This window comes from Streptomyces violaceoruber (assembly GCF_033406955.1).
Taxonomy (GTDB): Bacteria; Actinomycetota; Actinomycetes; order Streptomycetales; family Streptomycetaceae; genus Streptomyces; species Streptomyces violaceoruber.
This window is the reverse complement of sequence record NZ_CP137734.1, coordinates 3,701,230-3,757,463: the sequence shown is the minus strand read 5'-3', so window position 1 is coordinate 3,757,463 and position 56,234 is coordinate 3,701,230. Positions and strand designations below refer to the sequence as shown.

Here is a 56,234-nt window from a genome sequence, read left to right as displayed (position 1 = left end):
TCCTCGCCTCGGCCCTTCTCGTGGGTGCGTTCGCCGTGCCCGCCTCCGCGGCGGACGCGGACGACGGGCCCGCCGGGAGCGACGGGTTCACCATCAAGGACCCGCGCATCACCGAGTCCAGCGGCCTCGCCGCGTCCCGTCTGCACCCCGGCATCTACTGGACGCACAACGACCAGGACACCGGCCCGTACCTCTACGCCGTGGACGGCGCCACCGGCGAGACCGTCGCCCGCGTCGCGCTGTCCGGCGTCGGCACGCCCCGCGACGTCGAGGCGATCGCCATCGGCCCCGGCAACAAGATCTTCGTCGGTGACATCGGCGACAACGACGGCGTGACCTGGCCGTACGTGTGGATCTACGAGCTGCCCGAGCCGACGGACCTGAAGGACCAGACCGTCAAGGCGACGCAGTACGTCGTGAAGTACACGGACGGTTCCCGCGACGCGGAGTCGATGGTGGTCCACCCGAAGACCGGGCGGGTCTACATCATCGACAAGAACGAGGACGGCGGGCACCTGTACGAGGGCCCGGCCAAGCTCTCCCCCTCCGGCACCAACGTCTTCAAGCCCACCGTCCCCGTCGACCTCTGGGCCACGGACGCGGCCTTCTCCCCGGACGGTGAGCAGCTCGCCGTGCGCGGCTACCTCGGGGGCATCTGGTACGACTGGAACGGCGGGAAGATCAAGCGCGGGGAGCGGATCAGCGTGCCCCTGGGGCAGGGCGAGTCCGCCACCTACACCACCGACGGCAAGAAGCTGCTGCTCGGCATGGAGGGCGTCAACAGCCCCGTCAAGGCCGAGGACGTGCCCGGCGGCGGTGGCGACTCGGGCGGCGGATCGGGTTCCGGTTCCCACGCCTCGGGGGCGGACTCCGACGGTCCGGGCGGCGACACGCTCAAGGTGGGGGTGGTCGGACTGCTCGTCGCGCTGGCCGCGCTGTTCGGGCTACGCCGGATCTTCCGGCGCCGCTGAGCCGTTGTCCGCGGCGGGGCCGTCCGCCGCCCGCCGCGAGGCCACCAGCACCTCCAGTCCGTCCAGGATGCGCTGGAGCCCGAACTCGAAGTGGTCGAAGCCGGTGCCGAAGGCGTCCTCGGAGAGGGAGGAGAGCACGGGGTAGCGCCCGCTGCTCATGGCCTCCACCAGCACCGGCCCCTGGGCCGCCCAGAACTGCGCGTCCGTCAGCCCGGACCTGCGCTCGGCCTCCCGCTCGTACACCTGCGTGCGGGCGGCCCCGACGACGTACCCGTCGATCATGACGATCACCGAGACCAGCTCGGGGTCGGTCAGGCCCATCGGCTTGATCCGGGCGAGCACCCTCTCCATGCCGTCCAGGGCGGAAGGGCCGAGGACCGGGCGGGACTGGTTGACCTCCAGCAGCCAGGTGTGGCGGCGGTAGAGGGCGAGCGTGGCGTGGCCGAGGCCCTCCAGCGCCGCACGCCAGCCGCCGTCGCCGAGGTCGGCCGGGTTCTCGGACGGGCGCTGCACGCGGTCCAGCATCAGGTCGAGCAGCTCGCCCTTGCCGGGGACGTAGCGGTAGAGGGACATCGTGCCGGTGCCCAGCTCGGTGGCGATCCGGCGCATCGAGACCGCGCCCAGACCGTCCCGGTCCGCGACCTCGACGGCGACCTCCACGATCCGCTCCAGCGTCAGGCCGGGCCGGGGTCCCCGGCTGGGGCGTCGGCCGGTGTCCCACAACAGTTCGAGGGTGCGGCCGATGTCGCCGCTGCCGCTGGTCTCCGTACCGCTTGCCATGGGGTCAGTTTAAGTCCGCGCCGAAAAACTGAGTACGGCGTACGCGCAATCGGGTACGGTGTACTCAGTAAGGGAACGGAAGGGGGACTGGGACCCATGAGCGAGCGACACGCGGTACGGGCCGAAGGCCTGGAGGAGCGCTACGGCGACAAACGCGCCCTGGACGGCTTCGACCTGACCGTCCGCGAGGGCACCGTGCACGGCCTGCTCGGGCCGAACGGCGCGGGCAAGACCACGGCCGTGCGCATCCTGTCCACGCTGATCAGGCTGGACGGGGGACGGGCCGAGGTGGCGGGCCTCGACATCGCCCGGCAGGCACGTGAGGTGCGGGCGCGGATCGGCCTCACCGGCCAGTACGCGGCCGTGGACGAGGTGCTCACCGGCCGGCAGAACCTGGAGATGTTCGGGCGCCTGTTCCACCTGGGCGGCAGGCGGGCCCGGGCCCGCGCGGTCGAGCTGCTGGAGCAGTTCGACCTGACCGACGCCGCCGACCGGGGCGTGGGCAAGTACAGCGGCGGCATGCGGCGGCGCCTCGACCTCGCGGCGTCGATGATCCTCGCCCCGTCCGTCCTGTTCCTGGACGAGCCGACGACGGGCCTGGACCCCCGCAGTCGCGGCGAGGTCTGGGAATCGGTCCGCGAGCTGGTGGCGAGCGGCACGACGGTCCTGCTGACCACGCAGTACCTGGAGGAGGCCGACAAGCTCGCCTCCCGCATCACCGTCATCGACCGGGGCCGGGCCATCGCCGACGACACCCCGGACGGGCTGAAGAACCTGGTCGGCGGCGACCGGATCGAGGTCGTGGTCGCCGACCGGGCCGAGATCCCACGGGTGGTGAAGACGGTCGCCCGGGTCTGCAAGGGCGAACCCGAGGTCGAAGAGGAGGCGCTGCGCGTGCACGCCCCGGTCACCGACCGGGTGCCGGCCCTGACCGAGGTGGCGCGCACCCTCCAGGACGAGGGCGTCGCCGTCGAGGACATCGGCCTGCGCAGGCCGAGCCTCGACGACGTGTTCCTGCGCCTGACCGGCCACCGCACGAGCGTGCAGCCCGCGCGGAACGCGGAGAACGAGAAGGAGAAGAAGACGAAGGAGGCGGTGGCGGCATGAGCGCCCTCGGTGTCGACAGCGCGCCGGGCCCGGCGACGGTCCCGTCCGAGCGCGGCCGCCTCTACTGGCTGCTCGCCGACTGCGGCAACATCGTCCGCCGCGGCCTGACCCACTACCAGCGCCAGCCCGTCAACATCGCCTGGCAGCTGGGCTTCCCGATCCTGTCGGTCCTCCTCTACGGCTACGTCTTCGGCAGCGCGATGACGGTGCCCGGCGGCGGGGACTACAAGGACTTCCTGATGCCGGGCATGTTCGTGATGACCATGGCGTTCGGCTTCATCAACACCGCGACGGTCGTCGTCTACGACTCCACGAAGGGCGTCATCGACCGTTTCCGCTCCATGCCGATGGCGTCCTCGGCGGTGGTGGCCGGGCGCGGGGTGACCGATCTGCTGGTGGCCTGCGCGGAGTTGGCCATCATGATGCTGACGGCGATGGCCATGGGCTGGCGCCCGGAGGGCGGTTGGGGCTTCGTGGCGGCCTTCGGGCTGCTGCTGTGGCTGCGCTTCGCGCTGATCTGGATCGGCGTGTGGCTGGGCCTCCTGGTCCCCAACCCGGAGGCGGCGGGCGGCCTGTTCGCGGTGGCCTTCCCGCTGACGATGATCTCCAGCATCTTCGTCGCCCCGCAGCTCATGCCCGACTGGCTGGGCTGGGTGGCCGCGTGGAACCCGATCTCGTCGACGGCGGCGGCCGCCCGCGACCTGTTCGGCACGCCGGTCGGCGGCGGCGACTCGTGGGTGGAACAGCACGCGCTGCTGATGGCGGGCGTGTGGCCGGTGGTGCTGACGGCGATCTTCCTGCCGCTGGCGGTACGGAGGTTCCAGCGGCTGAGCCGGTAGCGGCGGCCAGGGCGTGCGGGCCGGGGTGGAGACCGGGGGAGCGGTGGATCTCCACCCCCGGCTCCACCCGTGGGTCCAGGTGTCGCGGGCCTGGTCGGAGCAGCCTTGAGGGCATGACAACGACTGAGTGGATCACCGACATCGCCCTCGTTCTGGTCGTCTTCCGACAGCTGCGGGAAGGCCGGCTCGACCGCAAGACGTTCCTGATCCCGCTGGGGATCGTGGCCTTCGTCGCGTACTCCTACCTGGACTCCGTCCCGACCGGGGGCAACGACCTCGTACTGATCGCGGCCCTGGCGGGTGCGGGCGCCGTGCTCGGCATCGCGGGCGGCGTCTACACCCGGATCCGGCCCCTCGACGGGCACCTCATGATCAAGGCGGGCGCCGTGTCGGCGATCCTGTGGGTGCTGGGCATGGGCGCCCGCATGGGCTTCCAGGTCTGGGTCGAGCACGGCGGCGGCGCCGACGACGTCGCCCGGTTCAGCGTCGCCCACCACATCACGGGCGGCCAGGCGTGGGTGACGGCGTTCGTGCTGATGGCGGTGACCGAGGTGGTCACGCGGGTGGCGACGATCTACGTCCGCAGCCGCGTCCGGGCCGGTGCCCCGGCTTCCGCCGCTTCCGCCGCTTCCTCTGGTTCCGCCGCGCCCGTCCTCGACCGTACGGCCTGACCGTGCGCTATCTTCTGCCGGTGTCCGCCACCGAGAGCATCCCGCCCCCGACCCCGGGGGCGGACCCGCGTCCGGCTCCGGGCCGGGTCCCCGGCCAGGACCCGCGCGTGCAGTGGGGCCTGAGCCTCGCGGTCGTCGTCGTGGGCGCCCTGACGATCCGGCCCATGGGCCTCGGCGGCCAGGGCCTGGCGGTCGCCGTGCTCTTCGTACTCAACTCCGCTGCACTGCTGGCCAGGGGAGTGCCCGAGCACCGGGTCCCCCCGCGGGTGGCGCTGGCCTGGCTCACGTCCGGCATCGTCGCGGCGGCTGCCCTCCTCGGCGTCAGCGACAGCGGCACGGGCTACCTGTTCGCCTACTTCGTCGCCGGGCACATCGGCTACCGCCTCGAAACCGGCCGGGCACTCACCCTCGCGGTGACGTGCTCCCTGCTCTGCGCCGGTGTCCTGTACTTCCACCTCGGGCCGGGAGACCCGGAGTTGCCGTGGGTGCTCGGCCTCACCACGGGCGTCCCGGTCGTGGTGGGCATCCTCAACCGCACCCAGCGCCAGGCCGTGCGGTCGGCGCTCTCGGCCGCCGAGTCGGCGGAACGCGCCGCCCGCGCGGAGGCGAGGACCGCCGTCCTCACCGAGCGCGGCCGGATCGCGCGGGACGTGCACGACGTCCTCGCGCACTCCCTGGCCGGCATCAACATGCAGCTGGAACTGGCCGACGCGCTGCTCGACACCGGTGACCTGGAGAAGGTCAGGGAGGCCACCACCAAGGCCCACGGCCTGGTCAAGGAGAGCCTCAAGCAGGCCCAGTGGACCGTGCACGCGCTGCGCGAGGACGCGTTGCCGCTACTGGAGAGCCTGACCGCGATGGTCGAGTCGTCGGGCCACCGCGACGCCCTCACGGTCACGGGAACCGTCCGCGAGGTGCCGGCCCAGGTGACCCAGAACCTGCTGAGGATCGCCCAGGAGGCGCTGACCAACGCGGCCAGGCACGCTCCCGGCGGAAAGGCCGAGGTGGAGCTGACGTTCACCGCCGCGTCGATCACACTGAGGATCCGCAACCGGCCCGCCACCCGTGCGGTGACCCCCGGCGCCGGCAGCGGAATGGGTCTGATCGGAATGCGCGAGCGCGTCGCCCTGCTGGGCGGGAGCGTCAGCGCGGGGCCGGTCACCGAGGGACCGGACCAGGGCGGCTGGCAGGTGGAAACGGTGATTCCAGGATGAACGAACAGAGCGAGGGACCGACGCGGTTGAAGGTGATCGTCGCCGACGACCAGGCCGCCGTGCGGGAACCGCTTGCCGCGGTGCTCGGCCTGGCGGAGGACATCGACGTCGTGGCGGCGGCCGCGGACGGCACCGAGGTACTGGCGGCGGTGGCCGCCGGCCCCGTCGACGTGGTGCTGATGGACCTGCGGATGCCCGTGCTGGACGGCATCGAGACGACCCGCCGGCTGACCGAGGAGCACCCGGAGGTGGCGGTGGTCGTCCTGACCACCTTCGCCGACGACGAGTCGATCCTGGGCGCGCTCGGCGCGGGCGCCCGCGGTTACCTGACCAAGAACGCGGGGCGCCAGGACATCACCCGCGCGATCCGGGCCGCGGGCGCGGGCCAGTCCGTACTCGACCGGGAGGTCCAGAACCGCCTGCTCGCCACGGCCAGGACGAAGGCGGCGCCCGCCCCGGGCGACGCGGCCCGTCAGCCGCTGCCGGACGACCTCACACCCCGCGAGCGCGAGGTCCTCGCCCTGATCGGCCAGGGCCTGTCCAACCGGGGCATCGCGGAGAAACTCTTCATCAGCGAGGCCACGGTCAAGACCCACATCAACAACCTGTTCGCCAAGGCCCACATCCGCGACCGCGCGGACGCGGTCCGCCGCGCCATCGGGGCGGGACTGGCCTGAGGAACAACCGACTTGCCGTTGACGAGGCCCTTGTCAGACCGGTGTGAAAGGCTCCGCCGATGGAATCGTCGAAGGTCATCGAGACACTGTGGGACCGGATCCAGGCCCGTGACTGGGCAGCCGTCGCCGGGTTGATCGCCGAGGACGCCGTTGTCGAGTGGCCGATCAGCCTCGAACGCATCGTCGGCCGGGAGAACTTCGTCGCGGTGAACCGCGAATACCCGGAAGGCTGGTCGATTCGGGTGCTCAAGGTGGTGGCCGAGGGCGACGAGGTCGTCTCCGAGGTGGAAGTGCCGCACGACAGTCTCGGCGTCTTCCGCGCGGCGTCGTTCTGGACCGTCCGCGACGGGCAGGTCGTCCGTGGGACGGAGTACTGGACGAGCATGGGGGCCGACCCGCGCCCCGAGTGGCGAGCAGCCCTCGTCGAACCGATGTAGCCCGGCGGACCCCCGCCGGGTGTCCTCCGTCTGGCGTGCCGACCGGTGTCATAGTCCTGCACATCGTCAAGGCGCACTCCGTCCGGGAGCGGGTCACCGCCTGCACCGGTCTCGACGTGCCGGGCACCTGGCTGGACCGCTCCCCGACCGTGGAGCGGGCCGAGGAGCTGTTCGTCGGGGAGCAGAGGTCCCACGGATGCGCGCAGGGCGCCCGGCGGATGATTCGCCGGGCGCCCTCCGTCGCTGGACTCGTGGTCGCTGCTACAGCTTCTCGATGACGTGGTCCACGCACTTCGTCAGCGCCTCGACGTCCGCCGGGTCGATCGCCGGGAACATCGCCACGCGCAGCTGGTTGCGGCCGAGCTTGCGGTACGGCTCGGTGTCGACGATGCCGTTGGCGCGCAGCACCTTGGCGACGGCGGCGGCGTCGATGTCGTCGGAGAAGTCGATCGTGCCGATGACCTGCGAGCGCTTGGCCGGGTCCGAGACGAACGGGGTGGCGTACTTGGACTCGTCGGCCCACGTGTACAGGCGGGACGAGGAGTCCTTGGTGCGGGCCGTGGTGAAGTCCAGGCCGCCCTGGCCGTTCATCCAGTCCAGCTGCTCGCCGAGGAGGAACAGGGTGGCCAGCGCCGGGGTGTTGTACGTCTGGTTCTTGCGGGAGTTGTCGATCGCCGTCGGCAGCGAGAAGAACTCCGGGACATGGCGGCCGGACGCGTGCACGCGCTCGGCGCGCTCGATCGCGGCCGGGGAGAACACGCCGATCCACAGGCCGCCGTCGGAGGCGAAGGACTTCTGCGGGGCGAAGTAGTAGACGTCGGTCTCCGAGATGTCGACCGGAAGGCCGCCCGCCCCCGACGTCGCGTCGACCAGGACGAGGGCGCCCTCGTCGGCACCGGCCACGCGCCTGATGGGCATGGCGACACCGGTGGAGGTCTCGTTGTGCGTGAGGCCGTACACGTCCACGCCGGCCTCGGCGCGCGCCTCGGGGTGGGTGCCGGGGTCGGCGGCGACGACGGTCGGCTCGGCCAGCCACGGGGCGAGCTTGGCGGCCTTGGCGAACTTGGAGGAGAACTCGCCGAAGCTCAGGTGCTGCGACTTGTTCTCGATCAGGCCGTGGGTCGCGACGTCCCAGAACGCCGTGGAGCCGCCGTTGCCGAGGATCACCTCGTAGCCGTCGGGGAGCCGGAACAGCTCGCGGATGCCCTCACGGACCTTGCCGACCAGGTTCTTGACGGGCGCCTGGCGGTGGGAGGTGCCGAGCAGGGACGTACCGGTGGCGGCCAGGGCGTCCAGCGCCTCCACCCGCACCTTGGAGGGACCCGCGCCGAAACGACCGTCCGCGGGCTTCATGTCAGCAGGAATCTGGATCTCAGCCACGAGCCGGAGGGTATCGCCTCGGCCAAACCGGACGAAGACATGTCCGTCCGATGAGACGAGATCTCCGCCGAGCGGACCTGTGCGGAGCTACGAGCGCCCATGCTGGAGGCATGACGGATCTGGAGGCAGCACTGCGCAGGGCCGTCCGCGGCGAGGTCGGGTTCGACACCACGTCCCGGGCGCTGACCACGATGGACGCCTCGAACTACCGCCGGGTCCCGCTCGGTGTCGTGGCCCCGAGGGACGCCGACGACGTGGCGGCCGTGCTGGAGGTGTGCCGGGAGCGCGGCGTGCCGGTCGTGGCGCGGGGCGGCGGCACGTCCATCGCCGGGCAGGCGACCGGTACGGGGGTGGTGCTGGACTTCACGCGGCACATGAACCGGCTGGTCGGGATCGATCCGGAGGCGCGTACGGCCGTCGTCCAGCCGGGGCTGGTCCTGGACCGTCTCCAGGACGCCGCCGCGCCGCACGGGCTGCGTTTCGGCCCCGACCCCTCCACCCACGGCCGCTGCACGCTCGGCGGCATGATCGGCAACAACTCCTGCGGCTCCCACTCGGTGGCCTGGGGCACGACGGCGGACAGCGTGCGCGAGCTTTCCGTGCTCACCGCGCGGGGGCGGCGGCTGCGGCTCGGGCGGGAGTGGTCCGGGGCACCGGAGGGCCTGCGCGAGCTGGTGGACGGCGAGCTGGCCCGCCTGCGCACCGGCTTCCCCGACCTCCCGCGCCGCATCTCCGGCTACGCGCTGGACGCCCTCCTCCCGGAGAAGGGCGCGGACGTGGCCCGGTCCTTCTGCGGCTCGGAGGGCACGCTGGGCGTGCTGACGGAGGCGGTCGTACGGCTGGTCGAGTCGCCCCGCGCGCGTGCGCTGGCGGTGCTGGGCTACACCGACGAGGCGGGCGCGGCGGAGGCGGCGGCCGGGCTGCTGCCGCTCGGGCCGCTCACGGTGGAGGGCATGGCGGTCGACCTGGTGCCGTCCACGGAGGGGCTGCCGAGGGGCGGGGCCTGGCTGTTCGTGGAGACCGGCGGCGACACGGAGGCGGAGGCGCGGGCGCGGGCGGAGGCGGTCGTCCGGGCGGCGGACGTCGTGGACGCGCTGGTGGTGACCGACCCGGCGGGGCAGCGCACGCTGTGGCGGATCCGGGAGGACGCGAGCGGTACGGCGACCAGGATGCCGGACGGTTCGGAGGCGTGGCCGGGGTGGGAGGACTGCGCGGTGCCGCCGGCCCGGCTGGGAGGCTATCTGCGCGACTTCCGGCGCCTGCTCACCGCCCACGAGCTGCGCGGCACGCCGTACGGGCACTTCGGCGACGGCTGCATCCACGTACGCATCGACTTCGACCTGCTGTCGGAGGCCGGGGTCGCCCGCTTCCGCCGCTTCTCGGAGGAGCTGGCGGACGTGGTGGTGGCGCACGGCGGATCGCTGTCCGGGGAGCACGGGGACGGGCAGGCGCGGGCGGAGCTGCTGCCGAGGATGTACGGGCCCGAGACGGTGGCGCTCTTCGAGCGGGCCAAGGCGGTCTGGGACCCGGACGACCTCCTCAACCCCGGCATGCTGGTCCGCCCGGCGCCGCTCGACGCGAACCTCCGCTTCTCCGTCCTGCCGCGCGAGCCGGTGGACGTGGAGTTCGGCTACCCGTCCGACGGCGGCGACTTCTCGGCGGCCGTGCGCCGCTGCGTCGGGGTCGCCAAGTGCCGTACGACGTCGGTGTCCGGGGCGGGCGTGATGTGCCCGTCGTTCCGTGCGACGGGGGACGAGGCGCATTCCACGCGCGGGCGGGCCCGGCTGCTGCACGAGATGCTCGCCGGGGAGCTGGTGACGGACGGCTGGCGGTCGACGGAGGTCAGGGACGCCCTGGACCTGTGCCTGTCCTGCAAGGGCTGCCGCTCCGACTGCCCGGTCGAGGTCGACATGGCCACGTACAAGGCGGAGTTCCTGCACCACCACTACGAGGGGCGCCGCCGGCCCGCCGCCCACTACGCGATGGGGTGGCTGCCGGTGTGGCTGCGCTGGGCGGCCCGGGCGCGGGTGGTGCCGGTCGTCAACGCGCTGGCGTCGGTGCGGCCGTTGGCCGCAGTGGCCAAGCGGCTGGGCGGGATCGCGGGGGAACGGGAGGTGCCGCGGCTGGCGGGGGAGACGTTCAGCAGGTGGTGGCGCGGGAGGCGCCGGGGGCCGGCCGGTACCGGTGACCTGGTGGTCCTGTGGCCCGACACCTTCACCGAGCACCTCTCGCCCTCCGTCGGCCGGGCGGCCGTACGGGTGCTGGAGGCGGCGGGGCTGCGAGTGGCGCTGCCGCCGACGCTGCGAGGACGTGCGGTGGTCGGGGACGGCACGTCGAGGTCGGCCCTGGCGCTGCTGACGGCCCGTCGGGGCGGCCGGGTCTGCTGCGGACTGACGTACGTCTCCACGGGCCAACTCGACCGGGCCCGCGCGGTGATGCGCCGCACCCTGGACCTGATGGCCCCGGTGCTGGAGACGTCCGCGCCGGTCGTCGTCCTGGAGCCGAGCTGCGCCGCCGCCCTGCGCACGGACCTGCCCGAGCTGCTGCACGACGACCCGCGCGCGGCCCGGCTCGCAGCGCGTGTGCTGACCTTCGCCGAAGCGCTGGAGCGGCACGCCCCCGACTGGACACCGCCGCAGGTGAACCTCCCGGCGGTCGGCCAGACCCACTGCCACCAGCACGCGGTCCTGGGCGACGCGGCCGACCGGCGCCTGCGCGAGTCGGCGGGCCTGACCGGTGAGCTGAGCGGCGGCTGCTGCGGCCTCGCGGGCAACTTCGGCTTCGAGGACGGCCACTACGAGGTGTCGGCCGCGTGCGCCGAGGACCAGCTCCTCCCCGCGGTGCGCGAGGCCCCGGACGGCGCGGTGGTCCTGGCGGACGGCTTCTCGTGCCGGACGCAGCTGGAGCAGCTGGCGGGGGTGCGGGGGCGGCATCTGGCGGAGGTGCTGGCGGAGCGGTTGGAGTGACGGTTGCGTCGGGGACCGCTACGGCCGGTGGAACCCGACTTCGGGGTGGGAGGACGTGGGGCCGTGGAGGAGGGGCTGGGGGAGGCCCCGCAGGTGGAGGTCGAAGAAGGCGCCGACGTAGTCGCGGGTGATGTACCAGCCCCGTTCGCCCGGGAGCGGCACCTGCGGATCGGGCAGCCCCAGCTGCTCCGCCAGCCAGGGGATGTCGGTGAAGGAGAAGTGCCCGGCCCCGGACACGGTCAGCCAGCGCTTCCAGCCGTGCAGGCGGTCGTAGGTGGCGGCCCAGTCGCCGGCGGTGTTGCCGGGACCGTGGACGGCCTCGGCTCCGACCATCATGAACGGGCGTCCGCCGATGCGGTGTCCCGCGTCCGGCACGAAGAAGCCCCCGTCCAGGTTGACCCCCGCCCGTACCCGGCGGTCGGCCGCCATCGTGGCCAGGGCGGCCGCTCCGCCGATCGAATGGCCGGCGACGCCGATACGGCCCGGGTCGATCAGGCGCGCCAGTGCCCCCGTACTCCGGCGGCCGGTCAGCTCGTCGATCACGAAGGAGAGGTCCGCGGCCCGGCCCCGCACGACCGTCGCCTCGTCGACGTCGACGCCGACCCGGTCGCAGGCCACGCACGGCGGGACCCGGCCTCCGGGGAACTCCGTCCCGACGGACTCGTAGGCGTGGTCCACGGCGGCGACGACGTAACCGCGGGCGGCCACGTCCACGGCGAGCGCGGTGAGCGTGGTGCGCGGCACGGAGAAGCCGGGGGACAGCAGGACGAGAGGGAAGCGGCCCGGGGCGGGGGGTGCGTCGGCCTGCGCGTGCGTGCGCGTCCCCGCGACCGTCGCGGCCGGCACGACCCCGGCCAGCCCCTTGAGCTCCAGGAGCCGCTGCGCCTCACTCCGGGTCATGTACGCCGCCGGGCGTGCGCCGGACGAGCGTGCCGGGTAGGACACGGACACCATCAGCTCCCGGCCCCGCGCCGCCGGCACCCAGGGGTCGGGGCGGTGCCGGTCGACGAGGTGCAGGGTGCGGCGGCCGACGGGGTGGGGGCCGGTGGGCGAGGGCAACTCCAGTACGGCGGCGGGTGCCGACGACGCGGGAGCGGCGCCCAGGAGGGGGACGGACACGGCTCCCGCGAGCAGTGCGGTCAGGACGGTTCTGCGTGAGGTGCGTGATCTGCCGGTCATGCGGAGGACGTTAGGGGTCCGGGTGCGCTCAACGCGTCGGAGCGCGGGGGTACTTGGGCGTACGACCAGGGTCTGACGACCGGCGGTGGGATGCCACCGTGGGACGGGTTCGGAACCGCTCACGGCGGCCGACGCGTGATCGTCGGTATGGACGGTCCGGGTGATCAGGGGCAGGTGTCGCGGTGGCGGGGCGGTAGGCGGCCGTGGGTGGTCGGGGGCGGTGCGGCGCTCGTCGCCCTGGCGGTCGCCGCGGGTCTGGTGATCGCCGACGACGGGTCCGCCGGCATCGCCGCGCCGTACGGCTGCGGGACCGGCGGCGGCGCTCACGGGACCGCGGCCACCTCCTCCGCGCCGGACCGACCCGCGCCGGACCGACCCGCGCCGGACCGACCCGCGCCGGACCGACCCGCGCCGGACGGCGCCGCCGACTTCGACGGGGACGGGCGCCCCGACCTGGCGCTCGGCTCGATGGGGGACGTGCCGGGCGGGTACGGCGGGGGGAGTGTCGAGGTCGCGTACGGGGCGGGGGACGGGACCTCGATCGCCCGGTGTCAGTACCTGACGCAGGACGACGCCGGGATACCGGGGAAGAACCGGGACGAGTCGTTCTTCGGGAGCGATGTCGTGGCCCGCGACCTCGACGGGGACGGGTACACCGATCTCGCCGTCTCCGTCTTCGACTGGAAGCCGAGCGTGATCATCATGTGGGGGTCCGAGGACGGGCTCTCGCGTGGTGTCCGGGTGCCGGGGACGGACGGCAGTCACGTCGCCTGGGGCGACGACCCGATCCTGGACGAGCAGCTCGCCGGCGGTGACTTCGACGGGGACGGGCACCCCGACCTGGTCTTCGGGCTCGGCTCCGACAAGGGGCTGCTGAAGGGGCCCTTCGGGCGGGACGGCACCCCCGCCGGGACGGGCCGCGTCGCTGCTCCGCGCCGCCCCGCCCCGGACGTCGAGAGCGCGAACTACGACGATCTCGTCGCCGGGGACCTAGACGGCGACGGCGTCGACGACCTGGTGAGCATCCACGACGCCGACACCGGAGGCGAGGTGCCCTGGCGGGACCGGTCCCAGCCGGTGAGCTACCTGCGCGGCGGCCGGGACGGCTTCACGCAGCCCGGGGACGTCCGGCTCCCCGACGCCGGCGAGGGGGCGATCGGCGACGTGGACGGGGACGGTGTCGACGACCTGGTCCTCAGTCCCCGCGGCGGCGACGCCAGCCGGAGCTCGGTGACGGTGGTGTACGGGTCGCAGGACGGACCGGGGACGCGTACGACCACCGTCGACCGCGACACCCCCGGCGTGCCCGGCGCGGAGCCCCAGGACGAGGACGCCGTCCTCACCAGCCTGGACACCGGGGACGTCAACGGAGACGGGTACGCGGACGTGGTGGCCGGGGCTCCCCGGTGGGACGTGTACGGGGAGCCCGGGCCGGAACAGGTGCTGTTCCTCGCGGGGGGCCCGGACGGGCTCAGCGGTGCGGGCGCCCGGCTGTTCGACGGGGGCGACCTCGGCGCCGCGCAGGGCGGGGACGCGGACTTCGGCGCCGTCGTGGGCCTCACCGACCTGGGCGGCGACGGCCGGGCCGACCTCGTGGTGACCGCGCCGGGCAGCGACACGGTCGAGGGCGTCGCCTACCTGCTGCGGGGCACCGCCGAGGGGCCGTCCACGACCGGCGTCACCCGGCTGACCGAGGGCACCTTCGACGACACCAAGGGGCTGGACCTGCTGATGGGCGGCGGGGAGATCGCCCACTAGGGGGTGTCGTCTGGATCTTGCCGGGGTCGCGGGGTCTGGCACGCCCATCTGCGGCGTTGTCGTCGGTTGCCAGGGCTCCGCCCTGTCGCCCTCCTCCGCCTTGCAGCTGCACGCACCAGACCCCGCTCGGGTCGGCCACAAGGCACCGTCGGCCGCGGCCGGCCTGATCCAAACGACACCCCCTAGGCGCTCCGGGCCCGATCTAGGACATGGATTGACCTAGATCGGCCATAGCGTGGTCCTCGACCGACGGAGCAGGAACAGCGGAAGGCGGAGACCCCATGACCACGACCGAGCCCACCACCGAGCCCACCACCGAGGCCACCACCAAGCCCCTCACCGGCGAGCGTGCCGACCTGCTGGAGACGCTGGCCAAGCACCGGCACTTCCTGCGCTTCACCACCCGTGATCTCACCGACGAGCAGGCCGGCCTGCGGACCACCGTCAGTGAGCTGTGCCTGGGCGGCCTGATCAAGCACACGGCCGCGGCCGAGCGGAACTGGACCGACTTCATCGTGAACGGCCCCTCCGCGATGGGCGACTTCACGGCCATGACCGAGGCCGACTGGGCCCGGCGGGCCGACGAGTTCAAGATGCTGCCCGGCGAGACGCTGGCCGGTGTGCTGGACGACTACGCCGAGGTGGCCCGCCGGACCGAGGAGCTGATCGCCGCTCTGCCCGACCTGGGCGCCGCCCATCCGCTGCCGAAGGCGCCGTGGTTCGAGGCCGACACCGAGTGGTCGGCGCGCCGGGTGCTGCTGCACGTCATCGCCGAGACCGCCCAGCACGCCGGCCACGCGGACATCATCCGCGAGGCGCTGGACGGCGCCAAGAGCATGGGGTGACCGCCGGCACCCGGCCGGGCGGTCGCGCGGCGGTCGCCCGGCCTCACCCGTAGAGCGAACGGGCTCCGGGGCTGTCGCCCGCGAAGCGCTGCCCCATGGCGATCTCCTCGCCGACCACCGACCAGACCGTCTCGTCGTCCTGGAAGGGGAGCGGGTCGACGTCGTGCGTCTCCCGGCGGACGCGTTCGACGGCGCGCTCCAGGCGCTCGAAGCCGGCCTCCTCGTCCTCGTCGTCGGCGAAGGTGAACTCCTCCAGCAGGCGCTGGAACCGGGCGGTGACCCGGACCAGGGAGGAGACGTCCGTGTGGAGCTTCCGCACCGTCTCCTCGTCGGGGTCGAAGGCGTACACCGTGCCGCTGCCGGGGTCCAGGGCGAGGTGGGCGTTGAGGAGCCAGCCGATGACGGGCCATCCGCCCGCGTCCCGGGAGGCGGCCTCGAAGTCCTCGGCGTGGACGACGTCCCGGACGAGGGGCAGCCGACCGGACTCCTCGTCGGGCGCGCGCAGCAGGAGCGTTCCGGTGGGGGCGCCGACGGTTCGCAGGAGGCGGGCGCCCTCGGTGTCCGCCGCGAGCGGCGGGAAGGCGGAGGCGGGCAGGGTCGCGAGCCGGTGCTCGCCGAAGGTGTCGGCGAGTTCGCCGCGGGAGACGTCGAAAAGCACGGGCGGTACTCCGCATTCGGCTGTGGCCGGGTGCCGTGGGGGCGGCCGGGCCGGGGGAGTCCGCTCAGGGGACGGTCTCGCCCCGCACCAGCGGACGGCACACCGGCTGGACGTCCTCGGGCAGTTCGTCCGGGCGGCACCAGCGGGCCTCCAGGATCTCGAAGGGGTCGAGGCGCAGCTCGCCGCCCAGGAGCCGGGCCTCGTACGCCACCTCCAGGCGGGTGCGCAGGCCGCTGTTGAGCATGACCAGCCGGCCCGCCTCCACGTCCAGCCCGGTCTCCTCCCTGACCTCCCGGACGACGGTCTGCCGGAAGTCCTCGCCCTTGTGCGCGAAGCCGCTCGGCAGACCCCACTGACGGCCCGGCGGCCACAACCGGTGCTTCAGCATCAGGACCCGCCCCTCGTCGTCCCGCACGACGCCGGTCACGCCGACCACGAACTTGGCGTTCACCAGCCACATCAGGCGGCTCTGGACGGGCCGCAGCAGGCGCCAGAGGCGGGTCAGGAGTCGTCTCACCCGGTGGACGGTACCCGCTCGGTGGGGGGCCGGGCGGGGGTGGGCGGGAGTGCTCCGGGCGGTCCCGGCTCGCCTGACGGACGCGCGTTGACAGCCGGACACCCCGGCCCCGACAGTTGCGTAAAACGGCTACGTGCCTGACATGGTCCATTACTCTGGACCGTGTAGTGCAGTATGCTGAACGACGCCCTTCCGTACACCGTCCCGGAGCCCCCCGTGAGTACCCCCAGCACCACCCCCGGCACCTCGTCCGCGGCCGCCGCGCCCGCCGTCGGTCACGCGCTGATGCCGGACGGCGCGCCGGGCGGACGGTTCGGCGCCCTCGGACCCGTCGGCCTGGTCCTCGCCGGTGGCATCTCCGTGCAGTTCGGCGCCGCGCTGGCGGTGAGTCTGATGCCGCGGGCCGGGGCGCTCGGCGTGGTGACCCTGCGGCTCGCCGTGGCCGCCGTCGTCATGCTCCTGGTCTGCCGGCCCCGGCTGCGCGGCCACTCCCGGGCCGACTGGGGCACGGTCGTCGTCTTCGGCATCGCCATGGCCGGCATGAACGGCCTCTTCTACCAGGCCGTCGACCGCATCCCGCTCGGCCCCGCGGTCACCCTGGAGGTGCTCGGCCCGCTCGCCCTGTCCGTCTTCGCCTCCCGCCGTGCGATGAACCTGGTCTGGGCCGCGCTCGCCCTGGCCGGTGTCTTCCTGCTGGGCGGCGGCGGCTTCGACGGCCTCGACCCGGCCGGTGCCGCCTTCGCCCTGGCGGCGGGCGCCATGTGGGCGGCGTACATCGTCTTCAGTGCCCGCACCGGACGCCGCTTCCCGCAGGCCGACGGGCTGGCGCTGGCGATGGCGGTCGGCGCGCTGCTGTTCCTGCCGCTCGGCATCGTCGAGTCGGGGTCGAAGCTGATCGACCCGGTGACGCTCACGCTGGGCGCCGGCGTCGCCCTGCTCTCCTCCGTCCTGCCCTACACCCTCGAACTCCTCGCGCTGCGCCGTCTGCCAGCGCCGACCTTCGCCATCCTCATGAGCCTGGAGCCCGCCATCGCCGCGGCGGCCGGTTTCCTCATCCTCGACCAGGCACTGACCGCCACCCAGTCCGCCGCCATCGCCCTGGTCATCGCGGCGAGCATGGGAGCGGTGCGGACCCAGGTGGGGCGGCGCCGGGCGAAGGCGCTTCCCGAGTAGTCCCAGGCCTCGTCCGGCCGATCGCGGTGATCCGTCTCGGCGGTCCGTCTCGGTGGCAATTCAGTAGCCATGTACATAGTAGCCATGTACGGTATTTCGTATGAGCAAGGGTTCACGGCATGCGACGCCCGGCTTCCTCGTGTGGCGGCTCGCCAACAAGTGGCGGGTCGCCGTCGATCGCGCGGTGGCTCCCCTGGGCCTCACGCACGCCCAGTACTCGGTGGTCGCCTCGCTGTACGGCATGCAGCGCGCCGGTGAGCGGCCCAGTCAGCGCCGACTCGCCGACCACACGGGGCTGGAGGCGCTGTACGTCTCGAAGCTGGCGCGAGCCTTGGAGGCGGCGGGGCTGATCGAGCGTACCCGCGACCCCCGGGACCCGCGGGCCGTGCAGCTCGCCCTCACCGAACGGGGCGAGTCCGTCACGCGGGAGGCGATCACGATGGTCCAGGAACTGCTCCAGCGGATGCTGGAGCCGCTCGGGGGCCTCGACGCCGCACGGACGCGCGCCTTCACCGACGAACTGACGACCCTGCTCGACGCACCTCTCGCTCCACCCGTACCGAACGACGAGAGCACCCGGAGGACGACGTCATGACCACCACCACGCCCACCACACCCACCGCGCCGACCACCGACGCGGCGACCACGGACGCGGCGACCGCGGACGCGCCACCGGCAGACGCCCGTGCCCTCGGCCTGGCGCACTACGCCGCCCGCGGGGTACTGGAGCAGATCCTGGCCCGGCACGGCGTCACCTTCCAGCAGCAAGTGGTCCTGCGTGCCGCGGTCACCGCCCAGACCCCGCCGACGCGGGACGGCCTCGTCGCCGAGGTGCGCGGCGCCCTCAAGGCCGACCCGGCCGGCATCCGGACCGTCGTCGACGGGCTGCTGGACAAGGGGCTGCTGGTCGCGGACGGCGCGCACCTGCCCGCCACCGACGCCGGGCGCGAACTGCTCGCCGCCGTCGGCGCGGCGGTCGCGCCCGTCGGCGCCCGCATCTGGGGCGGGATACCCGCCGAGGACCTGGCCGCCGCCGGCCGCGTCCTCGCGCTCGTCACCGAGCGGGCCGACGCCGAGTTCGCCGTACTGACGGCCGGGTGACCGCGGGGCCGCGGGGGAGGGTGCCCCCTCCGGCGCCCGGTGACGGCCGCACCGCATAGGCTGCGTACCTGGTCAGCTCATCGGGATCATGGGGAGGGAACCGATGAATCACACGGCCGAGGTCTTCCAGCCCTTGCAGGGCGACGATCCGCGCACGGTGGCCGGTTACCGTCTGGCGGCCCGGCTCGGAGCGGGCGGCATGGGCCGGGTGTACCTGTCGCACACCCGGGGCGGCCGGCCCGTGGCCATCAAGGTCGTACGGTCGGAACTGGCCGACGACGCGACCTTCCGGCGGCGTTTCGGCCGGGAGATCACGGCAGCCCGCAGAGTGAAGGGCGCCTACACCGCCGAACTGATCGACGCCGACCCGGACGGCACCCCGCCCTGGCTGGCCACCCTGTACGTGCCGGGGCCCTCCCTGGCGGGCGCCGTCGCCCGGAGCGGGCCGCTGCCGGTGCCCGCCGTGCTCTGGCTGATGGCGGGGGTCGCCGAGGCCCTTCAGGCCATCCACGCGGCGGGGATCGTGCACCGGGACCTCAAACCGGCCAACGTCCTGCTGGCCGCCGACGGACCGCGCGTCATCGACTTCGGCATCTCGCTCGCCGCCGACAGCACCGCGCACACCGCCACCGGCACCACCATCGGCACGCCCCAGTACATGGCCCCCGAGCAGGCCTCCGCGGGCGCCATCACGGCGGCCACCGACGTCTTCTCGCTCGGGCAGACGGCCGCGTTCGCGGCGCTGGGCAAGCCCCTGTACGGCGACGGACCGGCCGCCACCGTGCTGTACCGGATCGTCCACTCCGAGCCCGACCTCTCCGAGCTGCCCGAACGCCTGCGTGACCTGCTCGGCCGCTGCCTGGCGACGGCCCCCGAGGAGCGGGCCACCCCCGCGGAGATCGTCGAGTGGTGCCGCCGGGAACTGGGCCGGGACGGCGGGGAGGGCGCCGGTCCGGCCGGATGGCGGGAGATCGCGGGGCCGCCGGTGACGGTCCCGCCGCCGGCCGCGGCCACGGGGCCCGCGACCGCCGCGGCTCCGGTCGCCGCCCCGGGCCCGACCGCGGTGCACACCACGCCGTGGACCGTCCCGGAGGGGAATGTTGCACCGGGCACCGTCCCCCCGCCCTGGCCGGGCGCCGCCGGACCGGGCGGCCCGTTCGTGCCGCGGCGGCCGGACGGGCCGAAGGAGCGCAGGCGCCGCCGGAGGAACGCCGTCCTGATCACGGCCGCCGCCGTCGTCGCGTGCGGCCTCGTGATCGCCGCCGGAACGGCCCTCCTGGACGCGGCGGGGCGCGGCCTGGACCGGGCCCGGGACGCGGTCGCGTCGGCGTCCGGTACACCCCGTCCGGTGGCGGAGGGGGCGGCGTCGGCGGGGGAGGCCGAGTCGTCGACCGGGCCGGGTGCCGCCTCGTCCGCCGACACGTCGGACACGGGGTCCGACGGGCCCACGGCCACGACCACGGCACCGGCGGCCCACGCCTACTACGCCCCGATGCTGGGGAACGACAACTCGCTGATCCTCCACAACGGCAAGGAGAGCAAGGACCGCAAGGGAGACATCCGCTTCGGCTGCGAGAACGCGGGCTGCGAGCTGAAGAGCGACACCAGCGTGATGGTCGAAAATGTCCTCGGCCCCGGCGCCACGTACGAGACGTGCCGTCGGCTGACCTCCGACCCGGAGGCCTCCCGCGAGCTTCTGCTGGCCGACAAGGCCGCGGGTAGCGAAATCTGCGTCAAGCACCGCAACGGAGACATCGCGCTGCTGGTCATCCAGGTCAAGTCGACCGCCATGCGGGAGGACGGTTTCCTCACGTTCGACATGACGGTCTGGCCGGCGGCCGGGTGACCGCGCCGATCCAAAGCCGTGCCCTGTCCGGAGATCCCCGGGCGCCCGGCCGTCGCGCAAAATCATGCAAGCATGCTTGATTGTTAATGCCGCCCCTGCCATGCTCCTCACCACACCGCGCCGCACGCCGCCGTGCCGAGGGGAGCGACCGTGTCCGACCCGACACCCGTGATCGACGACCTGCGCGAGGAGAGTGAGGAACTCGACGCCCTGGTCGCCGAGTTGAGCCCCGAGGGCTGGCGCCGGGCCACCCCGGCGCCCGGCTGGACGATCGCCCACCAGATCGCGCACCTGAACTGGACCGACCGGGCCGCCCTGGCCGCGGTCACCGACGAGGACGGGTTCAGGGCACTGGTCGAGCAGGCGCTCGCCGCACCCGACCGGTACGTCGACGACGGCGCCGAGGAGGGGGCGAAGCAGGACCCCGCCGCGCTGCTCACGGCCTGGCGGGAGGGCCGCGCCGCCCTCGACGAGGCGCTGCGCACCGCCGCCCCCGGCGCCCGTTTCCCCTGGTACGGCCCGCCCATGGCCACCGCCTCCATGGCCACCGCACGCCTGATGGAGACCTGGGCCCACGGCCTGGACATCGCGGCCGCCCTCGGCGTGACCCGCCCGCCGACCGGCCGACTGCGGCACGTCGCCCGCATCGGCGTCCGCGCCCGGGACTTCGCCCACGCCACCCACGGACTCACCCCGCCCGCCGAGCCGTTCCGCGTCGAACTCACCGGCCCCGGCGGCGACCTGTGGACGTACGGCCCCGAGGACGCCACCCAGCGCGTCACCGGCCCCGCGCTCGACTTCTGCCTGCTGGCCACCCAGCGCGCCCACCGCGCCGACCTCGCCCTCACCGCCGAGGGCCCGGACGCCGACCGCTGGCTGGACATCGCCCAGGCCTTCGCCGGACCGCCCGGAGCCGGACGCCCGCCGGGAGCCGGACGCCCGGCGCAGGGGGAGCCCCGGTGAGCGTGCTCCGCGTCGGCAACGCCTCCGGCTTCTACGGCGACCGCTTCGACGCCATGCGCGAGATGCTCGCCGACGGCCCGCTGGACGTCCTCACCGGCGACTACCTCGCCGAGCTGACCATGCTCATCCTCGGCCGGGACCGGCTGAAGAACCCGGACGCCGGGTACGCCCGTACCTTTCTGCGGCAGTTGGAGGAGTGCCTCGGACTCGCCCACGAGCGGGGCGTCAGGATCGTCACCAATGCCGGGGGACTCAATCCCGCCGGTCTCGCCGACGCCGTACGGGCGCTCGCCGACCGCCTCGGCATCCCCGTCCGCGTCGCGCACGTCGAGGGCGACGACCGCACCGCCGCCCACCCGGGCACGCTGGCCGCGCACGCCTACCTGGGCGGCTTCGGCATCGCCGCGTGCCTGCGGGCCGGCGCGGACGTGGTGGTCACCGGCCGGGTCACCGACGCCGCCCTGGTCACCGGGCCCGCCGCCGCGCACTTCGGCTGGGGCCCCACGGAGTACGACCGGCTCGCGGGCGCGGTCGTCGCCGGGCACCTGCTGGAATGCGGGGCACAGGCGACCGGCGGCAACTACGCCTTCTTCCAGGACGGCGACGTACGGCGCCCCGGCTTCCCGCTCGCCGAACTGCACGCCGACGGCACCTCGGTCCTCACCAAGCACGACGGCACCGGCGGCTTCGTCGACGTCGGCACGGTCACCGCCCAGCTGCTGTACGAGACGGGCGGCGCCCGGTACGCCGGACCCGACGTCACCGCCCGGCTGGACACCGTACGCCTGAGCCAGGACGGGCCCGACCGCGTCCGGGTGGAGGGCGTGCGCGGCGAGGCTCCGCCCCCCACCCTCAAGGTCGGGCTGAACCGCCTCGGCGGCTTCCGCAACGAGGTCGCCTTCGTCCTCACCGGCCTGGACGTCGAGGCCAAGGCCGATCTGGTCCGGACGCAGATGGAACCCGCCCTCGGCAGGATCACCGACGTCCGCTGGGACCTGGTCCGCACCGACCGGCCCGACGCGCCCACCGAGGAGACGGCCAGCGCCCTGCTGAGGCTCGTCGTCCGGGACGCCGACCAGCAGGCCGTGGGACGGGCGCTGAGCGGCGCCGCGATCGAGCTGGCCCTCGCCGGCTACCCCGGATTCCATGTGCTCGCGCCACCTGGAAAGGGCGCGCCCTATGGGGTCTTCGAGGATGTGTACGTCCCCCATGGGGCCGTCGACCATGTGGCCGTCCTCCACGACGGGCGGCGCGTGAGCGTGTCACCACCACCGGACCAGCACACCGCCGTACCGGCACCGGTGCCGGAACCACCCCTCCCGCAGCCGCTCCCACCGGGGCCCGTCCGCCGCGCCCCCCTCGGCCTCGTCGCCGGCGCCCGCAGCGGCGACAAGGGCGGCAACGCCAACGTCGGCGTATGGGCCAGAACCGACGACGCCTGGCGCTGGCTCGCCCACGCGCTGACCGCCGACCGGTTCCGCGAACTGATCCCCGAGGCCCGCGACCTGCCCGTCACCCGGCACCGGCTCCCGAACCTGCGCGCCCTCAACTTCGTCGTCGAGGGCATCCTCGGCGAGGGCGTCGCCGCGCAGGCCCGTTTCGACCCGCAGGCCAAGGCGCTCGGCGAATGGCTGCGCGCCCGGCACCTGGACATCCCGGAGAGCCTGCTGTGACCGCCCCGCCGTACACCCCCGCCCCGGAGGTCCTGCCGTGACCGTCCTCGCCTCCGCCCTGGACCCCGCCGACCCCGACCACCGCGCGCACCGCGAGGCCATGCTCGCCAAGCTCGCCGACCTGGACGCCGAACACGCCAAGGCCCTCGCGGGCGGCGGCGAGAAGTACGTCGCCCGGCACCGGAAGCGCGGCAAGCTCCTCGCCCGCGAGCGCATCGAGCTGCTCCTCGACCCCGACACGCCCTTCCTGGAGCTGTCGCCGCTCGCGGCCTGGGGCAGCGAGTACACCGTCGGCGCCTCCCTCGTCACCGGCATCGGTGTCGTCGAGGGCGTCGAGTGCCTGATCACCGCCAACGACCCGACCGTGCGCGGCGGCGCCAGCAACCCCTGGTCGCTGAAGAAGGCCCTGCGCGCCAACGACATCGCGCTCGCCAACCGGCTGCCCTGCATCAGCCTGGTGGAGTCGGGCGGCGCCGACCTGCCCTCCCAGAAGGAGATCTTCATCCCGGGCGGCGCGATCTTCCGCGACCTCACCCGGCTGTCGGCGGCCGGCATCCCCACGATCGCCGTCGTCTTCGGCAACTCCACGGCCGGCGGCGCCTACATCCCCGGCATGTCCGACCACACCATCATGGTCAAGGAGCGCGCCAAGGTGTTCCTCGGCGGCCCGCCGCTGGTCAAGATGGCCACCGGCGAGGAGAGCGACGACGAGTCGCTGGGCGGCGCCGAGATGCACGCCCGCACCTCCGGCCTCGCCGACCACTTCGCCGTCGACGAGCCCGACGCCCTGCGCCAGGCCCGCCGCGTCGTCGCCCGGCTCAACCACCGCAAGGCGTACGCCGACCCGTCGCCGGCCGAGCCGCCCACGTACGACCCCGAGGAACTCCTCGGCATCGTCCCCGGCGACCTGCGCACCCCCTTCGACCCGCGCGAGGTGATCGCCCGGATCGTCGACGCCTCCGACTTCGACGAGTTCAAGCCGCTGTACGGGACCAGCCTGACCACCGGCTGGGCGGCCCTGCACGGCTACCCGGTCGGCATCCTCGCCAACGCCCGGGGAGTCCTGTTCAGCGAGGAGTCCCAGAAGGCCGCCCAGTTCATCCAGCTCGCCAACCAGCGCGACATCCCGCTCCTGTTCCTCCACAACACCACCGGCTACATGGTCGGCAAGGAGTACGAGCAGGGCGGCATCATCAAGCACGGCGCCATGATGATCAACGCGGTCTCCAACTCCCGCGTCCCCCACCTGTCCGTCCTCCTGGGCGCCTCCTACGGCGCCGGCCACTACGGCATGTGCGGCCGCGCCTACGACCCGCGCTTCCTCTTCGCCTGGCCCAGCGCCAAGTCCGCCGTCATGGGCCCGCAGCAGCTCGCCGGCGTCCTGTCCATCGTCGCCCGCCAGTCCGCCGCCGCGAAGGGACAGCCGTACGACGACGAGGGCGACGCCGCCCTGCGCGCCATGGTGGAGCAGCAGATCGAGTCCGAGTCGCTGCCCATGTTCCTGTCCGGGCGGCTCTACGACGACGGCGTCATCGACCCCCGCGACACCCGCACCGTCCTCGGCCTGTGCCTGTCCGCCGTCCACACCGCCCCCTACGAGGGCGCGCGCGGCGGCTTCGGCGTCTTCCGCATGTGAGGGTGAGTAACCAGTGATCACTTCCGTCCTCGTCGCCAACCGCGGCGAGATCGCCTGCCGCGTCTTCGGCACCTGCCGCGAGTCGGGCATCCGCACCGTCGCCGTGCACTCGGACGCCGACGCGAACGCCCTCCACGCGCGCGTGGCCAACGCCGCCGTACGCCTGCCGGGCGCGGCCCCCGCCGACACCTACCTGCGCGGCGACCTGATCGTGAAGGCCGCCGTCGCCGCCGGAGCCGACGCCGTCCACCCCGGCTACGGCTTCCTCTCCGAGAACGCCGACTTCGCGCGCGCCGTACGCGACGCGGGGCTGGTGTGGATCGGACCGCCGCCCGAGGCCATCGAGGCGATGGCGTCCAAGACCCGTGCCAAGGAACTGATGGGCATCGCGCCCCTCACCGACGTCACCGACGCCGACCTGCCGGTGCTGGTGAAGGCGGCGGCGGGCGGCGGCGGACGCGGCATGCGCGTCGTACGCCGCCTCGCCGACCTCGACGCCGAACTGACCGCCGCCCGCGCGGAGGCCGCGAGCGCCTTCGGCGACGGCGAGGTCTTCGTCGAGCCGTATGTGGTCGACGGCCGCCACGTCGAGGTGCAGATCCTCGCCGACACCCACGGCACGGTCTGGGCGCTCGGCACCCGCGACTGCTCCCTCCAGCGCCGCCACCAGAAGGTGATCGAGGAGGCACCGGCGCCCGGCCTGACCCCCGGGCTCACCGCCGAACTCCACGACCTCGCCGTGCGCGCCGCCCGCGCCGTCGACTACGTCGGCGCGGGCACCGTCGAGTTCCTCGTCGCCGAGGGCACGGCGCACTTCCTGGAGATGAACACCCGCCTCCAGGTCGAACACCCGGTCACAGAGGCGGTCTTCGGCATCGACCTCGTCGCCCTCCAGCTCCGGATCGCCGAAGGCCACGCCCTCGACGACGACCCCCCGCGCGCGCGTGGCCACGCCGTCGAGGCCCGCCTCTACGCCGAGGACCCGGCGAACGGCTGGGCCCCGCAGACCGGCCGCCTGCACCGCCTCGCCGTCCCGGACGGCATCCGCCTGGACACCGGCTACACCGGCGGCGACGACATCGGCGTCCACTACGACCCGATGCTCGCCAAGGCGGTCGCCCACGCACCCACGCGCGCGGAGGCCGTCCGCCGACTCGCCGGCGCCCTGGAACGCGCCGCGATCCACGGCCCGGTCACCAACCGCGACCTCCTCGTCCGCTCCCTGCGCCACGAGGAGTTCACCTCCGGCCGCATGGACACGGGTTTCTACGACCGCCACCTCGCCGCCCTCACCGAGCCGGCCCCCGACCCCCTCGCCCCGCTGGCCGCCGCCCTCGCCGACGCGAGCACCCGTGCGGGACGCTTCGGCGGCTGGCGCAACCTGCCCTCGCAACCGCAGGTCAAGCGGTACGCCATGGCGGGCGAGGAACACGAGGTCCGTTACGGGCACACCCGCACGGGCCTCACCGCCGAGGGCGTCCGCGTCGTCCACGCGGGCCCCGACCGGGTCGTCCTCGAAGCGGACGGCGTACAACGCCCCTTCGACATCGCCCGCTACGGCGACCACGTGCACGTCAACACCACGCGCCTCACCGCCCTGCCCCGCTTCCCCGACCCCACCACCCAGCACGTCCCCGGCTCCCTCCTGGCCCCCATGCCGGGCACGGTCGTCCGCGTCGCGGAGGGCCTGACCGAGGGCACCACCGTCCAGGCGGGCCAGCCGTTGCTGTGGCTGGAGGCCATGAAGATGGAACACAGGATCACCGCCCCGGTGACAGGGAGGCTGACCGCACTCCCGGCGGGCCTCGGACGACAAGTAGAGATGGGCGCCCTCTTGGCGGTCGTCGAGTCCGACTGACCCAGGGGCGCGGGGAACTGCGCGACCAGCCACAACGGACCCGCACTCGTACAGCGACCGAAGGAGCCCCGTGACCACCCTCATCGAATCCGAAGACCACAAGTCCCTCCGCGCGGCGGTATCCGCCTTCGCCCAGGCCCACCCCCACACCCTCGACGCCGAGGACAGCAAACGCCTCTGGCAGGACGCGGCCAAGCTCGGCTACATCGGCGTCAACCTGCCGGAGGCGTACGGCGGAGGCGGCGCCGGCATCACCGAACTCTCCCTCGTCCTCGAAGAGCTGGGCGCCGCGGGAAACCCCCTCCTCATGATGATCGTCTCCCCGGCGATCTGCGGCACCGTCATCGCCCGCTTCGGCACCGAGGAGCAGAAGCGCGAGTGGCTCCCGCCGCTCGCCGACGGCACCCGCCTCATGGCCTTCGGCATCACCGAACCCGACGCCGGCTCCAACAGCCACCGCATCACCACCACCGCCCGCCGCGACGCGGCCACCGGGGACTGGATCCTCACCGGACGCAAGGTCTTCGTCTCCGGCGTCGACATCGCCGACGCCACCCTGATCGTCGGCCGCACCGAGGACGCCCGCACCGGCAAGCTCAAGCCCTGCCTCTTCATCGTCCCGCGCGACGCCGAGGGCTTCGAGCGCCGCCCCATCGACATGGAACTCAACGCCGTGGAGCGGCAGTTCGAGCTGACCCTCGACGACGTACGGCTGCCCGCCGACGCCCTGGTCGGCGACGAGGACGCGGGCCTCCTCCAGCTCTTCGCGGGCCTCAACCCCGAGCGCGTGATGACGGCCGCGTTCGGCATCGGCATGGGCCGCTACGCCCTCTCCCGCGCCCTCGACTACGCCCGCGAGCGCACCGTCTGGAAGACCCCCATCGGCGCCCACCAGGCCATCGCCCACCCCCTCGCCCAGGCGCACATCGACCTCGAACTCGCCCGCCTGATGATGCAGAAGGCCGCCCACCTGTACGACGCGGGGGACGACGTCGGCGCCGGTGAGGCCGCCAACATGGCCAAGTACGCGGCCGGGGAGGCCTGCGTGAAGGCCGTCGACCAGGCCGTGCACACCCTCGGCGGCAACGGCCTCACCCGCGAGTACGGTCTCGCCCGGCTGATAACGGCCTCGCGCGTGGCCCGGATCGCCCCCGTGAGCCGGGAGATGATCCTCAACTACGTCTCCCACCAGACCCTGGGCCTGCCCAAGTCGTACTAGGGGGTGTCGTCTGGATCAGGCCGGCCGCGGCCGACGGTGCCTTGTGGCCGACCCCGGACCCCGCGACCCCGGCAAGATCCGAACGACACCCCCCAGGCCGGTACGAGGCCGCAAACAGCCCGCGTTGGAGGAACCGTGTTCCGCAGCGAGTACGCAGACGTCCCGCCCGTCGACCTGCCCATCCACGACGCCGTGCTCGGCGGGGCCGCCGCCTTCGGGAGCACCCCGGCGCTGATCGACGGCACCGACGGCACCACCCTCACCTACGAGCAGGTGGACCGGTTCCACCGGCGCGTCGCCGCAGCCCTCGCCGAGACCGGCGTGCGCAAGGGCGACGTCCTCGCCCTGCACAGCCCCAACACCGTCGCCTTCCCCCTGGCCTTCTACGCCGCCACCCGCGCGGGCGCCTCCGTCACCACGGTGCATCCGCTCGCGACGGCGGAGGAGTTCGCCAAGCAGCTGAAGGACAGCGCGGCCCGCTGGATCGTCACCGTCTCACCGCTCCTGCCCACCGCCCGCCGGGCCGCCGAACTCGCGGGCGGCGTCCAGGAGATCCTGGTCTGCGACAGCGCGCCCGGTCACCGCTCCCTCGTCGACATGCTGGCCTCGACCGCGCCCGAACCGTCCGTCGCCATCGACCCGGCCGAGGACGTCGCCGCCCTGCCGTACTCCTCGGGCACCACCGGCACCCCCAAGGGCGTCATGCTCACCCACCGGCAGATCGCCACCAACCTCGCCCAGCTCGAACCGTCGATGCCGTCCGCGCCCGGCGACCGCGTCCTCGCCGTGCTGCCGTTCTTCCACATCTACGGCCTGACCGCCCTGATGAACGCCCCGCTCCGGCTCGGCGCCACCGTCGTGGTCCTGCCCCGCTTCGACCTGGAGCAGTTCCTCGCCGCCATCCAGAACCACCGCATCACCAGCCTGTACGTCGCCCCGCCGATCGTCCTGGCCCTCGCCAAACACCCCCTGGTCGCCGACTACGACCTCTCCTCGCTGAGGTACATCGTCAGCGCCGCCGCCCCGCTCGACGCGCGTCTCGCCGCCGCCTGCTCGCAGCGGCTCGGCCTGCCGCCCGTCGGCCAGGCCTACGGCATGACCGAACTGTCCCCGGGCACCCACGTCGTCCCCCTGGACGCGATGGCCGACGCGCCGCCCGGCACCGTCGGCAGGCTCATCGCGGGCACCGAGATGCGCATCGTCTCCCTCACCGACCCGGGCACGGACCTCCCCGCCGGAGAGTCCGGGGAGATCCTCATCCGCGGCCCCCAGATCATGAAGGGCTACCTGGGCCGCCCCGACGCCACCGCCGCCATGATCGACGAGGAGGGCTGGCTGCACACCGGGGACGTCGGACACGTCGACGCCGACGGCTGGCTGTTCGTCGTCGACCGCGTCAAGGAACTGATCAAGTACAAGGGCTTCCAGGTGGCCCCCGCCGAACTGGAGGCCCACCTGCTCACCCACCCCGGCGTCGCCGACGCGGCCGTCGTCGGCGCCTACGACGACGACGGCAACGAGGTACCGCACGCCTTCGTCGTCCGCCAGCCGGCCGCACCCGGCCTCGCGGAGAGCGAGATCATGATGTACGTCGCCGAACGCGTCGCCCCCTACAAACGCGTCCGCCGGGTCACCTTCGTCGACGCCGTCCCCCGCGCCGCCTCCGGCAAGATCCTCCGCCGACAGCTCAGGGAGCCGCGATGACCCCGCCCGCCCACGTCGACCGCACACGCGCGCGGGGCGTCGAGACCCTCACCCTCGACTCCCCGCACAACCGCAACGCCCTGTCCGCCGCCCTGGTCGACGGCCTGGCCGCCGCCCTCACCGCGGCGGGCGACGACCCCGGCGTCCGTGCCGTCGTGCTCACCCACACCGGCAACACCTTCAGCGCCGGCGCCGACCTGCGCGACCCGCCCGACCCGGACGCCCTGGTCGGTCTCTTCCGGCGGATCATCGAGCTGCCGAAACCGGTGATCGCCCGCGTCGCCGGGCACGTCCGCGCGGGCGGGCTCGGCCTGGTCGCCGCCTGCGACATCGCGGCGGCGTCCACCGAGTCGACCTTCGCCTTCACCGAGGTCCGCATCGGCGTGGCGCCCGCCGTCATCTCCCTCACCCTGCTGCCCCGCGCCGATCCCCGCGCCCTCGCCCGCCACTACCTCACCGGCGAGCGCTTCGACGCCGCCGAGGCCGCCCGCGCCGGCCTGGTCACCGCGGCGGGCGACGACGTGGACGCCGTACTCGAACCCGTCCTCGACGGTGTGCGCCGTGCCGCACCACAGGGCCTGGCCGAGACGAAACGGCTGCTCACGGCTAGGGTGCTGGAGGCCTTCGACCGGGACGCGGCCGACCTGACCGCGCTCTCGGCCCGGCTGTTCGCCTCCCCGCAGGCCCGCGAGGGGATGACGGCCTTCCTCGAACGACGGGATCCGGAATGGGTGGTGTGAGCGGCGCCGTGAACGCGGCCGACCGCACGGAGCGCGTGCCCAAGCAGGACCGCAGCCGGGCCACCCGGCAGCGGCTCCTGGAAGCCGCCGTGGCCTGCCTCGCCGAACGCGGCTGGGCCGGCTCCACGGTCTCCGTCGTCGCCGAACACGCCGGAGTCTCCCGCGGCGCCGCCCAGCACCACTTCCCGACCCGCGAGGACCTCTTCACCGCGGCCGTGGAGTACGTCGCCGAGGAACGCTCCGTCGCGTTGCGCGCCCTGTTCCCGGAGGGCGCCGCCGCCGACGACCGGCGCGCGGTGGTCGCCGCCCTCGTCGACCTCTACACCGGCCCGCTCTTCCGCGCCGCCCTGCACCTGTGGGTGGCCGCCTCCAACGAGGAGCAGCTGCGCGGCCGGGTCACCGAGCTGGAGGCCCGCGTCGGCCGCGAGAGCCACCGCATCGCCGTCGAACTCCTGGGCGCCGACGAGACCCGGCCCGGCGCCCGGGAAACCGTCCAGGGCCTGCTCGACATGGCCCGCGGCCTGGGCCTGGCCAACCTCCTCACCGACGACGGGGCACGGCGGGAACGGGTGGTGGAGCAGTGGGCGCGGCTGCTGGACGCCGCGCTGGCACAGTGACCGGCGTCCGGCACCGGGGCACTGTCGGTGCCCGCCGCTACTGTCCCGGCCATGGGTGACTACTTCCAGACGATCGTCGACCTCGACGCCGACGAGGCGGGGGCGGCGGAACTCGCCGAGCGCGCGGTCGCGTGGCTGGTGAGCGAGGGCATCGTCCTCGCCGACCGCGAGGTCTGCGTCCTCGGGCAGCCCCTCGGACACCCGCCCGGACCCCACTGGAGCCGGGCGGTGGCCGACGACGACCCCGACGGGGAACCGTTCGACGGGCTCGCCGTGCACACCGGCCCCACCGTCTTCGACAGCGGCCAGGACGAGCCCGAGGCCGTCACCTGCCCCCGCTGCCGGACCACCACGGACCTGTCGGACGAGGGCGAGGAGGAAGACGAGGGGGAGGGTGTCTGGCCCCGCTTCTCGGAGGCGATCACCGACTGGCAGGACACCGGGCACGCCGACGTGACCTGTCCCGCCTGCGCCCGCGACGTCCCGCTGAGCGAGTGGCTCTGGACCGACGACCGGCTGGCGGTCGGCCGTCTCGGCCTGGAGTTCTGGAACTGGCCCGAACTCAGCGACGACTTCCGCGCCCGTCTGGCCGCCGTCCTCGACGGCCACCGCACGGCGTACCTCTGGGGCAAGCTGTAGGCGCGGCGCCCGGACGCGTCACGGGCTCAGCCGCTCCACCCGCCAGCCCCCGCCGCCCTCCGCCACGTACCGCAGCCGGTCGTGCAGCCGGTTCTCCCGGCCCTGCCAGAACTCCACCGCATCCGGCACCACCCGGAACCCGCCCCAGTGCGGCGGCACCGGCACCTGCTCGCCCTCCGGATAGCGCGCCGCCAGCTCCGCGTACGCACCGTCCAGGGCACGTCGGTCCGCCACCACCGACGACTGGACGCTCGCCCAGGCACCCAGCTGGGAGCCGTGCGGCCGGGTCCGGAAGTACGCGGCGGTCTCGTCCCGCCCGGTGCGACGGGCGACGCCCGTGACCACGACCTGCCGGGCCATCGGATGCCAGGGGAACAGCAGCGACACGTGCGGGTTCGCGTCCAGCTCGCGCGCCTTGCGGGAGTCGTAGTTGGTGTAGAAGACGAACCCCTGCTCGTCGAAGTGCTTCAGCAGCACCGTGCGGGAGCTGGGCCGCCCCTCCGGGTCCGCCGTGGAGACCACCATGGCGTTCGGCTCGAACAGCCCGCCGTCCGTCGCCGCCTGCTTGAACCAGCGCGCGAACTGCTCGACGGGCGTCGCCGCCAGCTCGGTCTCGGACAGCCCCTCGGCCCGGTACTGCTTGCGCATCGAGGCGAGATCGAAGGGGACGGGGTCGGCGGTGGGGACGGCGGAATCGGCATCGCGATCGGTCACGCCGCCCATCCTGCCGTACTCGTCCCGGCGCCCGGCCGTCCGGGCACCGGGACGAGTACGGCACGGAGCGGGCCGACCCGGTGGCACTCAGTGCCGTAGGCACTCCCCAAACGGGGCACCCGGGGATATGGTGCTTGGTCCCGCTCCGGCCGGATGACCGACGGCCGTACGGGGCATCACAGGGGTGACCGCCGGGACCGCGAGTCGGGCACACGACCGTGGATCCATGGAGGCGCCGCACCGTCTCCGCACAGGTCGCCGTACACCACTGATCACGAGGAGCCGCCTGATGTCCGACTTCGTACCCGGGCTAGAGGGAGTCGTCGCGTTCGAGACGGAGATCGCCGAACCCGACAAGGAGGGCGGCGCCCTTCGCTACCGCGGCGTCGACATCGAGGACCTGGTCGGGCACGTCTCCTTCGGCAACGTCTGGGGCCTGCTCGTCGACGGGGCCTTCAACCCCGGCCTGCCGCCCGCCGAGCCCTTCCCCATCCCCGTGCACTCCGGCGACATCAGGGTCGACGTCCAGTCCGCCCTCGCCATGCTCGCCCCCGCCTGGGGCCTCAAACCCCTGCTGGACATCGACGCCGCCCAGGCCCGCGACGACCTCGCCCGGGCCGCCGTCATGGCCCTGTCCTACGTCGCCCAGTCCGCGCGCGGCCAGAGCCTGCCCATGGTCCCGCAGCGCGAGATCGACAAGGCCCAGTCCGTGGTCGAACGGTTCATGATCCGCTGGCGCGGCGAGCCCGACCCCAAGCACGTCGCCGCCGTCGACGCCTACTGGACCTCCGCGGCCGAGCACGGCATGAACGCCTCCACCTTCACCGCCCGCGTCATCGCCTCCACCGGCGCGGACGTGGCCGCCGCCCTCTCCGGGGCCGTGGGCGCCATGTCCGGCCCGCTGCACGGCGGCGCCCCCTCGCGCGTCCTGCACATGATCGAGGAGATCGAGCGCACCGGCGACGCCGAGGCCTACGTCAAGAAGACCCTCGACGCGGGCGAGCGCCTCATGGGCTTCGGCCACCGCGTCTACCGCGCCGAGGACCCGCGCGCCCGGGTCCTGCGCCGCACCGCCCGCGAACTGGGCGCCCCGCGCTACGAGGTCGCCGAGGCCCTGGAGAAGGCCGCCCTGGCCGAGCTGCACGCCCGCCGCCCCGACCGGGTGCTGGCCACCAACGTCGAGTTCTGGGCCGCCATCATGCTGGACTTCGCCGAGGTGCCGGCCCCCATGTTCACCTCGATGTTCACCTGCGCCCGCACCGCGGGCTGGTCCGCGCACATCCTGGAACAGAAGCGCACCGGCCGCCTGGTCCGCCCCTCCGCCCGCTACACGGGGCCGGGCACCCGCGACCCGCGCGAGATCGAGGGCTACGCCGACATCGCGGGCTGACCGCCCCGCAAACGCAGGCGACCCGCGAGTCTGGTTCCTCCGTGGAGGAGCCGGCCGGACGTACCGGCGACTCGCGGGTCGGGTGACTGCTTGGGATTGGGCCGGCTGCACGCGTCTGTCACGCGCTGGTCCGGCGCCGCACTCCGTGTGGTGCCGGGCCGCTAGCCCGCAGCCACCTCACGCGTCCGGATGTCATACATCTGCCGAACCACCTCCCTTCTGTGTACGCACCACCCTAGAAACCGGTCGGCCACCGATCAATCGAATTTCCGGGTGGATTCCTCGGCGCTCTCCCATGGACGCGTCTTCGCTGGTCACCTACGGTTTCGCTCATGACGAAACGACTGGGGGAGGCGCCCGTCAGGCGGGCGGTGGTCAGCGGGTCGACGTTCGAGGAGCGGATCGGGTACGCCCGCGCCGTCGTCGACGGGGACTGGGTGCACGTGTCCGGGACGACCGGCTTCGACTACGCGACGATGACGATCTCCGGGGACGTGGTCGAGCAGGCCGAACAGTGCCTGCACAACATCGCAACCGCGCTGGCGGAAGCGGGCTGCACGTTCGCGGACGTGGTGCGGGTGCGGTACCTGCTGCCCGCGCGGGAGGACTTCGAACCGTGCTGGCCCGTGCTGCGGCGGGCGTTCGGGCAGGTGCGGCCGGCCGCGACGATGATGGTGTGCGGCCTCGCCGACGAGCGGATGCGGATCGAGATCGAGGTGTACGCGCGCCGGGGAGCGGTCGCGACCGGAGCGGGCCCGGCGCTGCGGATCGAGCCGGTGGCCGGGGACGCCATGGTCGAGGAGTGGCGGCACGTGCACAACGTGATCGTGCCGCCGGCCGCCATGACCCCGGACGAGGCGCGGGAACGCGCCGGACGCAACCGCCTGGCCAACGCCTACCTCGCAGACGTGCTCGTCGGCTGCTCCACCGTGCGGCCGCCCGGCGGCGAGGAGCGGGTCGCGACCGTGATCGCACGCACGCTGCCGGCGTACCGGGGGCGCGGCATCGGCACGGCGCTCTACGAGGAGGGGCTGGCACACGCGCGCGTGCTGGGCGCCGAAGCGGTGGAGACCGTGGTGCTGGCGGCCAACGCCGACGGGTTGCGGTTCGCCGGGGCGCGCGGGTTCGCGGAGAAGGAGCGGTACGTGCTCGACGGCGAGCACGACGAGTGGGTCGATCTGAGGCTCGCCGCGGCCCGCCCGGCATGACCGGCCGCGCCCCTTCATGACGGGGGCGTATGCCGAGTTTCCGCAGTACAACGATTTCCGCGAACTTGCGGGAACTCGGTGTGTGCTGCATCACGTTCGAGTTGAATGAAGGCCAGTGAGCGAACCGACGTACCGTACGGCGGACGCAGCCTGCAGGGGGTCCAGGTGAGTGCTTCGCGGCGTAGTGGGACCACCGACGAGCTGGGGCCGGACGAGCCGGAGCAGCCCGAGCGGGACGGCGCGGACCTGTTGGCCGCGCTCCTCGACGGCATGGACGCGGCCCTGTGCGCCTTCGACGCGGACGGGGTCGTGACCCATTGGAACCGCGAGGCGGAGCGGATCCTCGGCTGGAGCGCGGCCGAGGCCGTGGGACGGCAGGGCTTCGCGGGGTGGGCCGTGCGCAGCGCGGACGCCGGTGAGGTGGAGGACCGGCTGCTGTCCGCCATGCGGGCGCCGGGCCGTCAGGTGAACGAGTTCGCGCTGCTGACCAAGGACGGCGGCCGGGTGCTGGTGCGCACCCAGTCCGCGGCGGTGCGCGGCCCCGACGGGCGTCCCGCGGGGGTGTACTGCGCGTTCAGCGAGGTGCACGCGCAGATCGACCTGGAGCGGTCCATCGCGCTGAGCGAGGCCCTGCTGGAGGACGCGAGCTGGGGTGTCGTCCTGGTCGACGCGGACCTGCGGCCCGCCGTGGTCAACGCGCACGCGGCACGGGCGCTCGGGGCCGGGCGCACGTCCGTACTGGGGAGGCCGCTCGGCGACCTGCTCGCCCAGGGCGTCGAGGAGCTGGAGAACGCGCTGACGCACGTCCTGGCCGAGGGCGCGCCGCCCGCGCCCGCCGAGGTGTGGGTGAGCCTGCGCACCCCCGAGGGGGAGCGGCGCCGGTGCTGGCGCAGCGGGTTCGTGCGGCTGGCCTCGCCGCTCGCGGAGGAGCCGGTGCCGCTGGGCGTCGGCTGGCTGTTCCAGGACGTGACGGAGTCGAAGCAGGGCGAGCAGGAGGCGGCGCTGCTGCGCTTCCGGGCCAACCAGCTGCACCGGGCGGCGCGGGCCGCGGCCGAGTGCGAGGACCCGGCCGAGGCCGCGATCGTCCACCTGGACTTCGCGCTGGCCGGGTTCGCCGACCACGCCCTGATCGACCGCGTGGTGGGCGGCGCGACGTCGGACACCGACGCAGCGGAGCAGGTGCGGCTGGTCCGGGTCGCCGCCACCCCGTCCGGCGCGCCCGGGCCCAGCGTGCCGTCCGGGACGTCCGGGATGCCGGTGCGCTACGGCGAGGGGCACCCCGCCGTGCAGTGCGTGGAGCGGGCGGGCTCGGTGCGGGCCAGCGCCGGAGTGCGGGCGGTCCCGGCCGAGCAGGTGCGCCGGTGGGCCACGGCCCGCCAGTGGCCGGAGGACACGGTGCACGGCCTGTGCGCGGTGCTGCGCAGCCGCGGCCGGACACTGGGCGTCGTCACGTTCCTGCGCGGTGCGGGCCGCAGCGCCTTCGAGCGGCCGGACGCGATGTACGCGGAGGACGTGGCGGTGCGGATCGCGACCGCGCTGGACTTGGCCGGCGCGGTGGACAGGCCCTAGCTGGGCCGTGTCTTCACCGTGGGTGGCACTCGGCTTGCCGTCCCGCTATGAGGTCATCGGTGGATCGGTGCGGGCGTCGTAGGCGGCGCGGGCATCGTCGATCCGGGCGAGGTGCGCGACGCTCCATTCGAGCAGAGGCGCGGTGGCCTCGCGCAGGGTGCTGCCCATCTCGGTGAGCTCATAGCTCACGTGTGGCGGCATCACGTTGTGGACGGTGCGGGTCAGGATTCCGTCGCGCTCCAGGCCGCGCAGCGTCACGGTGAGCATGCGCTGACTGATTCCGTCGATGGCCCTCTTGAGCTCGGTGAAGCGGCGCGGGCCATCCCTGAGATTGCGCACGACCAGCAGCGACCACTTGTCTCCGACGATGCCGAGCACCACCCGGGTCCGGCACGCGTCGCCGGGCCGCGCCTCCGACTGGGGATCGCTCGGTGCCGCGTCCATGGTTACCTCCGGAGAACCGAGGCACCGAAAAGTGCCTTATTGCCTGCGGCGCGTCGTCTGCACCAGCATGTTCACGGTACTCAAACAGTACTGAGGCACGACAAGTAACCGCCAGAGCCGCGGACCAGCGGCATGAGCGTGACCGTGCTCTTCTGCTCCTGCGAAGGAAGATCGATGTCCACATTTCTGCTGATACACGGCGCTTGGCACAGCGGACGGTGCTGGGAGCGGGTGGTACCGCTGCTGGAAGCCGCCGGGCACCGGGTGTTCGCGCCGTCCCTGACCGGCTACGGCGACAAGGCACACCTGCTCGGTCCGGAGGTGGGTCTCGACACGCACGTCGACGACGTGGTCGGGCTGATCGCCGGGGAGAACCTCAGCGACGTCGTACTCGTCGGCCACAGCTACGCGGGGCTGGTGATCTCCTCCGCGGCCCACCGGATTCCGGAACGCATCGCGCACCTGGTCTACCTCGACGCGATGGTCCCGGAGGACGGCGAGTCCGCTGTCGACGTCCACCCCGTGACGCAGCGGCTGATCGAGCTCGCCGAGAAGTCCGAGAGCGGCTGGCGCGTGCCGCCGATGCCCGAGCAGCCCGCGCCCTTGGGCCTGTTCGGCGTCACGGACCCGGCCGACGTCGCCTGGCTGCACGGGATGCTCTCGGACCAGCCGGTGCGCTGTCTGCAGCAACCGGTGCGACTGGGCAACCCGGCTGCCGACGCAATCCCGCGCACGCACATTCACAATGTCGGCGCCATGCCGACGGGCATCACCCGTCGCCCCGTCCCCCCGATCCAGCCCAACGGCACTGCCGCCCAGGTCTGGGAGCTGCCCACCGGCCACGACTGCATGATCACCATGCCGACCGAACTCAGCGAACTGCTCCTCAAACTCCCCTAGCCAGGGGCTGTCGTCCATGTGTCACGCCCACATCGCCACTGCTTCAGGCAGGTGAAGCAGCGTTCCGCCATGTTGCGCCGCTTGTAGAACCGCTTGTCGAAGGCCGGCGGGCGTCCGCCCCGGCTGCCGCGCCGACGGCCTGAGGCCCGTCCGGCCGGGGTACCGGGTGCGTTCAGCGGCGGTAGAAGATGCGCTCGCCGTACTGCTCCAGTACGCGGGCGTTCCATTCGTGGCCGCCGTCCACGTTGCCCGAGCGCAGCAGCGGGGGTTCGATGCCGCGGTCGGCGAGGGTGGCGGCGGCCGTGGCCGTCACGGCCTGCATCAGGGCGGCGGTGACGACCGTGGACGCGGGCGCGAAGGGGGCGGGGACGGTGTCGAGGGTGAGTTCCGCGTCGCCGACGGCGATCTTGGAGTCCAGCACGATGTCGCAGTGGTCCTTGAGGAAGGTGCCGGAGGCGTGCCGCGACGTCGTCTGCGAGGCGTACGCCACCGAGGTCACGCCGATCACCCGCAGGCCCAGGGCGCGGGCGTGCATCGCCATCTCCACGGGCAGGGCGTTGCGCCCGGAGAGCGAGATGATCACCAGGGCGTCGCCCGCGCGGAGCGGCGAGGAGTCCAGTACGGCGCTCGCGAGGCCGTCGACCCGCTCCAGGGCGGAGCCGAGGGTGGCCGGCATGACGTCGATGCCGACGACGCCGGGCACGGTGAGCAGGTTCATCAGGGCGAGCCCGCCCGCGCGGTACACGACGTCCTGGGCGGCGAGGGAGGAGTGGCCGGCGCCGAAGGCGAAGAGCCGGCCGCCGTTCTGCACGGTGTCGGCGAGCAGCGTGCCGGCCGCCTCGATGCTGTCCGCCTCCTCGTCGCGGACGCGCCGCAGGAGGTCGATCGCCGCGTCGAGGAACTGGCCGGCCGGCTTGTGGTCGCTCATGCGGGGCCCCTTCGGAGTGGCTGCGTCGCGGATCACGGTGCGGTCTGGACCAGTGCGGTGTCAATACGGCGTCAACGCGCCGAGGACGGCCCGGACGGGCTCCGTGGGGCCCGGCTTTCCGCGGCGAGGCACGGTTGTCGGTGGTATGCGTCAGAATTGGTCGCAGGGCCAGCGCACGCGCCGGTGGGCCGTAGCCTCCGGCAATCTCATCGAGGGGCACGTATGTCCGGACTGATCGACACCACGGAGATGTACCTCCGCACCATCCTCGAGCTGGAGGAGGAAGGTGTGGTCCCGATGCGCGCCCGGATCGCCGAGCGGCTCGACCAGAGCGGCCCGACGGTCAGCCAGACGGTGGCGCGGATGGAGCGCGACGGTCTGGTGTCCGTGGCGGCGGACCGGCATCTGGAGCTGACCGACGAGGGCAGGCGGCTGGCGACGCGCGTGATGCGCAAGCACCGGCTCGCGGAGTGCCTGCTCGTCGACGTGATCGGCCTGGAGTGGGAGCAGGTCCACGCCGAGGCCTGCCGCTGGGAGCACGTGATGAGCGAGGCGGTGGAGCGCCGCGTGCTCGAGCTGCTGCGGCACCCGACCGAGTCGCCGTACGGCAACCCGATCCCGGGCCTGGAGGAGCTGGGCGAGACCGACGGGGCCGATCCGTTCCTGGACGAGGGGATGGTCTCCCTGGCCGACCTCGACCCGGGGCAGGAGGGCAAGACGGTCGTCGTGCGCCGGATCGGCGAGCCGATCCAGACGGACGCGCAGCTGATGTACACGCTGCGCCGGGCCGGGGTGCAGCCCGGCTCGGTGGTGAGCGTGACCGAGTCGGCGGGCGGCGTGCTGGTGGGCAGTGGCGGCGAGGCCGCCGAGCTGGAGGCGGACACCGCCTCCCACGTGTTCGTCGCCAAGCGCTGACCGCACCCGGAGAAACCGCCGTCCGGGGCGCGCTGATTCGGGGTCCCTGTGCGCCGAATCGCAGCGGCCGGGCGATTCGCGTGCGAGGCTGTCGCGTGAGGCACCGGACGTGAGGGGCTCTTGGCCGCGGCTGACAGCGATGTCGCCCGGGCCGGAGAGGGGGAGGGGCATGCCGGAGAGACGGAGAGGGCCCCGGCGCCGTGTGGCGCCGGGGCCTGTCCTCCCCTGTGCTGACCTGGAGCCCCGAGCTCTCAAGGTCAATCCCCTCGGACCGTTTTCCCCGAGCGGTCCGCCTCCCGTTGAAGATCTCCCCTGGGCGGCGGCGATCAATCCCTGAGCGGTGTCACTCGAATGAGGGGTGTTGCTCGTCGGGACGGCTCTTTCGAATGGGTATTCGATAACCTTGGATACTCTTCTGCACGGCAGGCAGGACACGGTTCACAGGACCGGCCGGTCCGCGAGGGCGGGCGGGTCCGAGCGGAGCTTGGGGGTGCCAGGACCTATGGCGCGGCGCATCGACGTGACCGGCGCGGGCGGGGTACGCCTCGCGGCCTGGGAGTTCGGCGACCCTCCCAAGACCGGCCGGGGCCATGACCCGGCCCCCTCCGCACCCGGCGGCCCGGCCCCCTCCGCATCGGGCGCCGGAGACCTGCCCGGTGTCCTGTTATTGCACGGTCTGATGGGCCGCGCCTCGCACTGGGCCCCCACGGCCCGCTGGCTCTCCGCCCGCCACCGCGCCGTCGCCCTCGACCAGCGCGGCCACGGCCGCAGCGACAAGCCCCCGCGGGCCGCCTACACCCGGGAGGCCTACGTCGAGGACGTCGAGGCCGCCCTGGAGCAGCTCGGCCTCGGCCCGGCCGTCCTCATCGGCCACGCCATGGGCGCGCTGACCGCCTGGCAGCTCGCCGCCAAACGCCCCGACCTGGTCCGCGGCCTGATCATCTGCGACATGCGGGCCTCCGCGCTCGGCGCCGCCTCGCAGCACACCTGGACCGAGTGGTTCCGCGCCTGGCCGGTCCCCTTCGCCACCCTCGCCGACGTCCGCAAGTGGTTCGGCGAGGACGACCCGTGGGTGGAGCGGCCGAACCCGGCTCGCGGCGAGTTCTACGCCGAGGTGATGGCCGAGTCCCCGGACGGCTGGCGCCCCGTCTTCGAACCGGAGCAGATGCTGCGCTCCCGCGAGACCTGGGTCTACGACGCCCACTGGGAGGAGCTGGCGCAGGTGCGCTGCCCCACCCTGGTCGTGCGCGGCCTCGACGGCGAACTGGGCCGCGCCGAGGCCCAGGAGATGGTCCGGGTCCTGCCGAGCGGCCAGTACGCGGAGGTCGCCGACGCCGGTCACCTCGTCCACTACGACCAGCCGGAGGCATGGCGGACGGCCATCGAGCCGTTCCTGAACGCCCTCGGGGACGCCTGAGCGCCCGTCACCCCTTGCTGACCGCCGTGAGGATCTCCGGCAGCCGCCCGGCCGTGCGCGGCGCGGCCAGCCGCAGGCCCAGCAGCGTCAGCACCGCGCCGTACACCGCGCCGACCGGCAGGAGCACCCAGCCCGTGTCCCCGGCTCCCCCGCTCACGTTCAGCCAGATCGTCAGCGCGATCACCGGCGCGCACAGCAGGGCCGCGCCGATCATGCCGCCGAAGATCGAGACCCAGGCCAGTCCGACCTGACCGGGGGCGACGTTCTTGTACCCCTCCTGCGGGATGGAGTACGGGAAGCGGGCCGAGGTCCAGGCGCCGGTCGCCAGCATCGCGCCGAGCAGCGCGAAGGACAGGCCGAGCGCCTCGGGCAGGGTCCGCCAGTCGTCGAGCAGCGCGGTGGTCAGCACCGTGACGAGGGTGGCGTACGGCAGCGTGATCAGCAGCAGCGCCAGCGCGCGGGCCCGCAGCTCGACGTAGGCGTCCCTGGCCGACGAGATCGTCATCGCGACCATCCAGAACGCGGACGTGTCCTGCCCGAACTGGTTGTACATCTGGATGCCGAGCATCCCGGCCGCGAAACAGGCGAAGTAGACCGAGCCGGTGCCCTGCCAGGCGTTGAACACCGGCACGATCAGGCCGATGGCCAGCGACGTCACCCACGCCGCCTTGGTCTTCGGGTCGCGCCACACATAGCGCAGGGTGCGCTCCATGGTGGTGCCGGTACGGCCCGCCGGCAGCCACCGGGTGAGACCGGCCGAGCCGCGCTCGCGCACCGGCCCGGTGTCGCTCTGGAGCGTGGAGCCGTCGGGCGCCGTCATCAGCCGCGTCAGATGCCGCGCCCACACCCGCAGCAGCAGCACCAGCGCCGCGGCGGTCAGCGCCAGCTGGGCCAGCGCGGTGCCGTACGCCCCGTCGCTCGCCGCGTCCATCGCGCCGACCGCCGACGCGGGCGGAATCCAGCGCACCACGTCGGCCACCGGGTCCAGCTCGCCGAGCCCCGACGAGCCCAGCCGCTGCGCGCCGAAGTTGACGAGTTGCGCGCCGACCGCGACGACCAGCCCGCTCAGCACCGCGAGATCGCGCCCCTTGCGGCTGGTCAGCAGCCGGACGTTGGCGGCGGCGACGGCCCGCGCCAGGGTCACGCACACCAGCAGCGCGAGGACCGCCCCGACGACGCCGACGGCGTAGGCCGCCCCGCCGTGCGCGACCGCGACCACGGAACCGGCGAACACGCACAGAGTGAACAGCGGCCCGATGCCCACCAGCGAGGAGGTGAGCAGCGCGCGCACCAGGGGTCCGGGCCGCAGCGGCAGCATCACCAGCCGGGTCGGGTCGAGCGTCTCGTCCCCGCCGGGGAAGAACAGCGGCATCACCGCCCAGCCCAGGGCGAGCACCGCGGCGAGCAGCACGACCAGCGCGTCCGCGTGCGCGTACCCGCGCAGCGCGATCAGGCCGATCAGCTGGAGCGCGGCGAAGAGCAGCACGAGGACGGCCGAGGCGACGTAGGCGGCCCGCCGGCCGCCGGACTGCCGCAGCCCGTTGCGCAGGAGCGACAGCTTCAGCCGTACGAAGACCGACGTGACGGCGGAGCCGGACGGGACCGTCGCGCCCGACGGTCCCGGCGGTCCCGGCGGGACGGGGGCGGCCGGTGTGGTCCGCGCGCTCATCGGGACCCGCCGCCCAGCCAGTCCAGGTCCGACCCGGCGTCCCGGCCGCCCGCACCGACGAGTTCGAGGAACGCCTCCTGCAACGAGGCCGCCCCGCCGCGCACCTCGGCGAGCGTCCCGGTGGCCCGGATGCGTCCCGCGGCCATCACGGCCACCCAGTCGCACAGCGACTCCACCAGCTCCATGACGTGCGAGGAGAAGACGACGGTGGCGCCGGAGGCGGTGTAGCGCTCCAGGACGCCCCTGATGGTCTGTGCCGAGACCGGGTCGACGCCCTCGAACGGCTCGTCCAGGAACAGCACTTCCGGGTTGTGCAGCAGCGCGGCGGCCAGGCCGATCTTCTTGCGCATGCCGGTCGAGTAGTCGACGACCAGCTTGTGCTGGGCCCCGGCGAGGTCGAGCACGTCGAGGAGCTGGGTGGCCCGCTTGTCGACCTCGTCGCCGGGAAGCCCGCGCAACCGGCCCGTGTAGCCGAGCAGTTCCCGCCCGGACAGCCGCTCGAAGAGCCGCAGCCCCTCGGGCAGCACCCCGATCCTGGCCTTCACCTCGACCGGGTCGCGCCACACGTCGTGCCCCACGACCTCGACCGTCCCCTGATCGGGGCGCAGCAGCCCGGTCACCATGGAGAGCGTGGTGGTCTTCCCGGCCCCGTTGGGCCCGACGAGCCCGATGAACTTCCCGGCCGGCAACTCCAGATCGACCCCACCCACGGCCACCTGCTGCCCGAACCGCTTCCAGAGCCCCTGAACCCGCACGGCACTGTTGCCCACCACGTCTCCCTCCGTCACCACGAACCCTACGGGGGATCAACGCCCCGGAAAGGGGCGCGGGGCACCGCGCGAGCGACCGCGACCGGTCCGCGGCCGCCGGAGGGACAGCGACCCGGCAGACGAGGAGGCGCCCCTAACGGTCCCGCCCGCACGCATAGGTCAACGCCGAGATCAACTCCTCCACATCCGGCAACCACCGGTTCACCGCAGTCGGCCGGCAGGCCCACTGCACCGCCCCCCGCGCCCCGAACCGCGTAGGCGGCGCCGCCACATAGGCGCCCTCCCCGAGCACGCCCAGATCAAGGGCCCGGGGCGCCCACCCCAGCCGCCGCACGAGATCCGGAACCTTCGCCCCCGCACCCGGCAGAACGAAGAACCGCATCCGCCGGTCCGGCGCCAGCGTCACCGGCCCCAGCGTCAGCTCCATCCGCTGCATCCGTGCCAGCGCCAGGAACCCGGCGGTCTCGGGCACGTCGATCGCGTCGAACGTCCGCCCCGTGGGCAGCAGGATCGACGCCGACTGCTGCTTCTGCCACATCCGCCGGGCGACGGTCGCGCTGCCCGTCGCCTGCGCCGCCCAGTCCTCGCGCGCCGGGTGCGCGCCGGGGGCGGCGCACGCCGGGTCCTCGCAGGAGCAGCGCTGCACCCCGTCGCCGGGCACCAGCCAGGTGCCGGGGAACACGTCCCAGTGACGCTCCTCGGCGTAGCGAACGGCGGTCTCCAGCAGCGACGTACCGCGCTGCTGCGGGATCTGGGCGGCTTCGGTGCCGGGGATGGTCTCTTCCACGTGGAACTCAACTCCCGGGCTCAGCGGGGGTTACGGGGGCGGCGCGCGCGGGGGAGGTGCACCGGCACGGCATTCGGGGCGCATGGGTGCATACGTGGGGGCGCGCAGGAGGATTCACTGCGGGAGCGGGGTAGCCAGGACTGGGGCCGGCACCGGCCGTTACCCCGGCAATCCTCGCAAGCTTCGCAAGTCTCGCATTGTCGGCACATCGACGGGGCATTGATCTTCACGGGCCGGATCCTCTTCGTCCAACGATCCGCCGGGACAGCACCGAGACCGCATGAGACCGCATGGGGGTTACGCCATGGCCGCAAGGCCTCTCGTCGCGCGGCAGCCGAACGAACGACTGCAGGCGCTCATTCAGGAAGCGGGCTGCTCGAACGCGGGCCTCGCCCGCCGGGTCAACGTGTGCGGGGTCGAGCACGGTCTCGACCTGCGGTACGACAAGACCTCCGTGGCCCGCTGGCTGCGCGGACAGCAACCGCGGGGCCGGGCACCGGCGATCATCGCCGAGGCGCTCGGACGCAAGCTCGGCCGCACGGTCACGATCGACGAGATCGGCATGGCCAACGGCAAGAACCTCGCGTCCGGCGTCGGCCTCCAGTTCTCGCCGACGGTACTGGGGGCCATCGAGCAGGTCTGCGAGCTGTGGCGCAGTGACGTGGGGCGCCGGGACTTCCTGTCCGGTTCCTCCGTCGCCGCCTCGGCGCTCGTCGAGCCCAGCCGGGACTGGCTGATTTCCGCCCCCGACCCCCAGGTGTCGCGTTCGGCGGGACCGCGGGTGGGCCCGTCCGACGTGGCGGCCGTGCGGGCGATGACGCAGGCCCTGACGGACCTGGACCACCAGTACGGGAGCGGGCACGTGCGCCCGGTCCTCGTGCACTACCTGAACAGCGTCGTCTCCGGGCTGCTGGCCGGCTCCTACCGGGAGGCCGTCGGACGGGAGTTGTTCGCCACGGTCGCGCGACTGACCGAGCTGGCCGGATACATGGCCGTGGACACCGGCCAACCCGGCCTCGCCCAGCGGTACTACATCCAGTCGCTGCGGCTCGCGCAGGCGGCCGGGGACCGCGGCTACGGCGGGTACGTGCTGGCCGCCTCCATGAGCCACCTCGCCGCACAGCTCGGAAACCCGCGCGAGATCGCGCAGTTGGCGCGGGCGGCGCAGGAGGGCGCGCGCGGGCGGGTCACACCGCGCGCGGAGTCGATGTTCCACGCGGCCGAGGCCCGCGGCCACGCGCTCCTGGGCGACGTACGGGCGGCCCACGAGGCGGCCGGGCGGGCGGTCGGCGCGATGGAGTCGGCCGATCCGGCCGCCGGGGACGACCCGGTGTGGATCGCGCACTTCGACGAGGCCTACCTCGCCGACGAGTTGGCGCACTGCCACCGGGACCTCGGCCAGGCGGACGCGGCCGCCCGCTACGCACGGCAGTCCCTGGACGGGCATCCCGAGACGCGGGCGCGCAGGCGGGCCATCGGCCATGTGCTGTTGGCCACGGCGCAGGTGCAGCAGCGGGAGATCGAACAGGCCTGCAACACGGCGACGAGGGCGGTGGAACTCCTGGAGACCCTGCGCTCGAACCGGGGCGCCGAGTACCTGGACGACTTCCAGGCCCGGCTCGAGCCGTACCGGGAAGAAGCGGTGGTCAGGGAGTTCGGCGCCCGGCTCGATCTGCAGGCCGCCGCGTGAGCGGACGGGGCGCGAAGTGAGTGAACACGCGTGAAACATCGCCGCGGTGAGCGGAAAGGAACATCAACAGCGCGCCGCGGCCCGGTTTTGTTACTGCTGTCACAGGGAAGGAGTTGACGCCCCGGGCGGCGTGGCAGTGGGCTCGGGGGACCCGGTAGCGTGAGCCGACGATTCCGAAGGTCCCCCATTCGTAGGAGTCCCGGTGACGCAGAGTGGACAGGGCGAGGAGCCCTCGGCGCGGCAAGCGCACGAAGGCATCGTGCTGCCCTCGGACGGTGGCGAGCCCTTGCTGCCCGGTCTGACCGGCGCTCCCGCCGGCCCCCAGGGCGGCGGCCCGGCACCCGCCTCGGCGCCGCCCGGCGGCCAGGCCTGGGACCGGCCCTGGGGCCCCGAGCAGCAGCAGAGCCCGCCCCCCGGCCAAGGCTGGCCCACGCCGCCCGATGCTCAGCCCTGGGGCGCTCCGGAGACCCCGCAGCAGCCCGCATCGCAGGCCTGGCCGCCCGCACAGGGCGCACAGTCACCGGCCCCCGGCGCGCCGCCGCCGCAGGCCGGACCCGGCCCGCTGCCGCCGGAGGGCGCGCGCCCCCCGTCGTACGGGTCGCCGCCGGGCGACCAGTCCTACGGCGGGCAGCCGCCGTACGGGCAGCAGCACCAGCAGCAGCCGTACCAGCAGTACCCGCAGCACGGTGCGGGTGTCGCGCCGCTGCCGCCCGCCGACGAGGGCGCCACGCAGTACATACCTCCGGTCGCGCTGCCCGCCGACGAAGGGGCCACCCAGTACATACCGCCCATCGCGCCCGCGGGACCGGGCGCGCTGCCGCCGGAGAGGCCCGCGCAGCCGCACGCCGCCGAGTCGACGCAGTACCTCGGCCAGGCACCGCAGTACCCCGTGCAGCCCGCGCCCGCCGCACCCGCGGCCCATCCCGACGCCGAGGCCACGCAGTACATCGCGCCCGTGCCCGGCGGCCCCGCCGGTGCCCCGTTCGGGGCCGGGCCCGGCCCCGACGAGGGCCGTCAGCCGCCCGCCGAGTTCGACAACCTCTTCCGCGGTGCCCCCGGCGCCGACGGCCAGGCCTCGGCCACCCAGCAGATGCCCCGCTTCGACGCGCCCCAGGCGCAGTACCCCGGTGACCAGCCCGGGTACGCCCCGCAGGGCCCGGGCGGCGGCGGTGGCAGACGGCGCGGGGCCGACGACGGCGGCGGCCGGGGCGGCCGCGGCGGGCGCGCCGGCTCGCGCCTGCCGATCCTCGCGGCCGTCGGCGTGGGCATCGCCGTCGTCGGGGTCGGCGCCGGAGCGATGATGGCCGGCGGGGGAGAGGACGAGGACAAGGGCGGCAACCAGACGGTGTCCGCCACGGCCCCCGCCTCCCAGTCCGCGTCCGCCGAGGCCTCCCCGACGGTTGATCCGGTCCGGCAGCAGGCCGTCGAGCTGGACAAGCTGCTCGCCGAGAGCGGCACCGGACGCACCACGGTCATCAACGCCGTCGGTGACGTGAAGACCTGCGACAAGCTCCCCCAGGCGGCCAAGGACCTGCGTGAGGCCGCCAAGCAGCGCAGCGGGCTGGTCGACAGCCTGTCCAAGCTGTCGGTGGACAAGCTGCCCCAGCACACCGAGCTGACCACCGCGCTCACCAAGGCGTGGCAGGCCTCCGCGTCGGCCGACAACCACTACGCGGCCTGGGCCGACCGGACGGCCGGCAAGAAGGGCTGCAAGAAGGGCAAGGCCGCCACCCAGCCCACGGCGGCCACGCGGGCGAGCGGCACGGCCAGCAAGGAGAAGGCCAAGGCCGCGACGCTCTGGAACGCCATCGCCAAGAAGTACGGCCTGACCGAACGCCAGCCCACCCAGCTGTGAGCCGGCCGGCCCGGGCGGCCGCCCCCCCCGGACGGGCCCCGGCCCCCGGGCCCCCGGGCCCTGCCTCAGGCCACGTCCGCGTTCTGCAGGGTGCGGGTGGTGTCCACGGCGCCGTCGCGGGCCGAGACCAGGCGGCCCTCCCGTACCACCTGGAGGGTGACGTCGGCGTTGACCAGGCGGGGGAAGCCGACCGAGGCCAGCTTGTCGGCGAACGTCCAGCGCAGGCCGGGCGTGAGCCCGCCCGTGCCGACCTCCGGGCCGTCGTCGAGGGCCCGCCGGACGGTGTCGGAGCTCACCTCGCCGTCGCCGAGCGACTCGACGACCTGCTTGAGCACGGTGTACGCGATCCAGGTCGTCTGCACCCCGGCGTCGGCCGGATCGACGTCGTTGTCCCCGAACGCCTGGTCCTTGATCAGCCGCTTCAGACCGTCCCAGGCCGGGTCGCTCACCGCGGGGTACCAGCCGGTGACGTACGCCCCTTCGTAGGGCCCGGACGCGCCGCCGCTCGCGTTGATCGTCGTCTGGTCCACGCTGCCCAGCACGGTCGCCGTCCGGACGTCGGCACGGTCCCCGCGGGCCCGCCGGAAGGAGTCCATGAAGGTGCCGGTGCGGTCCCCGAGGACGGGCACCACGCACCCCGGCTCCGCGGGTCCGCCGCCGTCCCGTGCCAGCGCCCGCTCGGCCTGGTCGTCGTACGCGGTGGCGTCCTCGGCCGCCCGCTGGTCGTGGGAGCGCTCGTGCCCGCCCGAGGCCAGCCCCGAGTCCAGCAGCGCGGACAACTGGTCGCCCGCGATCGTGTCGGGGCGGACCAGCGTCACCGGCCCGCAGGAGCCGGCGAGCGCGCTGCCGAGCCCCGCGAGCAGCGCCGGCTGGCCCCCGTTGACGGGGTACGACAGCGGACTGGTGAACTCCGTGTTGGTGAGGCCGTACCCGCCGATGTACGGGATGCGGGCGCCCTCGAGGACGGGGAAGAACGAGTCGGCGTACTGGCTGTAGGAGCCGACCACCGCGACCGCGTTCTCCTTGACGGCACGGCGGGCGCACTTCGCGGCGGCCACGCTGTCGTTGTGGTCGTTGCAGGTCAGGACGTTGAGCTTGCGGCCCGCGAGGCCGCCCTGGGCGTTGATCGAGCGGGCGTAGGCCCGGGCGAGCGCGGGCATGCCCGGCTTGTTGGTCGCGCCGGTGTCCTGCGGCGCCCAGGTCATGACGGTGATCGGGTCGTCCCCGGAGCCCCCCGTGGCACCGGGGACGACCCCGCAGCCGGCGGCGAGTGCCGCGCACGCCACCAGCGCGCCCGCGGACAGGACGCCGGTGCGGGTGGCCCGGAGGCGGCCGCGGGGGCCGCCGGGGGGAGTGCTGCGGATGGGTCGCCTGCCGGTCATGTCCCCGCACGATTCCGTCACCCGGCCAACCGGGGAGTGACCTGCGGTCAACGCGTGGTGACGCGGAGGTGAATTGCGGGGGCCGGCGGGGCGCGGGGAAGAGGAACGTAGGATCGATGACCGTGCAAGGTTCGGAGAACTCTTCCCGTCGCGGCCGTCGCTCCACCACCATGGGCGGCATGCCACTCAACGACATGCCGTGGTGGCGCTGGCGCAGTCAGGTGCGCTCCGCGCTGCACATGCTCTCCGCCCCCGCCTTCCAGCAGGACGTCTGGCTGGCCGGCGTCGAGGGCTACGGGGACGTCACCGACGCCGTGTACCGCCTGGTGGAGGACACCTGGCTGGACCACTGGTCGGCCGAGAAGTACGTGGGCACGGTCTTCCGCGACTCGCAGGAGGCGGCGCTGGTCGACACCGCCGTGCTGCGGGTCCTGCGGATCATGCACCAGGTCGGGCCGGACGCGCCGGTGACCGCGTACCTGGCGCACGCGGACTGGCCGGAGGCGGTGCGGGCGGCGCGCGACGCGCACGTGCGGCTGGCCACCAGCGACGGCGAGGACCCGGAGGCCGAGCCGCGCACGCTCGAGGTGCTGCAGATCCTCACCCGGTCCGCCTGACGGGACGGCACGCGGTCCGGGAGGCCGGATATGGGACCCTGTGCTGCATGAACGCGCAGTCCTCCGCCGCCGTCCCCTCGGCCGACGCCCCGGCCGACCAGTACGTCCTCACCCTGTCCTGCCCCGACAAGCAGGGCATCGTGCACGCCGTCTCGAGCTACCTGTTCATGACCGGCTGCAACATCGAGGACAGTCAGCAGTTCGGGGACCACGACACGGGTCTGTTCTTCATGCGGGTCCACTTCTCGGCCGGTGAGCCGGTGACCGTGGACAAGCTGCGCGCCAGCTTCACCGCGATCGGCGACGCCTTCCACATGGACTGGCAGATCAACCGGGCCGACGCGAAGACGCGCATCGTGCTCATGGTGAGCAGGTTCGGGCACTGCCTGAACGACCTGCTCTTCCGCGCCCGGATCGGCGCGCTGCCCGTGGAGATCGCGGCTGTGGTGTCCAACCACACCGACTTCGCGGAGCTGGTGGGGTCCTACGACATCCCCTTCCACCACATCCCCGTGACGAAGGACACCAAGCCGGAGGCCGAGGCCCGGGTCCTGGAGATCGTGCGCGAGGAGAACGTCGAACTCGTCGTGCTGGCCCGCTACATGCAGGTCCTCTCGGACGACCTGTGCAAGGCGCTCAGCGGCCGGATCATCAACATCCACCACTCCTTCCTGCCGAGCTTCAAGGGCGCGAAGCCGTACCACCAGGCGCATGCGCGGGGAGTGAAGCTGATCGGCGCGACGGCGCACTACGTGACGGCCGACCTCGACGAGGGGCCGATCATCGAGCAGGAGGTCGAGCGGGTCGGGCACGACGTCACGCCCGATCAGCTGGTGGCGATCGGGCGTGACGTGGAGTGCCAGGCGCTGGCGCGGGCCGTGAAGTGGCACGCGGAGCGGAGGATCCTGCTCAACGGCCGCCGGACGGTCGTCTTCGCCTAGGACCCGTCCCATGGGGCCGGGTCGACCGGCGGTCGCCTCGGTCAATTCGGGTCGCTGTTGAACTTCGAGGTCGCCCAGACGTAGCCGAGCGTGGTGAGGGCGAGGCACCAGCCGAGGGCGAGCCAGCCGTTGTGGCCGATCCCGGTGCCGAGGAGGAGGCCGCGCAGGGTCTCGATGGCGGGCGTGAACGGCTGGTACTCGGCGATCGGCTGGAACCAGCCCGGCATCGAGTCGATGGGGACGAAGGCGCTGGAGATCAGCGGGAGGAAGATCAGCGGCAGCGCGTTGTTGCTGGCGGCCTCGGCGTTCGGGCTGATCAGTCCCATGCCGACCGCGATCCAGGTCAGCGCCAGCGTGAAGAGCAGGAGCAGCCCGAAGGCCGCCAGCCACTCCAGGGCGGTGGCGTCGGTGGAGCGGAAGCCGATGGCCACGCCGACGGCGCCGACGAGGACCACGCTCATGATCGACTGCACCACGCTGCCGATGACGTGCCCGACGAGCACGGAGCCGCGGTGGATGGCCATGGTGCGGAAGCGGGCGATGATGCCCTCGGTCATGTCGTTGGAGACGGAGACCGCGGTGCCGATCGTGGTGGATCCGATGGTCATCAGGAGCAGGCCCGGCACGAGGTAGGAGACGTAGTCGGAGCGGTCGCCGCCGCCGCCGATGCCGGCGCTCATCGCGTCGCCGAAGACGTAGACGAAGAGGAGCAGCAGCATGACCGGCGTGAGCAGGAGGTTCAGGGTGAGGGAGGGGTAGCGGCGGGCGTGCAGGAGGTTGCGGCGCAGCATGGTGGACGAGTCGCGCACGGCGAGGGAGAGGTTGCTCATCGGACGGTCTCCTTGGTCGCGTCGGTCTGGGCGGGGACGGCGGCGGGGGCGGTGGTTGCGGTGAGGGCGAAGAAGACGTCGTCGAGGTCGGGGGTGTGGACGGTGAGTTCGTCGGCCTCGATGCCGGCGTCGTCGAGGCGGTCGAGGATGGTGCGCAGGTCGCGCTGGCTGCCGTCGCTGGGGATCTGGAGGGTGAGGGTGTTGTCGTCGCCGGCGCTGTGGGGCAGCGCGGCGGTGGCGTCGCGGTAGGCGGTGGGGTCGGTGAAGCGGAGCCGGACGTGTCCGCCGGGGACGAGCCGCTTCAGTTCCTCGGCGGTGCCTTCGGCGGCGATCCTGCCGTCGTGGAGCACGGCGATGCGGTCGGCGAGTTCGTCGGCCTCCTCCAGGTACTGGGTGGTGAGGAAGACGGTGACGCCGTCGGTGACGAGGGCGCGGATGATCTGCCACATGGTGTGGCGGGAGCGGGGGTCGAGGCCGGTGGTGGGCTCGTCGAGGAAGATGATGCGGGGGTCGCCGACCAGGGTCATGGCGATGTCCAGGCGCCGTTTCATGCCGCCGGAGTAGGTGGAGGCGGGCTTGCCGGCGGCCTCGGTGAGGTCGAAGCGCTCCAGCAGTTCGGCGGCGACCCGCCGGCCCTCGGGGCGGGGGAGGTGGTGCAGGTCCGCCATGAGGAGCATGTTCTCCTCGCCGGTGATCAGGCCGTCCACGGCGGAGAACTGGCCGGTGACCCCGATCGCGCCGCGCACGGCCTGCGGAGCGGAGGCGAGATCGTGGCCGCCGACGCGGATGTCGCCGGCGTCGGGGGTGACGAGGGTGGAGAGGATCTTGACGGCGGTGGTCTTCCCGGCGCCGTTCGGGCCGAGCAGGGAGAAGACCGTTCCTTCGGGGACGGCCAGGTCGATGCCGTCGAGGACGGTCTTGTCGCCGTAGGACTTGCGCAGTCCGTTCGCGGTGATGGCCGAGCTGGTCATGACTGCTGCTCCTCAGAGGCTGCGGGCGGTGATGTCGCCGTGGGCGGTGGTCGCGTGGATGGTCAGGCCGGGGGTGCCGTCGGTGTTCCTGAGCGCGTTGTGGACGCGGCCGTAGGAGGTGCCGGCGTCCAGTGAGGCGGAGACCCCGGCGGCGGCGCCCACCGAGAGGTCGCCCGACCCGGTGCGCAGCACGACCTCGCCGCGCACCGCCTCGGCGATCCGGATGTCGCCCTTCTCGGTGCGGATGTCGGCGGGGCCGTCCAGACGGCCGACCGAGATGTCACCGGCGGCGGTGGCGAGGCGGACGCTCGCGGCCTCGTCGAGCTTGACCGGGCCGTGCGCGCCCTCGAAGCCGACATCGCCGAGCCGTCCGACGCCCCGGAACTCGGCGGCTGCCGCCTTGGCCTCGACGCGGGAGCCGGCGGGCAGCCGGACCGTCACCTCGACGGCGCCGGAGGCGCCCATGAACGGGTGCTTCACCCCGGTTTCGATCCGCAGGACGCCGTCGCCGAACTCGACCCTGGTCTGCTCGGCCACCTTCACGTCACGTCCCTTCGAGGCGTCCGCGGGCAGGACCTCGACCGTGGTGTCGGTCCGGTCGGCGGCGATGAACCGGATGCGGCCCGCCGGGACGTCGAGGAGAGCGGAGATCGGGGCGGGGGTGTCGAAGGTCTGCATGGTGGTCTCCCGTTTGCGTTGCCCGTCGTTCTTTCTGACATGAGAAACGCTACGTTGCGTTCGAGGATGCCTCAATAGACTTGTTGCGATGGGATGGGAGCCATGCAGGTCAGAGCCGCTAATTCGTTGCAACGGTCTGTAAAGCAATGCAACGCCAGATCAGTTGTCGTTGCAATGGAGTGAGAGTGAACGCTATAGTCGGGCGCATCAGGGGACGCGAAGGAGATCACGATGCCGGGCGGCAGGCTCACTCAGCAGGAACGTCAGCAGATCGCGCTGGGGCTGGCCGACGGCCTCGCCTACGCGGAGATCGCGAGGCGCCTCGACCGCCCCACCTCGACGATCACGCGCGAGGTGATGCGCAACGGCGGTCCCACCGCGTACCGCGCCGACCTCGCCCACCGGGCCACCGAGCGCCGCGCCCACCGGCGCAGGCAGGCGGCTCCCCGGGGGCCGCAGGCGCTCCCGCCCGCCCACGGGCGGGACGCCGAGGCCGTGCGCGAGTACGAGGAGACGCTGACCACCGTCTTCATACAGCAGGGCACGCCGAAGATGATGGCCCGGGTGATGGCGTGCCTCTGCGTCAGCGACAGCGGCAGCCTCACCGCGTCCGAACTCGTCCGGCACCTCCAGGTCAGCCCGGCGTCCGTCTCCAAGGCGGTCGCCTTCCTGGACGAGCAGGGCCTGGTCCGCCGGGAACGCGACGCGTCGCGCCGCGAGCGCTACGTCATCGACGACGACGTCTGGTACCAGTCCATGGTCGCCAGCGCCCGCGGGACCCTTCTGGTGGCCGAAACCGCACGCCAGGGCGTCGGCGTCCTGGGCTCCGGCACCCCGGCGGCCGAGCGCCTGGAGAACATCGCCCGCTTCCTCGACTTCATCTCCGAGAGCATCGTCCGGGCCGCGGACCAGGCCCGCGAGGTCCTCCACACGGCGCCCGCCGCACCCCCTGAGGGCGACGCTACATCCGGCTCAGACCGGCCGCCGCGAACAGGACGTCCCTGATCGCCTCCCGGTCCCCGGCCTGACCCGCCGCCGCCTCGGCCGGAGGCACGTGGCCCGCCGCCAGCCGGCAGAACTCCACGCCGTCCAGGGCGACGTGCGCCACCTCGTGGTCGGCGGAGCCCACCGCGCCGGGGGAGTCCAGCGGGATGAGCCACTCGCCGCCGCCCGAGCCCTCGATCTCCAGCCGCAGGCTGCGCCCCGGCCCACCCGCGGCGACCAGGTGCGGACCGCCGCCGGGCGTGGCCAGACCGGCCCGGCGGCGCGCCGCGAGGACGCCCGGCAGCATCCGGGCGGCGAGGTCGATCATGCCGTTGAGATGGCGCGCGGACGGCGGCGCGTAGGGGTAGTCCACCGCCTCGGCGATGTCCTCCGCGTGCACCCAGCACTCGAACGCCCGGTCCAGCATCGCGTCCCGCAACGGCAGCTCGAAGTCTCCGTACGAGACCGGCATGCCGCCCGCGTCGCCGGTGAACGCCACCGTCCGGACGATGCTGTGGCTCTGCTCGCGCCACGGCGCCCGCACCGCGCGGGTGGGCGGGTAGTGCGAGGCCCGCCAGTACGCCTCCGTGCGCGCGGCCGGCCCGCCGCTGGGCGCGGTGATGTCACCCAGCGGGTCGTCGAGGCCCAGGCCGACGGCGACCGTGCCGTCGACCGTCAGCAGGTGCGCGATGACCCCGGCGACGGTCGTGCGGCGGCTCGCGGCGCCGTCGTCCTCGAACCAGCGCAGCCGGACCGGGGCGTGCCACTCGGCGTCCCCGAAGTCCTGGAGCAGCGCGTCGAGGCGCGCGGTCTCGGCGTCGTAGGAGGCGGCCCACTCGGGCACCGGGATACGGGGCGGACGCCGCTCCAGGCACCCCTCCAGGACCCGGGTGTGCAGAGCGGGGTCCAGGTCGAGGCTCTCCGGCCGCTGGAGCAGCGTGACGGCCTCGCGCAGGCGCAGCGCCTCGTCGGCACAGCTGTCGCACTCCCCGAGGTGCTCCTCGACGGCCGCCGCCTCCGGTGCCGAGCAGGCGGCCAGCGCCCACGCGCCGAGCAGCGACGTCAGCACTTGGTGCTCCAGCGCGACCGGCGCCGCCTCGGGCAGCGCCCGCCCGCCGTCCTCGACGGAGGCGCGGGGCAGTGGTATGCGCGCCCCGGTGCCGGTGCCGGTGCCGGTGCCGGTGCCGGTGCCGGTGCCCCCGTCGTCGCTCTCGCCGGTCTCGTCGTTCTGGCCGTTCTCACCGTTCTCGTCGTACGCCGTCATGCCGCACCCCCGTACCCGGGCGGAGCCCCCGGTGGGTGCTGGGCGGTGCCGGCGTCGCGGGCGGTGGACAGGAGCTGCAGGCCCAGGCGGAGGCGGCGGCGGGCCTCGTCCTCCGTGACGCCGAGGTCGGCCGCGGTCTGGCGGTAGTCGCGGCGCTGGAAATAGGCCAGTTCCAGCGCGGCGCGCAGGGGAGCCGGCATGGACTGGACGATGTAGTCGGCCCGGGCGGCGACCGAGGCGTGCCGCACCTTGGTCTCCAGCTCCTCCGCGGTGCCCGCACCGCCCCGGACGAGGGCCGCGGTCTCGGTGGCGCGCAGCCGCTGGACCGCGAAACGGTGGGTGAGGGTGGCGATCCAGGTGCGCAGCGGGCCCTGCCGGGGGTCGTAGGCGTCGGGATGCTCCCAGACGTGCGCGAAGACGTCGCGCGTGATGTGGTCGGCGGCCCGCTCGTCGTCGAGCACGCGGTGCGCCAGGCCGTGCACCAGCGAGGCGAACCGGTCGTACAGCTCGCCCAGGGCGGCGGCCTCCCCGCGCGCGAGCCGCTGCTGCATCTTGCGGTCCCAGCGCGGCGGCACGTCTCTCTTCGCCATGCGGTCCCTCCACCCCCTCCTCGGTCCCAGCCTGCGGCCACCCTCGCCCCGAATGTAGTCGGCACGTCCGACAGCGCACGCCCCTTTGTTCCAATGTGCGCCCCCGGACGCCCGGAGGTGATATGCGCCTCCACTACCCTCTATCGTGCGACCGAATTCGATCGAACAGGATCGAAACCATCTGAAACGAGCCACTTTCGACCAGCCCCCGTTTCCGCCGCGGCGTTTGCGGGAACGGCCGGTGGGCAGGCGCGCCGCCATGAAGCGTAGGCACGGCTTCCGTTTCGGGTGAATCCCGAAAATTCCAGACGTTCCGACGAGGGAAGGGCATGGTGGTGACGTTCAACGTGACCGGCGGCGAGCGGGGCCAGTGGGCCGTGCTCCAGGTGTCGGGCGAACTGGACCTGGTGACGTCACCGGTGCTGCGGCAGCGCGTGCACGACGAGGTGGCGGAGGGGCGGCACAGCCTCGTCCTGGACCTCTCCGACGTCCTGTTCTGCGATTCCAGCGGGGTCGGCGTCCTCATCGCGTCCCGGCGGCTCATCCGCTCCTG

General features: G+C 73.4%; 53 protein-coding genes (2 of these 53 only partly in view). 36 read left to right on the top strand and 17 right to left on the bottom strand.

Annotated features, from left to right (window positions below; translation table 11 throughout):
* Positions 1–971 carry the 3' portion of a YncE family protein gene (locus R2E43_RS16640; protein ID WP_332056321.1) on the top strand. 19 nt of this gene lie to the left of the window's left edge, so 971 of the gene's 990 nt are visible here — the last part of the coding sequence; its start codon lies beyond the left edge, outside the window; its stop codon occupies positions 969–971.
* Here the strand turns inward: R2E43_RS16640 and R2E43_RS16635 are convergent.
* On the bottom strand, positions 945–1,751 hold the full coding sequence (locus R2E43_RS16635; protein ID WP_003974623.1) for a TetR/AcrR family transcriptional regulator: 807 nt from the start codon (positions 1,749–1,751) through the stop codon (positions 945–947). The genes R2E43_RS16640 and R2E43_RS16635 overlap by 27 nt on opposite strands.
* Before the next feature lie 96 nt (positions 1,752–1,847).
* Here R2E43_RS16635 and R2E43_RS16630 point away from each other — a divergent pair, with 96 nt between their 5' ends.
* The 7 genes from R2E43_RS16630 (at position 1,848) to R2E43_RS16600 (ending at position 6,974) form a co-directional block, all read left to right on the top strand.
* Positions 1,848–2,858 (top strand): ATP-binding cassette domain-containing protein, encoded by a 1,011-nt coding sequence (locus R2E43_RS16630; RefSeq protein WP_332056320.1) that lies wholly within the window; start codon positions 1,848–1,850, stop codon positions 2,856–2,858.
* A complete protein-coding gene (locus tag R2E43_RS16625; RefSeq protein WP_030867178.1) occupies positions 2,855–3,697 on the top strand; it encodes an ABC transporter permease in 843 nt (280 codons plus the stop codon). The genes R2E43_RS16630 and R2E43_RS16625 overlap by 4 nt, the downstream gene beginning before the upstream one ends.
* A gap of 113 nt (positions 3,698–3,810) precedes the next feature.
* Positions 3,811–4,368: a hypothetical protein gene (locus tag R2E43_RS16620; protein ID WP_093456670.1), complete on the top strand. Its 558-nt coding sequence runs from the start codon at positions 3,811–3,813 to the stop codon at positions 4,366–4,368.
* Positions 4,369–4,370: 2 nt separating this feature from the next.
* Positions 4,371–5,582, top strand: coding sequence for a sensor histidine kinase (locus tag R2E43_RS16615; RefSeq protein WP_332056319.1), 1,212 nt, complete (start codon positions 4,371–4,373; stop codon positions 5,580–5,582).
* Positions 5,579–6,259, top strand: coding sequence for a response regulator transcription factor (locus R2E43_RS16610; protein WP_121710903.1), 681 nt, complete (start codon positions 5,579–5,581; stop codon positions 6,257–6,259). Before R2E43_RS16615 ends, R2E43_RS16610 begins: the two co-directional genes overlap by 4 nt.
* A 59-nt stretch (positions 6,260–6,318) precedes the next feature.
* Positions 6,319–6,696, top strand: coding sequence for a nuclear transport factor 2 family protein (locus R2E43_RS16605; protein ID WP_003974617.1), 378 nt, complete (start codon positions 6,319–6,321; stop codon positions 6,694–6,696).
* Positions 6,697–6,731: 35 nt separating this feature from the next.
* Positions 6,732–6,974: a hypothetical protein gene (locus R2E43_RS16600; protein WP_332056318.1), complete on the top strand. Its 243-nt coding sequence runs from the start codon at positions 6,732–6,734 to the stop codon at positions 6,972–6,974.
* On the opposite strand, the gene serC is transcribed toward R2E43_RS16600, so the two are convergent.
* The gene (gene serC / locus R2E43_RS16595) at positions 6,958–8,076 is read right to left on the bottom strand and encodes a phosphoserine transaminase (RefSeq protein WP_003974616.1); all 1,119 of its coding nucleotides are present in this window, start codon (positions 8,074–8,076) and stop codon (positions 6,958–6,960) included. The genes R2E43_RS16600 and serC overlap by 17 nt on opposite strands.
* A 110-nt stretch (positions 8,077–8,186) precedes the next feature.
* Between serC and R2E43_RS16590 the strand changes: the two genes are divergently transcribed.
* Positions 8,187–11,042 (top strand): FAD-binding and (Fe-S)-binding domain-containing protein, encoded by a 2,856-nt coding sequence (locus R2E43_RS16590; protein ID WP_011029608.1) that lies wholly within the window; start codon positions 8,187–8,189, stop codon positions 11,040–11,042.
* A gap of 18 nt (positions 11,043–11,060) precedes the next feature.
* On the opposite strand, the gene R2E43_RS16585 is transcribed toward R2E43_RS16590, so the two are convergent.
* Positions 11,061–12,221, bottom strand: a complete 1,161-nt coding sequence (locus tag R2E43_RS16585) for an alpha/beta hydrolase family protein (RefSeq protein WP_003974614.1) — start codon at positions 12,219–12,221, stop codon at positions 11,061–11,063.
* Positions 12,222–12,428: 207 nt separating this feature from the next.
* Here R2E43_RS16585 and R2E43_RS16580 point away from each other — a divergent pair, with 207 nt between their 5' ends.
* Together R2E43_RS16580 and R2E43_RS16575 are read left to right on the top strand one after the other, a co-directional pair.
* Positions 12,429–13,979, top strand: coding sequence for a VCBS repeat-containing protein (locus tag R2E43_RS16580; RefSeq protein WP_332056317.1), 1,551 nt, complete (start codon positions 12,429–12,431; stop codon positions 13,977–13,979).
* Positions 13,980–14,260: 281 nt separating this feature from the next.
* A complete protein-coding gene (locus R2E43_RS16575; RefSeq protein ID WP_011029611.1) occupies positions 14,261–14,824 on the top strand; it encodes a DinB family protein in 564 nt (187 codons plus the stop codon).
* 43 nt (positions 14,825–14,867) lie between these two features.
* Here R2E43_RS16575 and R2E43_RS16570 read toward each other — a convergent pair whose 3' ends face one another.
* On the bottom strand, positions 14,868–15,482 hold the full coding sequence (locus R2E43_RS16570; RefSeq protein ID WP_011029612.1) for an SUKH-4 family immunity protein: 615 nt from the start codon (positions 15,480–15,482) through the stop codon (positions 14,868–14,870).
* A gap of 64 nt (positions 15,483–15,546) precedes the next feature.
* Positions 15,547–15,999 carry an NUDIX hydrolase gene (locus R2E43_RS16565; protein ID WP_016326890.1) on the bottom strand — a complete coding sequence of 151 codons (453 nt, stop codon included), beginning with the start codon at positions 15,997–15,999 and terminating at the stop codon, positions 15,547–15,549.
* Between the two features lie 216 nt (positions 16,000–16,215).
* Here R2E43_RS16565 and R2E43_RS16560 point away from each other — a divergent pair, with 216 nt between their 5' ends.
* The 13 genes from R2E43_RS16560 to R2E43_RS16500 all read left to right on the top strand — a co-directional run bounded on the left by R2E43_RS16560 (position 16,216) and on the right by R2E43_RS16500 (position 31,168).
* Complete coding sequence (locus tag R2E43_RS16560) at positions 16,216–17,172, top strand: EamA family transporter (RefSeq protein ID WP_003974609.1); 957 nt, start codon at positions 16,216–16,218, stop codon at positions 17,170–17,172.
* Between the two features lie 100 nt (positions 17,173–17,272).
* On the top strand, positions 17,273–17,767 hold the full coding sequence (locus R2E43_RS16555) for a MarR family winged helix-turn-helix transcriptional regulator (protein WP_003974608.1): 495 nt from the start codon (positions 17,273–17,275) through the stop codon (positions 17,765–17,767).
* The gene (locus R2E43_RS16550) at positions 17,764–18,273 is read left to right on the top strand and encodes a hypothetical protein (RefSeq protein WP_106518287.1); all 510 of its coding nucleotides are present in this window, start codon (positions 17,764–17,766) and stop codon (positions 18,271–18,273) included. The genes R2E43_RS16555 and R2E43_RS16550 overlap by 4 nt, the downstream gene beginning before the upstream one ends.
* Positions 18,274–18,376: 103 nt before the next feature.
* The gene (locus tag R2E43_RS16545) at positions 18,377–20,119 is read left to right on the top strand and encodes a serine/threonine-protein kinase (RefSeq protein WP_011029615.1); all 1,743 of its coding nucleotides are present in this window, start codon (positions 18,377–18,379) and stop codon (positions 20,117–20,119) included.
* 150 nt (positions 20,120–20,269) lie between these two features.
* Positions 20,270–21,082: a TIGR03084 family metal-binding protein gene (locus R2E43_RS16540; protein WP_332056316.1), complete on the top strand. Its 813-nt coding sequence runs from the start codon at positions 20,270–20,272 to the stop codon at positions 21,080–21,082.
* On the top strand, positions 21,079–22,755 hold the full coding sequence (locus R2E43_RS16535) for an acyclic terpene utilization AtuA family protein (protein ID WP_011029617.1): 1,677 nt from the start codon (positions 21,079–21,081) through the stop codon (positions 22,753–22,755). The genes R2E43_RS16540 and R2E43_RS16535 overlap by 4 nt, the downstream gene beginning before the upstream one ends.
* Positions 22,756–22,792: 37 nt before the next feature.
* Entirely contained in the window at positions 22,793–24,391 is a 1,599-nt protein-coding gene (locus R2E43_RS16530) for an acyl-CoA carboxylase subunit beta (RefSeq protein ID WP_332056315.1), read from the top strand.
* Positions 24,392–24,404: 13 nt separating this feature from the next.
* Positions 24,405–26,249: an acetyl/propionyl/methylcrotonyl-CoA carboxylase subunit alpha gene (locus tag R2E43_RS16525; protein ID WP_332056314.1), complete on the top strand. Its 1,845-nt coding sequence runs from the start codon at positions 24,405–24,407 to the stop codon at positions 26,247–26,249.
* Positions 26,250–26,319: 70 nt separating this feature from the next.
* On the top strand, positions 26,320–27,468 hold the full coding sequence (locus R2E43_RS16520; protein ID WP_003974601.1) for an acyl-CoA dehydrogenase family protein: 1,149 nt from the start codon (positions 26,320–26,322) through the stop codon (positions 27,466–27,468).
* A gap of 135 nt (positions 27,469–27,603) precedes the next feature.
* Positions 27,604–29,172: a 4-coumarate--CoA ligase family protein gene (locus tag R2E43_RS16515; RefSeq protein WP_030867222.1), complete on the top strand. Its 1,569-nt coding sequence runs from the start codon at positions 27,604–27,606 to the stop codon at positions 29,170–29,172.
* Complete coding sequence (locus R2E43_RS16510) at positions 29,169–29,912, top strand: enoyl-CoA hydratase family protein (protein ID WP_003974599.1); 744 nt, start codon at positions 29,169–29,171, stop codon at positions 29,910–29,912. Before R2E43_RS16515 ends, R2E43_RS16510 begins: the two co-directional genes overlap by 4 nt.
* Positions 29,900–30,529: a TetR/AcrR family transcriptional regulator gene (locus R2E43_RS16505; RefSeq protein ID WP_173668751.1), complete on the top strand. Its 630-nt coding sequence runs from the start codon at positions 29,900–29,902 to the stop codon at positions 30,527–30,529. Before R2E43_RS16510 ends, R2E43_RS16505 begins: the two co-directional genes overlap by 13 nt.
* A 51-nt stretch (positions 30,530–30,580) precedes the next feature.
* Positions 30,581–31,168 (top strand): hypothetical protein, encoded by a 588-nt coding sequence (locus R2E43_RS16500; protein WP_030867227.1) that lies wholly within the window; start codon positions 30,581–30,583, stop codon positions 31,166–31,168.
* An 18-nt stretch (positions 31,169–31,186) separates the two neighbouring features.
* Here the strand turns inward: R2E43_RS16500 and pdxH are convergent, their stop codons facing one another.
* A complete protein-coding gene (gene pdxH, locus R2E43_RS16495) occupies positions 31,187–31,891 on the bottom strand; it encodes a pyridoxamine 5'-phosphate oxidase (protein ID WP_011029623.1) in 705 nt (234 codons plus the stop codon).
* A 280-nt stretch (positions 31,892–32,171) separates the two neighbouring features.
* On the opposite strand from pdxH, the gene R2E43_RS16490 reads away from it, so the two are divergent.
* The 3 genes from R2E43_RS16490 (at position 32,172) to R2E43_RS16480 (ending at position 36,049) form a co-directional block, all read left to right on the top strand.
* Positions 32,172–33,272, top strand: a complete 1,101-nt coding sequence (locus R2E43_RS16490; RefSeq protein ID WP_011029624.1) for a citrate synthase 2 — start codon at positions 32,172–32,174, stop codon at positions 33,270–33,272.
* Between the two features lie 332 nt (positions 33,273–33,604).
* Positions 33,605–34,480 (top strand): GNAT family N-acetyltransferase, encoded by an 876-nt coding sequence (locus R2E43_RS16485; protein WP_011029625.1) that lies wholly within the window; start codon positions 33,605–33,607, stop codon positions 34,478–34,480.
* A gap of 165 nt (positions 34,481–34,645) precedes the next feature.
* A complete protein-coding gene (locus tag R2E43_RS16480) occupies positions 34,646–36,049 on the top strand; it encodes a PAS domain-containing protein (RefSeq protein WP_011029626.1) in 1,404 nt (467 codons plus the stop codon).
* 45 nt (positions 36,050–36,094) lie between these two features.
* Here the strand turns inward: R2E43_RS16480 and R2E43_RS16475 are convergent, their stop codons facing one another.
* On the bottom strand, positions 36,095–36,493 hold the full coding sequence (locus tag R2E43_RS16475; RefSeq protein ID WP_011029627.1) for a winged helix-turn-helix transcriptional regulator: 399 nt from the start codon (positions 36,491–36,493) through the stop codon (positions 36,095–36,097).
* A gap of 174 nt (positions 36,494–36,667) precedes the next feature.
* Between R2E43_RS16475 and R2E43_RS16470 the strand changes: the two genes are divergently transcribed.
* On the top strand, positions 36,668–37,393 hold the full coding sequence (locus tag R2E43_RS16470) for an alpha/beta hydrolase (RefSeq protein ID WP_030867236.1): 726 nt from the start codon (positions 36,668–36,670) through the stop codon (positions 37,391–37,393).
* 172 nt (positions 37,394–37,565) lie between these two features.
* On the opposite strand, the gene R2E43_RS16460 is transcribed toward R2E43_RS16470, so the two are convergent.
* Positions 37,566–38,321, bottom strand: coding sequence for an SIS domain-containing protein (locus tag R2E43_RS16460; RefSeq protein WP_003974589.1), 756 nt, complete (start codon positions 38,319–38,321; stop codon positions 37,566–37,568).
* Positions 38,322–38,543: 222 nt separating this feature from the next.
* Between R2E43_RS16460 and R2E43_RS16455 the strand changes: the two genes are divergently transcribed.
* Together R2E43_RS16455 and R2E43_RS16450 are read left to right on the top strand one after the other, a co-directional pair.
* A complete protein-coding gene (locus R2E43_RS16455; RefSeq protein WP_003974588.1) occupies positions 38,544–39,236 on the top strand; it encodes a metal-dependent transcriptional regulator in 693 nt (230 codons plus the stop codon).
* A gap of 502 nt (positions 39,237–39,738) precedes the next feature.
* On the top strand, positions 39,739–40,653 hold the full coding sequence (locus R2E43_RS16450; protein WP_016326902.1) for an alpha/beta fold hydrolase: 915 nt from the start codon (positions 39,739–39,741) through the stop codon (positions 40,651–40,653).
* Positions 40,654–40,660: 7 nt separating this feature from the next.
* On the opposite strand, the gene R2E43_RS16445 is transcribed toward R2E43_RS16450, so the two are convergent.
* The 3 genes from R2E43_RS16445 to R2E43_RS16435 all read right to left on the bottom strand — a co-directional run bounded on the left by R2E43_RS16445 (position 40,661) and on the right by R2E43_RS16435 (position 43,879).
* Positions 40,661–42,322, bottom strand: a complete 1,662-nt coding sequence (locus R2E43_RS16445) for a transporter (RefSeq protein WP_329431381.1) — start codon at positions 42,320–42,322, stop codon at positions 40,661–40,663.
* Positions 42,319–43,110: an ABC transporter ATP-binding protein gene (locus tag R2E43_RS16440; protein ID WP_011029631.1), complete on the bottom strand. Its 792-nt coding sequence runs from the start codon at positions 43,108–43,110 to the stop codon at positions 42,319–42,321. The genes R2E43_RS16445 and R2E43_RS16440 overlap by 4 nt, the downstream gene beginning before the upstream one ends.
* A gap of 115 nt (positions 43,111–43,225) precedes the next feature.
* Positions 43,226–43,879, bottom strand: a complete 654-nt coding sequence (locus tag R2E43_RS16435) for a bifunctional DNA primase/polymerase (protein ID WP_003974584.1) — start codon at positions 43,877–43,879, stop codon at positions 43,226–43,228.
* A 304-nt stretch (positions 43,880–44,183) separates the two neighbouring features.
* Here R2E43_RS16435 and R2E43_RS16430 point away from each other — a divergent pair, with 304 nt between their 5' ends.
* Both R2E43_RS16430 and R2E43_RS16425 read left to right on the top strand, forming a co-directional pair.
* Positions 44,184–45,569, top strand: a complete 1,386-nt coding sequence (locus R2E43_RS16430; protein WP_011029632.1) for a hypothetical protein — start codon at positions 44,184–44,186, stop codon at positions 45,567–45,569.
* Between the two features lie 202 nt (positions 45,570–45,771).
* Positions 45,772–47,424: a hypothetical protein gene (locus tag R2E43_RS16425; RefSeq protein WP_329431380.1), complete on the top strand. Its 1,653-nt coding sequence runs from the start codon at positions 45,772–45,774 to the stop codon at positions 47,422–47,424.
* Positions 47,425–47,489: 65 nt separating this feature from the next.
* Here the strand turns inward: R2E43_RS16425 and R2E43_RS16420 are convergent, their stop codons facing one another.
* Positions 47,490–48,806 (bottom strand): ABC transporter substrate-binding protein, encoded by a 1,317-nt coding sequence (locus tag R2E43_RS16420; protein WP_003974581.1) that lies wholly within the window; start codon positions 48,804–48,806, stop codon positions 47,490–47,492.
* Positions 48,807–48,922: 116 nt separating this feature from the next.
* Here R2E43_RS16420 and R2E43_RS16415 point away from each other — a divergent pair, with 116 nt between their 5' ends.
* The gene (locus R2E43_RS16415) at positions 48,923–49,423 is read left to right on the top strand and encodes an SCO4402 family protein (protein ID WP_003974580.1); all 501 of its coding nucleotides are present in this window, start codon (positions 48,923–48,925) and stop codon (positions 49,421–49,423) included.
* A gap of 47 nt (positions 49,424–49,470) precedes the next feature.
* Positions 49,471–50,364 (top strand): formyltetrahydrofolate deformylase, encoded by an 894-nt coding sequence (purU, locus tag R2E43_RS16410; RefSeq protein ID WP_003974579.1) that lies wholly within the window; start codon positions 49,471–49,473, stop codon positions 50,362–50,364.
* A 41-nt stretch (positions 50,365–50,405) separates the two neighbouring features.
* Here the strand turns inward: purU and R2E43_RS16405 are convergent, their stop codons facing one another.
* From R2E43_RS16405 to R2E43_RS16395, 3 genes are read right to left on the bottom strand one after another with little or no spacing between them, the layout of a single operon-like run.
* A complete protein-coding gene (locus R2E43_RS16405) occupies positions 50,406–51,194 on the bottom strand; it encodes an ABC transporter permease (protein WP_332056313.1) in 789 nt (262 codons plus the stop codon).
* Entirely contained in the window at positions 51,191–52,165 is a 975-nt protein-coding gene (locus R2E43_RS16400) for an ATP-binding cassette domain-containing protein (RefSeq protein WP_332056312.1), read from the bottom strand. The genes R2E43_RS16405 and R2E43_RS16400 overlap by 4 nt, the downstream gene beginning before the upstream one ends.
* Before the next feature lie 12 nt (positions 52,166–52,177).
* Entirely contained in the window at positions 52,178–52,843 is a 666-nt protein-coding gene (locus tag R2E43_RS16395) for a DUF4097 family beta strand repeat-containing protein (RefSeq protein ID WP_011029635.1), read from the bottom strand.
* 231 nt (positions 52,844–53,074) lie between these two features.
* Between R2E43_RS16395 and R2E43_RS16390 the strand changes: the two genes are divergently transcribed.
* On the top strand, positions 53,075–53,848 hold the full coding sequence (locus R2E43_RS16390; protein WP_003974575.1) for a GbsR/MarR family transcriptional regulator: 774 nt from the start codon (positions 53,075–53,077) through the stop codon (positions 53,846–53,848).
* On the opposite strand, the gene R2E43_RS16385 is transcribed toward R2E43_RS16390, so the two are convergent.
* Together R2E43_RS16385 and R2E43_RS16380 are read right to left on the bottom strand one after the other, a co-directional pair.
* Positions 53,805–55,091: a zf-HC2 domain-containing protein gene (locus tag R2E43_RS16385; RefSeq protein WP_332056311.1), complete on the bottom strand. Its 1,287-nt coding sequence runs from the start codon at positions 55,089–55,091 to the stop codon at positions 53,805–53,807. The two genes, R2E43_RS16390 and R2E43_RS16385, sit on opposite strands and share 44 nt — an antisense overlap.
* Positions 55,088–55,681, bottom strand: a complete 594-nt coding sequence (locus R2E43_RS16380; RefSeq protein ID WP_003974573.1) for a sigma-70 family RNA polymerase sigma factor — start codon at positions 55,679–55,681, stop codon at positions 55,088–55,090. The genes R2E43_RS16385 and R2E43_RS16380 overlap by 4 nt, the downstream gene beginning before the upstream one ends.
* A gap of 329 nt (positions 55,682–56,010) precedes the next feature.
* Here R2E43_RS16380 and R2E43_RS16375 point away from each other — a divergent pair, with 329 nt between their 5' ends.
* Positions 56,011–56,234, top strand: the 5' portion of a protein-coding gene (locus R2E43_RS16375; protein WP_003974572.1) for an STAS domain-containing protein. Its footprint extends 157 nt past the window's final position; only the first 224 of its 381 coding nucleotides appear in the window; the start codon lies at positions 56,011–56,013; its stop codon lies off the right edge, out of view.

Excerpts from the sequence above, each read along its gene's own strand:
- R2E43_RS16635 (WP_003974623.1), bottom strand. The coding sequence starts at position 1,751 with ATGGCAAGCGGTACGGAGACCAGCGGCAGCGGCGACATCGGCCGCACC.
- R2E43_RS16630 (WP_332056320.1), top strand. The coding sequence starts at position 1,848 with ATGAGCGAGCGACACGCGGTACGGGCCGAAGGCCTGGAGGAGCGCTAC.
- R2E43_RS16625 (WP_030867178.1), top strand. The coding sequence starts at position 2,855 with ATGAGCGCCCTCGGTGTCGACAGCGCGCCGGGCCCGGCGACGGTCCCG.
- R2E43_RS16620 (WP_093456670.1), top strand. The coding sequence starts at position 3,811 with ATGACAACGACTGAGTGGATCACCGACATCGCCCTCGTTCTGGTCGTC.
- R2E43_RS16610 (WP_121710903.1), top strand. The coding sequence starts at position 5,579 with ATGAACGAACAGAGCGAGGGACCGACGCGGTTGAAGGTGATCGTCGCC.
- R2E43_RS16605 (WP_003974617.1), top strand. The coding sequence starts at position 6,319 with ATGGAATCGTCGAAGGTCATCGAGACACTGTGGGACCGGATCCAGGCC.
- R2E43_RS16590 (WP_011029608.1), top strand. The coding sequence starts at position 8,187 with ATGACGGATCTGGAGGCAGCACTGCGCAGGGCCGTCCGCGGCGAGGTC.
- R2E43_RS16585 (WP_003974614.1), bottom strand. The coding sequence starts at position 12,221 with ATGACCGGCAGATCACGCACCTCACGCAGAACCGTCCTGACCGCACTG.
- R2E43_RS16575 (WP_011029611.1), top strand. The coding sequence starts at position 14,261 with ATGACCACGACCGAGCCCACCACCGAGCCCACCACCGAGGCCACCACC.
- R2E43_RS16555 (WP_003974608.1), top strand. The coding sequence starts at position 17,273 with ATGAGCAAGGGTTCACGGCATGCGACGCCCGGCTTCCTCGTGTGGCGG.
- R2E43_RS16550 (WP_106518287.1), top strand. The coding sequence starts at position 17,764 with ATGACCACCACCACGCCCACCACACCCACCGCGCCGACCACCGACGCG.
- R2E43_RS16545 (WP_011029615.1), top strand. The coding sequence starts at position 18,377 with ATGAATCACACGGCCGAGGTCTTCCAGCCCTTGCAGGGCGACGATCCG.
- R2E43_RS16510 (WP_003974599.1), top strand. The coding sequence starts at position 29,169 with ATGACCCCGCCCGCCCACGTCGACCGCACACGCGCGCGGGGCGTCGAG.
- R2E43_RS16505 (WP_173668751.1), top strand. The coding sequence starts at position 29,900 with ATGGGTGGTGTGAGCGGCGCCGTGAACGCGGCCGACCGCACGGAGCGC.
- R2E43_RS16500 (WP_030867227.1), top strand. The coding sequence starts at position 30,581 with ATGGGTGACTACTTCCAGACGATCGTCGACCTCGACGCCGACGAGGCG.
- pdxH (WP_011029623.1), bottom strand. The coding sequence starts at position 31,891 with ATGGGCGGCGTGACCGATCGCGATGCCGATTCCGCCGTCCCCACCGCC.
- R2E43_RS16490 (WP_011029624.1), top strand. The coding sequence starts at position 32,172 with ATGTCCGACTTCGTACCCGGGCTAGAGGGAGTCGTCGCGTTCGAGACG.
- R2E43_RS16485 (WP_011029625.1), top strand. The coding sequence starts at position 33,605 with ATGACGAAACGACTGGGGGAGGCGCCCGTCAGGCGGGCGGTGGTCAGC.
- R2E43_RS16475 (WP_011029627.1), bottom strand. The coding sequence starts at position 36,493 with ATGGACGCGGCACCGAGCGATCCCCAGTCGGAGGCGCGGCCCGGCGAC.
- R2E43_RS16470 (WP_030867236.1), top strand. The coding sequence starts at position 36,668 with ATGTCCACATTTCTGCTGATACACGGCGCTTGGCACAGCGGACGGTGC.
- R2E43_RS16460 (WP_003974589.1), bottom strand. The coding sequence starts at position 38,321 with ATGAGCGACCACAAGCCGGCCGGCCAGTTCCTCGACGCGGCGATCGAC.
- R2E43_RS16455 (WP_003974588.1), top strand. The coding sequence starts at position 38,544 with ATGTCCGGACTGATCGACACCACGGAGATGTACCTCCGCACCATCCTC.
- R2E43_RS16450 (WP_016326902.1), top strand. The coding sequence starts at position 39,739 with ATGGCGCGGCGCATCGACGTGACCGGCGCGGGCGGGGTACGCCTCGCG.
- R2E43_RS16445 (WP_329431381.1), bottom strand. The coding sequence starts at position 42,322 with ATGAGCGCGCGGACCACACCGGCCGCCCCCGTCCCGCCGGGACCGCCG.
- R2E43_RS16430 (WP_011029632.1), top strand. The coding sequence starts at position 44,184 with ATGGCCGCAAGGCCTCTCGTCGCGCGGCAGCCGAACGAACGACTGCAG.
- R2E43_RS16420 (WP_003974581.1), bottom strand. The coding sequence starts at position 48,806 with ATGACCGGCAGGCGACCCATCCGCAGCACTCCCCCCGGCGGCCCCCGC.
- R2E43_RS16415 (WP_003974580.1), top strand. The coding sequence starts at position 48,923 with ATGACCGTGCAAGGTTCGGAGAACTCTTCCCGTCGCGGCCGTCGCTCC.
- purU (WP_003974579.1), top strand. The coding sequence starts at position 49,471 with ATGAACGCGCAGTCCTCCGCCGCCGTCCCCTCGGCCGACGCCCCGGCC.
- R2E43_RS16405 (WP_332056313.1), bottom strand. The coding sequence starts at position 51,194 with ATGAGCAACCTCTCCCTCGCCGTGCGCGACTCGTCCACCATGCTGCGC.
- R2E43_RS16400 (WP_332056312.1), bottom strand. The coding sequence starts at position 52,165 with ATGACCAGCTCGGCCATCACCGCGAACGGACTGCGCAAGTCCTACGGC.
- R2E43_RS16395 (WP_011029635.1), bottom strand. The coding sequence starts at position 52,843 with ATGCAGACCTTCGACACCCCCGCCCCGATCTCCGCTCTCCTCGACGTC.
- R2E43_RS16390 (WP_003974575.1), top strand. The coding sequence starts at position 53,075 with ATGCCGGGCGGCAGGCTCACTCAGCAGGAACGTCAGCAGATCGCGCTG.
- R2E43_RS16385 (WP_332056311.1), bottom strand. The coding sequence starts at position 55,091 with ATGACGGCGTACGACGAGAACGGTGAGAACGGCCAGAACGACGAGACC.
- R2E43_RS16380 (WP_003974573.1), bottom strand. The coding sequence starts at position 55,681 with ATGGCGAAGAGAGACGTGCCGCCGCGCTGGGACCGCAAGATGCAGCAG.